The sequence below is a fragment of the Streptomyces sp. NPDC088554 genome, from assembly GCF_044752945.1.
Taxonomy (GTDB): domain Bacteria; phylum Actinomycetota; class Actinomycetes; order Streptomycetales; family Streptomycetaceae; genus Streptomyces.
The window spans coordinates 1-47,986 of the sequence record NZ_JBIVMF010000039.1; the positions used below are offsets into that span (position 1 = coordinate 1).

The following is a 47,986-nucleotide window of genomic DNA, read 5'->3' on the forward strand; positions in this document are numbered from 1 at the left end:
AAGACTCCCTCATCGGCGACAGCCCCGTCCACGGCCCCGAAGGCATCCGCTTCTACACCCGCACCAAAGTCGTCACCACCCGCTGGCCCCACCGCACACAGCGGGTGGACGCCGGATTCTCGTTCCCCACCTCCAGCTGAGCCCCTCCCCCAGCCGACTTCCCCCCTCCATTCCGAAAGGCACCCCCATGACCACGTCCGGCAAGCCCCTCTCCGTCGCAGTGATCGGAGCCGGCATGGCCGGCCGCAGCCACGCGGCCGGTTACCGCAACGTCAACACGGTCTTCGGCGCCGGCCTGCCGCCGGTCCGCCTGGCCGCGATTGCCGACGCCAACATCGAACTCGGTGAGGACGCGGCCCGCCGCTACGGGTACGAGAAGGCGCTCCCGAGCTGGGAGGCCGTCGCCGAGGACCCGACCATCGACGCCGTCAGCATCGTCGTCGGCAACTCGCTGCACCGCCCGATCGCGGAGGCGCTGGTCGCCGCGGGCAAGCACGTGCTGTGCGAGAAGCCGCTGGCCGGCTCGATGGAAGACGCCCGCGCGATGGCCGAGCTGGAGCGTACCGCCGATGTGGTGACCGCCGTCGGATACACCTTCCGCCGCGCCCCCGGAATCTCCGCGATCCGCCAGCATGTCCAGCGCGGTGAGCTGGGCGACCTCTCGCTGTTCAGCGGCCGGTACTGGTGCGACTACGCGACCGACCCGAAGGGCCCGCTGAGCTGGCGCTTCAAGGGCGGCCTCGGTTCCGGCGCGCTCGGTGACATCGGCTCGCACGTCATCGACGCCGCCGAGTACGTCGCCGGTTCCATCGTCTCGGTCTCCGGCGCCTCGCTGTCGACGCAGATCCCCAAGCGGCCGCTGCCGCTGGGCGCGGTCGTCGGTCACAACGCCGCGCCCGTCTCCGACGAGTTCGGCGAGGTCGAGAACGAGGACACCGCGACCTTCACCGCCCGCTTCGAGTCCGGTCTCGTGGGCACCTTCTCGGTGTCGCGCACCGCCTTCGGCCTGCCCAACGGGCTCGCCTTCGACGTCCTGGGCCTTGGCGGCCGGGCCGCGTTCGACCAGCACCGGCCCGCCGAGTACCTCTTCGACGACGCCCAGCCCGAGGCCCGTACGCAGGGTGCGCGCCAGATCATCGCCGGCCCGCAGATGCCGTACTTCGCGGGCGGGGTCCCGATGGAGGCGCCGGGCGTGGGTGCCAGCAACGCCGACAACTTCACCTACCAGGCCCGTGCCTTCCTCGACCAGGTCGCGGGGCACGCCGACCCGCTGCCGGCCTGCGCCACCTTCGCGGACGCGCTGCGGACCATGGAGATCATCCAGGCCATCGTCGAGTCCTCCCGCAACGGCGGCGACCTCGTCGACGTTCCGCCCGCCGTCTGACCCCCCACTTCGTACCGAAGGAGCACACGCCATGGCCCTCAAGCTCGGCGCCTACACCGCCTGTCTGCACGACCGTCCGCTCACCGAGGCCCTCGACATCCTCAAGGCCAACAACCTGACCTCCGTCGAGGTCAACACCGGTGGTTTCATCCCCTCGCCGCACTGCCCGGTCGACCTGCTGCTGTCCTCCGCGACCGCGCGCGACGAGTACCTGGCGACCTTCGCCGACCGCGGCATGGAGCTGACCGGGCTCAACTGCAACGGCAACCCGCTCAACCCGCTCCCGGGTGTCGGCCCGAAGCACGCCGACGACCTGCGCCGCACCATCCGGCTCGCGGGCCTGCTCGGTGTGAAGCACGTGGTCACCATGTCCGGCACCCCGGGCTCCGACCCCGACGCCAAGTACCCCTCCTGGGTGGTCAATCCGTGGGACGGCGTCTACATGGACGTCCTGGACTACCAGTGGGGTGTGGCCGTCGAGTTCTGGAAGGAGATCGACGCGCTGGCCCGGGAGAACGACGTCCGGGTCGCCATCGAGATGCACCCGCACAACGTGGTGTTCTCGCCGGTCACACTGAAGCGTCTCGTCGACGAGGCCGGCACGACCAACATCGGCGCCGAGATGGACCCGTCCCACCTGATGTGGCAGGGCATGGACATCGTGGCCTCCATCAAGTGGCTGGGCCCGCTGGTGTTCCACGCCGCCGCGAAGGACGCGACGCTCTGCCCCGGCGCCGACATCCGTGGCGTACTGGACACGTCGTTCACCCGCGTGCCCGCCGACGCCACCGGCAAGGTGCCCACCGGCTACGGCTTCTGGTGCAACTCCTGGCCCGAGAACCCGGCGTGGAAGTTCGTCGCCGTGGGCATCGGCAACGACGTCCCCTACTGGACCGAGTTCCTGCGCGCCCTCGCCGAGATCGACCCGAACATGGCCGTGAACATCGAGCACGAGGACGCGTCCTACTCGCAGACCGAGGGTCTCGCCCTGGCCGCGAAGAACCTGCACAGCGCCGCTGCCGCGCTGTAATCTCCCGCTGTACGTGTGGCCCCCTTCCCGCCCGCCGGGAAGGGGGCCACACCGCTGTGCCCACTGCCGTACGTACCCAGCCCCGCGCGGCTTCGCGGCCGGCCCGGTGGTCCGGCCCTCTCCCCAATCTGCCCCTCCCACGGCATACTTGGGCCGCCCGCCCGCGCCCAGCGGATCCGGCCGGCTCGATCCGCACCGATCAGGGGGCCCCGTGACAGCGTCCGTATCCGAGCCCGTATCCGGTCCCGCGTCGCCGGGCGGTGTGGACCCGGCGTGGCTGCCGCCCGAGGTCTTCCGCCCCCTCGGTTCCCGCCGCACGCTGATCTTGGGCGAGGGTCCGCTGGTGGACACGGTGTACGGAGAAGTGGCGGACGCCTGCGCGCGGTTCGGCGGCCGGGTCGTCAGGGGCGCGTCGGTGTCGGGCGGGCCGTACGACCTGGTGCTGGCGCCGGCGGAGGGCGGCGACCGGGACACGCTCGGGAGCGAGGGGTTCGTGCTGGTACGGGCCGGCGGTGTCACCCGGGTGACGGCCGCCGGGCAGGCCGGGCTGCTGTACGGGCTGTTCCAGCTGGTGCGGCTCGGCGAGGCGGCCTTCCGGGGCGTACGGGCGCGCGAGACACACCGGCCCGCGCTGGCGCTGCGGATGCTGGACCACTGGGACAACGTGGCCGTGCATCCGGTGATGGGCCAGGTGGAGCGGGGGTACGCGGGCGGCTCGCTGTTCTGGCGGGACGGTCTGGCCCGGGGCTCGCGGGACGAGCTGGCGCGGGTGCGTTCGTACGGCAGACTGCTGGCCGCGTGCGGTGTCAACGCGGTCGCCGTGAACAACGTGAACGTACACACCGCCGAGGCACACCTGCTGACCGACCGCGTCGGCGAGGTGGCCGCGATCGCGGACACACTACGGCCGTACGGGATCCGGACGCATCTGTCCGTCTCCTTCGCCTCCCCCGTCGTGCTGGGCGGCCTGCCCACCGCCGACCCGCTCCACACGGCGGTGTCCGACTGGTGGGCGGAGACGACCGGCCGGGTGTACGCGGCGATACCCGACTTCGGCGGGTACGTGGTGAAGGCCGACTCGGAGGGCCGGCCCGGCCCGTTCACGTACGGCCGCAGCCACACGGACGGCGCCAATATGCTGGCCGGGGCGCTCGCTCCGTACGGCGGGACGGTGCACTGGCGGGCCTTCGTCTACGACCACCGGCAGGACTGGCGGGACCGGTCGACGGACCGGGCGCGCGCGGCGTACGACCATTTCGCGCCGCTGGACGGCGAGTTCGCGCCGAACGCGGTGCTCCAGGTCAAGCACGGGCCGCTGGACTTCCAGCCGCGCGAGCCCGTCTCCCCGGTGCTCGGCGCGATGCCGAACACCCGTCTCGCGGTGGAGTTCCAGGCCACCCAGGAGTACACGGGACAACAGCGGCACGTGTGCTGGCTCGGTCCGATGTGGAGCGGGACACTGCGGTTCCGGCCCGGGGGCGAGGGGCGGCCGAGCATCGGGGAACTGGTGCGCGGCGGCGGCCTGGTGGCGGTGTCGAACGCCGGTGACGACCCGTTCTGGACCGGGCATCCGCTGGCGCAGGCCAACCTGTACGCGGTCGGCCGACTGGCGTGGCGGCCCGACGCGGACCCGCGCGCCATCCTGGACGAGTGGGCCGAGCTGACCTTCGTACCCGGGGAGAGCGCCGATCCCGCTCGGCTGCGCGATGGGCTGCGCGCGGTCCTGGGCGGCTCCTGGCGGACGTACGAGAAGTACACGGCGCCGCTGGGCGTGGGTTTCATGGTGCGGCCGGGGCATCACTACGGGCCGAGTGCGGACGGCTACGAGTACAGCCCGTGGGGCACGTACCACTTCGCCGACCGGGACGGGGTCGGTGTCGACCGCAGCCGGGCGACCGGCACCGGGTTCGCCGGGCAGTACGCGAAGCCGTGGGCCGAGGTGTACGAGTCGGCGGACACCTGCCCGGACGAGCTGCTGCTCTTCTTCCACCATGTGCCGTACGGGCATGTGCTGCACAGCGGCGACACGGTGATCCAGCACATCTACGACACACACTTCGACGGTGTGGAAGAGGCCGAGAAGGCCCGCGCGGTGTGGGCCGGACTCACCGGCCTGGTGGCTCCGGCCCGCCACGCGCGGGTGGCGGAGCGCTACGAGGAGCAGGTGCGCGACGCCCGCGAGTGGCGCGACCACATCAACACGTACTTCTTCCGGAAGTCCGGGGTGCCGGACGCGCGCGGGCGCCGTATCCACTGAGCGCGTCTCGTCCGGCGCTGCTCCAGCCTCAGGACGCGGACCCCGCACGCGCACCCGCCCCGTGTGAACGCCTCGCCGGTGTCCTGGGAGTGGTGGTCATACGGTGAAGTCCTCCTGGGCCTCGGCGGTCACCGGGCGGGTCGTGTGCAGCAGACAGAGCAGCAGAGGGGCGGCGAGCAGCGTGGGCAGGGCCTCGGTGAAGAGCGCGGCGAGACCACCGGCGAGGGCGAGCAGGGAGGCGGTGCCGAGGGTGGCCCCGCCATGCCGGAGCAGGAGGTACGCGGCCAGGCGCGCGGTGTCTGCGGTGCGGAACGCGAAGAGCGAGGCGAGCACGAGTGCGTACGTTCCCCACAGCGCCGACACCAGTGCGGTGAGCGCCAGCAGCCAGGCCCACCAACGGGGAAGGCCCGCGGCGGGGAAGTGGGCGAGTGAGAAACCGATGACCGAGAACCAGCCGAGCAGCGGCGCCCACAGCTTGAGCGCCGGTACGGCGTTCAGCCGCCAGCCGTGGGCGTACGCACGGGCCGGGCGCAGCTCCGTGAGGTCCCGGCTGCGGCGGTGGAGCGCGTACAGCGCGGCGGACAGGGCGGGGCCGAGCGGCAGCAGGCAGATCGCGGCGAGCGGCAGGTTGGACGGGGAGCGGGCCAGGAACAGCAGTGCGACGAAGCCCGGCGCGGCGGCCGCGAGCAGCAGCAGTTCGACGATCAGCAGTGTGTGGACCAGGGCGGTGGCGCGGGAGAGCGTTCCCGTACCGAAGGTGTGGCGGCGGGCCGCTCCCGGGGCGCTCATCGTCAGCCCTTCTCCTTCGCGAAGCGTTCGTACGCCTTGTTGGTCATGTCGATGAACTGCTCCATGTTCTTGGCCTTCAGCTCGCTGACGTAGTCGTCCCATTCGGACAGCGGGCGCCTGCCGAGGGCGAACCGGAGGGTGTTCTGCTTGACGTGGTCCTTCAGCGGGGTCTCCCAGAGCGTGACCTGCTCCTGCTCCATGGCCCGGAGCGGGTGGGCGGGGTCGACGGGGGACGGCTCGCGGCGGGCCATGGAGTCCTGGAACGCCTTCTCGTCCGCCGTGAAGGAGGACGAGACCAGGGACCAGTTGCCGCCGTAGGAGAAGACACCGTTGGAGAATCCGTAGTCCTTCTGGAGGTCCTTCTTCGCCCCCGGGTTCAGACCCAGGATCTTGACGCCGTCGACGGGTGTGTACCGGCCGGCTCCGGATGTGGTGTAAGTGACGTTCTTGACACCCCACTTGGCGAATTCCTGCCCGGCGTCCGAATACCACAGCCAGTCCACGAACTGCATCATCGCGACGAAGGTGTCGCTCTTCAGCGCCTTGCTGGAGATCAGCATGCCGTTCTCCAGACGGCTGCCCACCACCATGGCGCCGGCCGGGCCGATCGGCACCGGGATCATCGCGATGGACGAGCCCTTGATCTGCTTCGCCAGGTTGTTGCGGTACTCGTCCGCCAGGACCTGCGAATTACCGCTGATCACAAAGGACTTGCCGCTGAGGAGCTTCTGTTTGGCCTGGTCGTCCGACTGGGTGAAGCTCTCCGGATCCACCAGGCCCTCGGACACCAGTGTGTTCAGGTAGGCGAGCATCTGCCGGTACTCGTCCATGGCGCCGGTGAAGACGAACTTCCGCGCCGAGGCGTCCCACGTGGCGTTCTGGTAGCCCCAGCCGCCCTTGGTGCCGTAGGCCGGGGCGAGGAAGTTGAGCAGCGCGCCGCCCGGCTCGGGCTGGTTCCAGCGGTCCGAGAAGGGATACGTGCCGGGGTGGGCCTCCTTGAGGCCCTTCAGCACCGTGTGGACCTCGTCCCAGGTGGTCGGCAGAGCGAGCCCGGCCTTCTCCAGTACGTCGGTGCGCAGGGCGAGCGAGTAGACGGGCCTCGGCCTCTCGTGCAGGCCCGGCAGGAGGTAGTACCTGCCGTCGGACTGCCGGATGGAGTCCAGGTCGCCCGCCAGTCCCCACTTCCTGACCTTGTCCCGGAAGTTCGGCATCAGATGGACGTACTCGCTGACCGGGAGGATGGCCCCCGAGGAGACGAACGCGGTCTCCGCGCCCGGATAGGTCTTGGGGATGAGGAAGGGCGCGTCCCCCGCCCCGATGAGCAGTCCTCTCTTCTTCTCGTAGTCGCTGTACGGTACGGCGGTCGGCTTCAGTGTGACGCCCGTGCGCGCGGTCAGCTCCTCCCAGAAGAGCCAGTCGTCCTTGAGCGGATAGGTCGGCATGTTGTTGTGCAGGATGCTGATCGAGAACGGTTCGGTGGCCTTGAACTGGTCGCCCACACCGTACTTCTTCATCGCTCCGGCCTGTTTCCCGGAGAGGTCCTTCGCATCGGCTTCCTCCTCGCCACTGCCGCAGCCGACAAGAACGGTGAGGCCGGCGAAACCGGCGGCGGCGAGCAGCGCGCGCCGCGAAAGCTGTCCGGAGTTCTTCACGGATACTCCTTTGTTCCGTAGTCGGATGTGCCGGGCCGGCCGCTTGTCGCGTCAGCCCTTGACCGCGCCGAGCGTGACACCGGAGACGAAATAGCGCTGGACGAACGGGTAGACGGCCAGGATGGGGAGGGCGGTGAGCAGGATCGTGACGGACTGGATGTTCGCCCCCACCTGGGCGAGCTGCTCCGTCTCGGCGCCGAGGTTTCCCCCGCCGGTCGCGCCCGCGATCATGTTGCGGAGATAGACCGTGACCGGCATCAGCTCGGCCCTGTCCATATAGAGAAAGGCGCCGAACCACGAATTCCAGAAGGAGACCGAGTAGAAGAGCACCATCGTCGCGATCACCGCTTTGGAGAGGGGCAGGACGATCCGGAACAGAATTCCGTACGTACTCAGACCGTCGATCTGCGCGGCCTCTTCGAGTTCGGACGGCAGGTTCTCGAAGAATGCCTTCATCACCAGCAGGTTGAAGACACTGATCGCGTTCGGGATCACCAGCGCCCACAGTGTGTTCTTCATGCCGAGGCTGGTGATGAGGACGTAGTTCGGAATCAGGCCGCCGGAGAAGAACATGGTGAAGACGGCGATGCCGATCAGCGCGCCGCGCCCCTTCAGCCGCGGTTTCGACAGGACGTACGCGTAACAGGTGGTGAGCACCATCGCGATGACAGTGGCGACCACCGTATAGAGCACGGTGTTGCCGTAGTTCCGCCAGAACATGCCGTCCGCGATGACGAGGCGGTACGTGGTCAGGTTGAAGCCCTCGGGCAGCAGGTTCACCTCACCGGCCCGGATCCGGTCCTCGGCGCTGAGGGAGCGGGCGATGATGTTCACGAAGGGGTAGAGGGTCACGATCACGACCCCGGTCAGTACCAGCCCGTTCACGGCCTGGAAGAGGCGGTAGCCCCGGGAGGGCTCGTGCACCGAGGCGCGCGGGCGCGGAGTGTGCCGAGGGCCGCTGGACAGGGTCACCACAGGCTCGTCCCCACTGTGCGACGTGAGAGAAGGTTCGCGGAGAAGATCAGCACCAGGCCGACGACCGCCTCGAACAGGCCGATCGCGGCTGCGTAGCTGAAGCTGTTGGACTCCACACCGGCGCGGTACAGATACGTGGAGATGACGTCCGCGGTGGGGTAGGTCAGTGGGTTGTAGATCAGCATGATCTTCTCGAAGCCCACCGCCATGAACGTGCCGATGTTGAGGATCAGCAGTGTGATCATGGTGGGGCGGATGCCCGGCAGGGTGATGTGCCAGGTCTGCTGCCAGCGGTTGGCCCCGTCGATACGGGCCGCCTCGTACAGCTCGTCGTCGATGGTGGTGAGCGCGGCGAGGTAGAGGATGGTGCCCCAGCCCGCGGTCTGCCAGATCTCCGAGCCGATGTAGATCGTACGGAACCACTCCGGCTCCTGGAGGAACGGGACCGGTATCCGGCCGAGCGTCCGCAGCGCGTGGTTGACGGGTCCGTCCGTGGCGAGGATCTGCATGGTGATGCCCGCGACGATCACAACGGAGAGGAAGTGCGGGAGGTACGACACCGACTGTACGAACCGCTTCAGCGCGCGCGTACGCACCTCGTTGAGCAGCAGCGCCAGCACGACCGGGATCGGGAAGCAGAACACGAGTGTGAGTGTGCCCAGCCACAGTGTGTTGGTGAAGACCTGCCAGAAGGTGGGGTCGCCGAGGAACATCCGCACATAGCGCAGGCCCGCCCACTCCTCGCCCAGGATCGAACCGCCCGGCTGGAAGCGGCGGAAGGCGATCACGTTGCCGATCATCGGCAGATAGCGGAAGACCAGGAAGAACAGCAGTGGCAGCACCGCGAGCGAGTACAACTGCCAGTCGCGGCGCAGCGCCTGGCGCCAGGTGCGGCGCGCGGACGGCGGTGGAGGACGGCGCGGCGGGGCGGGGGAACCGGCCGTGGGCGGCCCGGGACTGTGCGGCGGGTCCTGGGTTCCGTCCGGTGGGTCCAGGGCGGTGGAGGTGCTCATGCTCGGGCCTCCGTGGTGTGGGTGGCGACCGGTACGACGGACAGATGGCGGATCTCCTCAGGGGTCTCCTCGGTCTCGGTCTCGGCCTCGGCTCTCGCCGGGCCCGACGGGCCCTCCGGCAGGGGATGGTGGTGCGGGGGTACGGTCCGGGCGCGCCCATCGGCCCGGACGTACGGCGTCCGCGAGGCGTCCACGGACCATCCGCGGGGCATCCATGGAGCGTCAACTCCCGTGACTGTTACCGTCCTACGGGAAATTTCGACCGGACATCCGACCGGGCGACAAAACGGCCGGACGGCTGTCCCGCCGTCCCCGACCGCCTTGCGAGGTGCTGTGCCCGCCTTCGATCTGCCCCATGACGCGTTGCAGCGATACCGTCCCGAGCTGGCCGAGCCCACCGACTTCGACGCCTTCTGGCAGAACACCCTGAAGGAGGCCGAGGGGAGCGACCCCGTGGTGTCGGCGTACCCCGTGGACACCGGCCTCCGGCTGGTCGAGACCTGGGACGTGACCTTCCGCGGATTCGCCGGTGAACCGGTACGCGCCTGGTACACACGCCCCACCGGGGTGCCGCACCCCCTGCCCGCCGTCGTCGAGTACGCGGGGTACGGGCGCGGGCGCGGGCTCCCGCACGAACGGATCACCTGGGCCGCCGCCGGGTTCGCGCACCTGCTCATGGACAACAGGGGCCAGGGCGGCCAGTACGGATGCGGTGGCGACACCCCGGACCCGCACCCCTCCTCGCCCGGCGGCCCCGGCCCCGCCACCCACGGACTGCACACACCGCACGATTACCACTACCGCCGTCTGATCACGGACGCGGTGCGCGCGGTCGCCGCCGTACGCGCGCTGCCCGGGGTGGACGGCACCCGGGTGGCCGCCGTCGGCAACAGCCAGGGCGGGGGCCTCGCGCTGGCGGTCGCCGGACTGGTCCCGGACCTCGCCGCGGTGCTGGTGAGCGCTCCGCTGCTGTGCGGCATCCACCGCGCGCTGGACCTCGCGGGAGCCGGACCGTACGACGAGATCGCCGCCTATCTCGCGGTGCGCCGCGATGCCGCGGAGGCCGCGCTGCGCACCCTCTCGTACATGGAGGGCGCTTCCTTCGCCCGTCGTGCCCACGCCCCGGCACACTTCGGTGTGGGGCTGCGCGACACGGTCTGCCCGCCCAGCGGTGTCTACTCCGCCTTCAACCGCTACGGCGAACTGACCGGGAACACACCGCGCCGGCGGATACGCGCCTACCCCTTCAACGGACACGAGGGGGGCGACGCGGTGCATGTACGCGAGCAACTCTCCTGGCTGCGCGACATGGTGGGCGATGCGGTGGGCAATGCGGTGGGCAACGTGGCGGGTGGTGTGACGGGCTGCGCAGTGGGAGATGCAGTGGGCGACGTCCCGCGCGACTGAGTAACGGGCCGTCCCCCCGCTCCGTGGAGCGACGGCCGCCGACGGGACGGAGACCGTGGCCGTACTGGTACGGCTCTCCGTCCCGTCGACGTGGTGCACGGGTACCCGCGCGAACGCGACCGGTGGAGCCGGCGGACGCGCGACAGGGCGCGGCCACTCCGGGACGCGTTCCTCCGGCGTCATCCCGGCGATCGGATCGGCGATCCGATCGAGGACGGCGGCGGCCCGGCCGCGACCGACGCCGACCACTTCGTCATTGAGGGCGGACACGAATCACTTCCCCTCGCTTCCCGCGTTCGGCGGGCCATCCCGCGATTCCCGGCACGTGGATCTCCGCAACCGACCGCAAGAGTTGCGGGAGATTCATGGCCCGGACGCTAGGTGCGGGTAAAAACAGGTGTCAAGGAAACGGTGGCGAACTCGCCGATGACACGTTGTTTGCATGAGGAGTTGGCGGAATATTCCACCGACTGTTGCGGGAATGAGCGGTACAGCCGTACCGTCGTAGCGCTCTACGAGAGGGAGCCGGCATGACCGGTCGGGCAACGATGGCGGCGGTGGCCAAGGCGGCGGGAGTCTCGATCTCCACGGTGTCACGGGTCCTCGCCGACAGACCGGATATCTCCGAGGAGACCCGCGACCGTGTCACACGGGCGGCGAAGGAGACCGGTTATGTGTCGCGCAAGGGACGACAGCAGCCACGGGACGGCATCCTCGACATCCTCATCGACAGGATCACCACACCCTGGGCGGGGGAACTCATATCCGGAGTGCAGACAACCGCGTTCGGCCTCGGGTACACACTCGCGCTCACCACCACCAGCCATCCGCGCTTCAGCATCCGCGAATGGATCGCCGTGCGCCGGGCGCGTCCGACGGACGGTGTGATCCTGGTGCTCTCCCGCGCCCGCCACGACGAGATCGCCGCGCTGGCCGAGCTGGCGGCCCCGCTCATCCTGCTCGACCCGGTAGGGGCCAGCCAACCCACCATTCCGACCGTGGGCGCCACCAACTGGTCGGGCGGAGCCGCCGCCACCCGCCATCTCCTCGAACTCGGGCACCGGCGCGTCGGGTTCATCGGCGGGCCCGCCGAGATCCAGTGCACCCGCGAGCGGCACGAGGGCTATCTCGCCGCACACCGCGAGTTCTCGCTCGCCCCCGACCCCACGCTCACCCGTTACGGGGACTTCCTCCTCACCGGCGGGGTCGCGCACGGCGCCGCGCTGCTCGACCTCCCCGACCCGCCCACCGCCGTCTTCGCGGGTTCCGACGGGCAGGCCGCCGGGGTCTACCAGATGGCCCGCGCGCGGGGGCTGCGCATCCCCGAGGATCTCTCCGTCGTCGGCTTCGACGACACCACGATCTGCACGATGCTCGCCCCGCCGCTGACCACGATCCGCCAGCCCCTGGCGGAGATGGCGGCGGAAGGCGTACGGCTCATCGCCCAGGAGCGGGCCCTGCCCGGTTCGTCGCTGGGGCGGCGGATCGAGCTGGCGACCTCGCTCATGATCCGGGACAGCACCGCACCGCCGACGACCGTCGAGGGGAAGCCCCCGGCCCCTGTATGACCCTCTGGAGGAGACCGCGATGAACGGACGGACGACTGTACGGACGACAGTACGGATGACCACGGTGGCCCAGCTCGCCAACGTATCGCAGAGCGCCGTCTCCAAGGTGCTCAACGGCCGTCCGGGGGTCTCCGCCGAGCTGCGGCAACGGGTCATGGCCGCCGTCGCCGCGACCGGCTACCAGTGGCACCGCCGCACACCGCGCCACGGACCGGTGGCGGTGGTGTTCGGCAGTGTGGGCAGCGCCATCAACGCACCGCTCCTGCGCGGGTTCTCCGCCGTGCTCCGCGCGGCCGGCCGGCCGCTCACCGTCAGCCACGCCGACGGCGACCCCGACTGGCCGAAGCGGCTGCTCGCCCACCGGCCGGCCGGCGCCGTGTGTGTCCTGTCCGTGCCGCCCGACGTCCAGCGGCGACTGGCCGAGTCCCGGCTGCCCACGGTCATTCTCGACACCATCGGCGACGCGCCCGCCGGGATGAACGCCGTCGGGGCCACCCAGTGGCGCGGCGGGACGCTGGCGGCCCAGCACCTCACCGCTCTCGGCCACCGGCGGATCGCGCTCATCACCGGACCGCTGGACCTGGTCTGCTGCCGCGCGCGCTTCGGGGGCTACCTTTCGGCGCTGCGGGAGGCGAACATCCGCCCGGACCGCGCCTTGATCCGTTCCGTACGTTTCCAGGCCGAGCCGGCCCGGCGCGCCGCCCACGCCCTTCTGGACAGCTGCCGGTCCCCGACCGCTTTCGTGGCCGGAAACGACCTTCAGGCCCTGGGCGTGATCGAGGCGTGCGCCGAGCGCGGGTTACGGGTCCCGGAGGACATCTCGGTGGTCGGCTTCGACGATGTCGACGCCGCGAGATCGGCGTCCCCCGCGCTGACCACCGTACGCCAGCCGTTCGAGGACATGGCCGCCGAAAGCGTCCGGGTCCTGAGCGCCGTCAGTGACGACCCGTCGCTGGCTCCCGTACGGCTCGACATGTCGGTGGACCTCGTCGTCCGGAAATCGACGGGACCGGTCCCCGAGGACGACGACTTCCGGCTGTTCCCGCTCCCCGAGTGGAACTGACCACCCGGCAAGCCCCGGACACCCCCGGCCGGTACCCCGCTGGTCCCCGGAGAAACCGAAAGGCGGTATCGAATTTCTCCGATACCGCCTGCGACCTGCGAAAAGCAAGTCGGGACGACAGGATTTGAACCTGCGACCCCTTGACCCCCAGTCAAGTGCGCTACCAAGCTGCGCCACGTCCCGGTGCCCGGCTTCCGGTTTCCCGGCTGGCCACGCAAGAGAACATTACCTCACTCCGCGCAGTGGGAGGACGCACCCCTGTCGCACCCCGTCGCGCCCCTGTCCTGCGCCCCCTGTCCTGCGCCCGCGTCCGCCCGGCCGGGCGGAGAATCGGGGGATGACGGAGAACCGGCGGGACCGCGACAGCGAGGGACGGGCGCGCAACGCGCGGCCGAGGGACGGACTGGGGCGGCCGTTGCCGTACGGGGCCGAGGGGGTGGAGCGGCAGCCGGAGGGGGTGGTGCGGACGGCCGGGGAGACGCTGCGGGAGGCGCAGCGGCTGCTGGACGCGGGGATGCCGTTCCACGCGCACGAGGTGTTCGAGGACGCCTGGAAGTCGGGGCCCGACGACGAGCGGGCGCTGTGGCGGGGGATGGCCCAACTGGCGGTCGGGCTCACACACTCCGCCCGGGGCAATACGGCGGGCGGCGCGCGGCTGCTGCTGCGTGGTGCGGGTGGGATCGCCGCGTACCGGACACCGCACGGTATCGATGTGGCGGGGATCGTGGTGTGGGCCCGTGAACTGGCGGAGCGGGTGGCGGCGGGCGAGCGGGTGGACGCGGCGGCCGAGGCGCCCCGGCTGACGGCCCGATCGGCCTGATCGGCCTCCGTCCCCGGGGCGCACGCCGCTCCTCACTCCGCGAGCAGAATGACCTCCAGGACGCGGGGGCCGTGCACGCCCTCCACCCGGTCGAGTTCGATGTCGCTCGTGGCGGACGGCCCCGAGATCCAGGTCAGCGGGCGGGTGGGATCGATCCTCGGCATGGCCTGCGGTACGGATCCGACGACCTGGTCCGGGACGCGTACGACGCAGATGTGGTGGTCGGGGACGAGGGTGATCCGGCGTCGTCCCTGGTCGGGGGCGGCGTCGAGGATCAGGGTGCCGGTCTCGGCGATGGCCAGGGCGCAGCCGGTGACCACACTGTCGACTTCGTCGAGCTCCCGCGCGGTGGTCCCGGGAGCGTCCTCGATCCGGGTGATCCCCGTGTCCACGGCGGAGAGCCAGCGCTCCGGGAGGAGCGGCGGCAGCAGGACCGTACGGGCGCCACGCGACGCCAGCAACCGGGCGATCAGCGCGGGCAGTTGGCCGGTATCCGTCCGGTGGACGAGCGCGCGGTAGTCGGCGAGGTTCTCGGCGAGCAGGTCGACGACCCGGTCGTCGGGGGTGTGGGTGGCGAGGTAGTCGCGCGCGGCTTCCGGTACGTCGGGGGCGCCTTCGACGGCGGTACGGATACGGGCGAGGATCCGCTCCCGTGAACTCCCCCCAGCAGTGGCCCCGGTGGTCGTCTCCGTATTCATGTCGCGCTGTCCTTACGGTCGTTGCCCGGGGGTTTATCCGTGTGGTTCTTCTTCCACCAGTCGCGGAAGGACTCGGGCGGCAGTTCCGGCAGGTCGCGGCTGTCCGTCCAGGCCCCCGCGCCCGGCGGTCTCGTCGGGTGGAGCCCGCGGGTCTTCGACGCGGCCCGTTCACCGGCGGCCAGGACGCGTGGGTGGTCGAGGACCCAGCCCGCCGCCTTCATCGCCGCCTTCTCCAGCCGGTGCCCCTTGCCGCCCTGGTCGGCGACGCGTTCCCGCAGATGGACCAGGACCTCGGGGATGTCGATGGCGACCGGGCAGACCTCGTAGCAGGCGCCGCAGAGCGAGGAGGCGTACGGCAGCGAGGCATCGATCTCGCTCCGGATGCCCCGGAGTTGAGGGCTGAGGATCGCACCGATCGGGCCCGGGTAGACCGATCCGTAGGCGTGACCGCCGGCCCTCTCGTACACCGGGCAGACGTTGAGACAGGCCGAGCAGCGGATACAGCGCAGCGCCTGCCGTCCGACCTCGTCGGCCAGGGTGTCGGTGCGGCCGTTGTCCAGCAGCACCAGATGGAAGTTCTCCGGGCCGTCGGTGTCATGGGTGCCGGTCCACATGCTGGTGTACGGGTTCATCCGCTCGGCCGTCGAGGAGCGCGGCAGGGTCTGGAGGAAGACCTCCAGGTCACGCCAGGTCGGCACCACCTTCTCGATGCCCACCACGGAGATCAGGGTCTCCGGCAGGGTCAGACACATCCGTCCGTTGCCCTCGGATTCGAAGACTACGAGGGTCCCGGTCTCGGCGACCATGAAGTTGGCGCCGGAGACACCGACCTTGGCGCGCAGGAACTTCTCGCGCAGATGCAGCCGCGCGGCCTCGGCGAGTTCGCGGGGGGTGTCGGAGAGCCCGTCGGGGGCGGCGCGGCCCCAGTCGCCCATCCGGTCGCGGAAGATGTCGCGGATCTCGCCCCGGTTGCGGTGGATCGCCGGGACGAGGATGTGCGAGGGCCGGTCGTCGCCGAGCTGCACGATGAGTTCGGCCAGGTCGGTCTCATAGGCGTGGATGCCCTCTTCGAGGAGTGCCTCGTTGAGGCCGATCTCCTGGGTGGCCATCGACTTGACCTTGACGACCTCACGCTCGCCCGTGGCCTTCACCAGGTCGGCCACGATGCGGTTGGCCTCGGCGGCGTCGGCGGCCCAGTGGACCACGCCGCCCGCCGCCGTGACCGACTCCTCCAACTGGACGAGATAGCGGTCGAGATGGCGCAGGGTGTGGTCCTTGATCTGCTTGCCTGCCTCCCGCAGCAGGCTCCAGTCGGCCAGCTCGGCCACGGCCTTGGCGCGTTTGTCGCGAATGGTGTGGGTGGCGTGCCGCAGATTGCCGCGCAGCGTCTCGTTGCCGACGGCCTCCTTCGCCGCCACCGGGAACGCGGGCATCCCCAGATACGTACCGCTCATGACCAGGGCTCCTCTTCGGTCGACGCCAGGATCTCCGCGAGATGTACGGTGCGCAGCGCGGCGCCCTCGCGGCCTACGATGCCGCCGATGTGCATCAGGCAGGAGTTGTCTGCGCCGCACAGCACCCGCGCGCCGGTGGAGACCGCGTTGTGGACCTTGTCCTGGCCCATCGCCGCCGAAACATCGGAGTTCTTGAGGGCGAAGGTGCCACCGAACCCACAACACTCGTCGGCGCCGGGCAGCTCGCGCAGCTCCAGTCCGCGCACCGCCTCCAGCAGCTTTCTCGGCCGCTCCCCCAGGCCGAGCATCCGCAGCCCGTGGCACGACGGATGGTAGGTGACGGTGTGCGGGAAGTACGCGCCGACATCCGTCACGCCCACCACGTCGACCAGGAACTCCGTCAGTTCGTAGGTGCGCGCGGCGAGGGAGGCGGCGGCCTTGTCGCCGATCTTCGGATAGTGGTGGCGGACCATCGCGGCGCAGGATCCGGAGGGGGTGACCACGTACTCGTACTCCTCGAAGGCCCGTGTCGTCCGCCGGACCAGCGGCTCGGCCGCGCGCCGGTAGCCGGTGTTGAACTGCGGCTGACCGCAGCAGGTCTGGGACTCGGGGAAGTCCACCTCGATACCGAGGCGGTTCAGCAGACGTACGGTCGCGATCCCCGTGGACGGATACACGGCGTCGTTGACACAGGTGACGAACAGGGCAGCACGCATGGGCGGAGCATAGGTCGCGCGCGGCGGCGTGCGGAAGCCTCCGGGTGGATGTGACGAATCATCAGACATCCGATGGATTGAACCTTCCTCCGTACGGCGACGAAAGTGACCGCAGGACATCGGGAGCAGGGCCCGCCGGTCCGGCCGCGCACACCCGCCGCCCCTTGAAACGTTTCAGCACGCTGTCACGCATCGTAGAGCCGACGCGGCACCCGTTACAAGGGGGGGCACGGGGCCGCTTCCCCACGACCGGAAGGAACGGTTTCAGGACCGCACGGGGTCCAGGTCCGCCGGGTCCACACCGGGGGTCGAGGTCCGGGGGCGGTGGCCCTCAGGACGGCGTCCCCCGGTGCTCCAGGTCGAACACCGCCTGCACCCGCTTGCCCACCGGGACCCGTTGCGCGGTGAGCCGGTCCGCGAGGGCGTGGACGATCTCGATGCCGTGGCCACCGAGCCGTCCGGGGTCCCGCTCGTAACGGCACGGCAGGGTGGAGCTGCTGTCGTACACCGTCACGGTCACCTGCCGGTCCGTGCCCTCCAGCTCCAGCAGATACGGGCCGTGGCTGTGCCGTTCGGCGTTGGTGACCAGCTCGCTCACGACGAGCAGCAGATCGCCGGTCGTCCGGTCGCCGAGGGCGGCGAACCACTCGGCCTCCAGCCGCTGGAGGAACCGTACGGCCAGCTGCCGGGCCTCGGCGATGCAGCCCGGTCCGCCGATGAACTGGCCTGCCCGGCGCAGCGGTCGTACGGACTCCGCGAGGGCCGCGCAGGCCGTACCGATGATGGTCTGTTCGTTCATAGCTCCTGCCCACGCACCGGTGAGAGCGGTCGGTGGACCCCTTCTCGGATCCCCTTATGCCCTCGCACACCGCCGGTATGCGCACCGGTCGCGTGAGATGAGGCAATCGCCGCGCCCGGGGGCGAGGTGCCGGGCGGGACCACGTTGACCGGGCGGGCCGCTCCCCGGGAAAGTGGCTGCATGATCCACCTGTCACCCGAGCCCTCCGAACCCCCAGGGATATCCGGGCCCGCCGGGACCGTACACGCAGTCGACCGGGGCGTGCCATGCGTGGCGTCCTGACCGGGTTCGCCGTCATCGCGGTGGTCATCGGGGTCGGCTATGCGATCGGGCGACGCCGGTATCTCGGCGACAACGGACGTGAGGTGCTCACCAAGCTCGCCTTCCATGTGGCCACACCCGCGCTGCTGTTCACGACGCTGGCGCGGGCGGATCTGTCGGTGGTCCTCTCCAGCCGACTGCTGATCACCGCCATCAGCACGGCGGCCGCCGCCGGGGCGTTCGTGGCGGTCGCCCTGGTACGCCGCTGGGATGTGGGGCGTACCACCGTCGGAGCGCTGTGCTCCAGCTACGTCAACGCCGGGAACCTCGGTATCCCGATCGCGGTGTACGTCCTCGGGGACGCCTCGCTGGTGGCTCCCGTACTGCTGTTCCAGCAGCTGGTGGTCACGCCCATCGCCCTGACGGTGCTCGATCTGTCGGGCTCCGGCGAGAAGCGCCCGCTGTGGCAGCGGCTGACCACACCGCTGCGCAATCCGGTCGCGGCCAGTTCGCTGCTGGGGGTCGCGGTGGCGGCCACCGGGTGGACGGTGCCGGGGCCGGTGCTGGATCCGCTCGTGCTGATCGGCAACATGTCGGTGCCCGCCGTGCTGCTGGCCTTCGGCATATCGCTGCGGGGCAGCGCCCTGCCCGGCCGGGGCCCCGACCGGCTTCCCGTGCTGCTGTCGGCCGCGCTCAAGGCGGTGGGGATGCCCGCCGTGGCCTGGGCGCTGGGGACCGGGGCCTTCGGACTGCACGGCGCGGCGCTGCTCGATGTCGTGGTCACCTCGGCGCTGCCCGCCGCCCAGAACCTCTTCACGTACGCCTCGCGCTACCGGGTCGGCGAGCGGCTGGCCCGGGAGTCGATCCTGCTGTCCACCCTGGCGTCGGTGCCGGTCCTGGTGGCGGTGGCGGCGCTGCTCGGCTGAGAGACGTACCGCGGGGTACGAACGGACCTCCGCGCGAAACCTGCGAAGATCGCGGGCATCCGTCTGAACGCCGGGCGGGCAAGGGCCGTAATACACGGCAGGCTGCTGGGTCCGGCATTCCCGGGCCCACCGAGGAGGTCTGTCACGGATGTTCCGCCACCGCACTGCCGCAGGCGCCGCTCGCACAGGTGCTGTCCCCCTGCTGCTCGTGGGCGTGACGGCCCTGATGCCCCTCTCCGCGGGGCCCGCCCACGCGCACGGCGCGCCGACGGATCCCGTCAGCCGCGTCGCCGCCTGCGGTCCGGAGGGCGGGCGGGCGGCCGCTACGGAAGCCTGCCGGGCCGCCGTCACCGCCAATGACGGCAGGGCGTTCGACGCGTGGGACAACATGCGTATCCCGAACGTCAACGGCCAGGACCGGCAGGCCGTTCCGGACGGGCAGTTGTGCAGCGCGGGCCTCGACGCGTATAAGGGCCTGGATCTCCCCCGCGCCGACTGGCCCGCCACCACCCTGGAGGCCGGGACCGCGTTCACCCTGACCTACCGGTCGACCATCCCCCACGAGGGGACGTTCCTCCTCTATCTCACCCGGCAGGGTTACGATCCGGCCGCGCCCCTGCGCTGGGACGATCTGGACGCGCAGCCGTTCGCGACCGCCACGGACCCGCGGCTGGAGAACGGCGCCTACCGGATCTCCGGTACGCTCCCCGCCGACCGGACCGGCCGCCATGTGCTCTATACGGTGTGGCGCAACACCAGCACCCCGGACACCTATTACTCCTGCTCCGATGTGGTCCTCCCCGGCCAGGGCCAGGAATCCGGCACCGGCGAGGACAGGGGGGCCGACCAGCCGGGCCAGGCGGGGCAGCCCGGTCAGCAGGCTCCCGAGCAGCCCCTCCCCTCCGCACCCCAGCCGGTCATCACGCTCCCCGGCCCCTCGAAGACCGACGCCACGTCCGCCCCGGCGGCCGTGGCCGCCCCCGCCACCCCGTACCCCGAGAACACCGCCGCACGGTCCGCCCCCGGGCTCCCCGTTCCGTCCGTCCCCCCGTCGGACTCCTCGTCCGCCATTCGGCAGGCCGATCCCGTACCCGTCGGGTCACAGGCCGAGTTCATGCCGGTGGCCGCGGGGGGCGCCGCGATCCTCGCGGGTGTCGGTGTGTTCCTGCTGCGCCGGCGGCGCGCACGTTGATCACCGTGCGCCCCGCCCCCGAGTTCCGACCGTAGAAGGAGACCTCCGCCATGCCCCAGTCCGCCGAAACGGGCCTTCTGCACACCGCCGCGCACAGTCCGTCCTGGGCCATGCTGTCCCGTCTGTCACCGCCCGAACCGGCGGCGGCCGTCGAGCCGACGGGGCGTCAGCTGACCTACGGCAGGGCCGAACCCCCGCGTGAGCGCGTCGACTTCTGCATACCGTGCAACCCGTACTTCCCGACTCCTGAGATGTTCGACCGCATGCGGGGCTCCCTGGAGTCCATCCTGAAGTACTACCCGAGCGACGCCGACACCGTCACCGCCGAGCTGTGCGCCGTGCTCGGTCTCAATCCGCAGACCGTGGCCATGGGCAACGGCTCCACCGAGCTGATCACCTGGATCGACCATCTGCTGGTACGCGAGAGCCTGGCGATCCCGATCCCCACCTTCGGGCGCTGGACCGACCAGCCGCTGGAGACCGGCAAGCGTGTGGACATGTACCCGCTCCAGGAGGACCAGGACTTCACACTCGACCCCCGGGAGTACGTCCGCTTCATCCGGCAGCGGGGGTCCCGGGTCGCCGTCATCTGCAACCCCAACAACCCGGACGGCGGTTATCTCCGCCGCCATCAGGTGCTGTGGCTGCTCGACGAGCTGTCCGACCTCGATCTGGTCGTGGTCGACGAGTCGTTCATCGACTTCGTGGACGCCGAGCGCTCCCCGTCCGTCGCCGACGAGGCGGCCATCCGGTCGAATGTGATCGTGCTGAAGAGCCTCGGCAAGAACTTCGGCCTGCACGGCATCCGCTTCGGCTATCTCGTGGCCAACCCCGCGCTCGCCGCGAAGGTCCGCAGGGCGCTGCCCAAGTGGAACCTCAACTCCTTCGCCGAGAGCGTCGTCTTCATGATCAAGGAGTACGGGATCGAGTATCAGCAGAGCCTGCAGTTGCTCTCCCGTGACCGCGCCGGCATGTCCCAGGCGCTCGCGGGCGTGCCCGATCTGATCGTCTTCCTCTCCCAGGGCAACTTCCTGCTGGTCAAGCTGCCGGACGGGGTCGACGGCGCCGCCCTGCGCGACCGACTGCTCACCCAGTACGGCGTGTTCATCCGTGAGTGCGGCAACAAGCTCGGCAGCAGCAGCCAGTTCGTCCGGCTGGTGGTCCGCCCGCAGGAGGATGTGCAGCGGCTCCTCGCAGCCCTCCAGGAATGCCTTCCCGCGAGCCGCCGCCCCACCGGTCTGGCCCGCCCGTACGAACCGATGGGCTCCCTCCCGGCGCTGGCCCCGGCCCGCTAGGGACACCGCCCCTGACCTGTCCTGCCTCCCCGCACGAGGACGAACAGGTCAGGGGCGTACCATCAGCTGGAACTCGAAGGCGTAGCGCGAGGCCCGGTAGACATGGCTGCCGTATTCGACGGCGCGGCCCGTCTCGTCGTATGTCGTGCGCTGCATCGTCAGCAGCGCGGCGCCCTCCGGTTCGGCGAGGTACGCGCCCTCCTCGACGGTGGCGGCACGGGCGCCGACGCTCTGGAGAGCGCTGTGGAGGGTGATTCCGGCGGCCCGCATCAGACGGTAGAGGCCGGTCGCCTCCAGCTCGGCATCGCCCAACTCCATTGGCCCCGGCGGCAGATAGTTGCGCAGCCAGGCGATCGGCTCGCCGTGGGTGGAGCGCAGCCGTTCGACAAAGGTGACGGGGGCGCCCTCGGCGACACCGAGCGCGGAGGCGACATCCGCGGAGGCGGAAACGGGTTCGTTGCGGATCACCCGGGTCGCCGGGCTCTGGCCGGTGGCGAGCAAGTCGTCGTACAGACTGCTCAGTTCGAGTGGGCGCTTGACCTTGCTGTGGACGACCTGGGTGCCGACGCCGCGCCGACGGACCAACAGCCCCTTGTCGACCAGCGACTGGATCGCCTGCCGGACGGTGGGCCTGGACAGGCCGAGCCGGCCGGCCAGTTCGATCTCGTTGCCGAGCAGACTGCCGGGCTGGAGCCCGCCGTGCTCGATGGCGCTCTCCAGTTGCAGCGCGAGCTGGTAGTAGAGCGGTACGGGAGAGGACCGGTCCACAGCGAAGTCGATGGCCGGTGACACGGTAGGGGGCACGCGCCGAGGATACCGGCCGGATCCGGCGGACGGCCGCGGTGTGTCGCGCTCCGACGCGGGTCCGCGCCGTTCCGGCGCCGAGGAGGCGGCCGTCACAGCAGACCGACGGCGGTGTCGACGGCGGACTCGACGCCGCCGGACGCCGGATAGAGCAGTGACCTGCCGACCACCAGCCCCTGGACGGTGGGCAGTCGCAGCGCCGCGCGCCACTTCTCGTACGCGCCGTCCTGATCCCCGCCGACCTCGCCGCCGAGCAGGACGGCGGGCAGCGTGGAAGTCTCCATGACCTCGGCCATCTCGTCGGGGTCGCCGGTCACGGGCACCTTGAGCCAGGTGTACGCGGAGGTCCCGGCGAGGCCGGAGGCGATGGCGATCGAGCGGGTGACGGCCTCGGCGCTCAGATCGTTGCGTACCGCGCCGTCGACGCGCCGGGAGATGAACGGCTCGACGAATACGGGCAGTTTACGGTGGGCCATCTCGTCGATGGCGCGCGCCGCGGCCTCCAGCGTGGTCAGCGAGCCTGGGTCGTCGTAGTCGATACGGAGCAGGAGCTTGCCCGCGTCGAAGTCGAGCCGGGCCAGATCCTGGGGGCGGTGCCCGGTGAACCGGTCGTCCAGCTCGAAGGAGGCTCCGGCCAGTCCGCCGCGGTTGAGCGAGCCCATCACCACCTTGTGGTCCAGGACTCCGAGCAGCAGCAGGTCGTCGAGGATGTCGGCGGTGGCCAGCACACCATCCACACCGGGGCGCGAGAGCGCGATACACAGCCGCTCCAGCAGCTCGGCCCGGCCGGCCATGGCGAACGCGCGGTCGCCGACCGCGAGGGCGCCGCGTGCCGGATGGTCGGCGGCGACGATCATCAGCCGGCCGCTGTCCCCGATCAGGGGCCTGCGCACCCGGCGCGCGGCGGCTTCCGCGATGGCCTCCGGGTGCCGGGCCCGCACCCTGGCGAGGTCACTGATGCTGATGCTCAAGGAAAGCTCTCTTTCGCACGCTCGTCGGACACAGGGCGATACGCCTCCTCCGCCCGGTCAGGTTGGGCCCCGGGGCGGACCCATGTCAATAGTTTGTCCTTACATTCGAACGTCCCGACCTGAAAAGGCCGCGGCGTTACCATGTCGTTACGTCGAGATGAAGTGATGTCTTAACAAAACCTGACAGCGACCCACCCGACGGAGTTTGCTCCCGTTCGGAAAGCGGACGAGTTACCGGCGTCACACCGACGACCCGATCGACGGGACTCATGTCCCGGCTCGAAGTCCCCGCCCGCCTCCCGCCTCCCTCCTCCCCCGCCCCCTCCTGCCGGCTTCCTTGTCCGCTTCCCTCCCACCGCAGCGAGGTGCAGGCCATGGACCGTTCCCGCAGAACCCCAGGACCGCGCGGAAGCAGCACCCGCCGGACCACCGTCGCCGCGTCCGCCGTCTGTGCGGCAGTCGCCCTGCTCGTCGCCGGACGCAGCAGCGATGGCCCGCGACCGCTTCACGGTCCTGCGGCTCGGCACCTCGACCTGAACGCCGCGCGCGCCGACGTCACCCTCGAAGCGCTCACCAACCACATGGCGGGCGGCGCCGAACTCGCTGCCCTCAAGCACGAGTTGGCGCAGGCGCGAGGGGTGGACGTGACGGGTCTCCCGGAGGAGTCCGACCTCCCCGCGACCGCTTCCGCCGTCTCGTAACACCGCGGAAGAACCCGCGCACCACGGTGTTGAGCCCGGCGTACCAGGTACGCCGGGCTCTCGCGTCCACACGCCTTCGGCCGGGTGTCACCGGCCGGTGGCGTCGGACCTGCTGGGCCGGCCGTCACCTCTCCCGCTCGCCACCGGCGAGTACGTCGTCCATGCCCTTCGTCCGCCACTCCCTGAGCCCCTGGTAGAACGCGATGGGGCCGCCTCCGTACGACTGGCTCTGCTGCGCGGGCTTGCCCTCGTTGTTGTAGTAGCCCGGAGTGCACTCGGCCAGGAACTGGTAGGTGCTGTACGCGTTCTCCCGTATCGTGGCGGCCCAGCCGCCCTGTGCTTCGGCGGTCGGCTCGACGCACAGGACACCGCGTCTGCGGGCCTCGGTGACGATCTCCCCGAGGTGGATCGCCTGTTCGTCGAGGGCCTGGACGAAGTTCACGGAGAGGCTGTTCTGCAGGGCGCCCAGATGGAACAGGTTGGGGAAGCCACGGCTGCAGAGACCGTGCAGTGTCTTCGGGCCGTCCTTCCAGGACTCGGCCAGGGCGACACCGTCCCGGCCGTGAACAGCGAGTCCGGCCCGTTCAGCCGGGGGCACACCGGCCTCGAAACCGGTCGCGAAGACGATGCAGTCGACCTCGTATTCCATGCCGTCGACCACGATGGCGTTCTCGGTGACACGCTCCACACCGCGCCCGGCGGTGTCGACGAGAGTGACATTGGGCCGGTTGAACGTGGGCAGATAGGTATCGCTGAAGCCGGGGCGTTTGCACAGGTAGCGGTACCAGGGCTTGAGCGCCTCGGCCGTCGCCGGGTCCTCGACGACGGCGTCCACCCGGGCGCGGATCTCGTTCATCTTCTTGAAGTCGGCCAGTTCCGCCAGGCGTACGCGCTCCTCCGGTGTCAGATCCGCGTCCGAGGCGGGCACCGCGCTGGCCACCATGGTCTGCAACAGCCGGGCGCTGGTGGTCCAGCCGTCTGCCACCAGGTCCTCCTCGGCTCCACCACCGACCACATGCGCGAGGAAGTTGTCCCGGCGGCGGCGCTGCCAGCCGGGTGACACCGCCCCGGCCCACTCCGGGTCGGTGGGCCGGTTGGCGCGTACGTCGATCGAGGACGGTGTGCGCTGGAACACGAAGAGGTGTTCCGCGTCGCGTCCCAGGTGCGGGACACACTGGATGGCCGTCGCACCGGTCCCGATGACCGCGACCCGCTTGTCGGCGAGCTTGTGCAGACCACCGGTCGCGTCACCACCGGTGTAGCCGTAGTCCCAGCGGCTCGTGTGGAAGGTGTGTCCCCGGAAGCTCTCGATGCCCGGGATACCGGGGAGTTTCGGGTCGCCGAACAGGCCGCTGGAGATCACCACGTACCGCGCCCGCATCCGGTCACCGCGGTCGGTGCTCACCATCCATTCGGACTCGGCCTGGTCCCAGCGGAGTTCGGTCGCCGCGGTCCGGAAACACGCCTCGCGGTACAGGTCGAACTGCTCCCCGATCGCCCGCGCGTGCTGCCGGATCTCCTCACCCGGCGCGTACTTCCAGCGCGGTATGTAGCCGACCTCTTCGAGCAGGGGCAGATAGATGTACGACTCGATGTCGCACTGGACCCCGGGATAGCGGTTCCAGTACCACGTACCTCCGAAATCGGCGCCCTTCTCTATCACACGGATATCACGCAGCCCTGCTCCGTGCAGCCGCGCGCCGGCGATCAGACCGCCGAGCCCGCCCCCGATGACAATGGCTTCGACGCGGTCGTGCAGGGGCTCACGGGTGAATCCGGGTGTCGCGTGGGGGTCTTCGACGTAGTAACCGAACGCGCCGGTGGTACGGACGTACTGATCACGGCCGTCGGAGCGGATCCTGCGGTCGCGCTCGGCGCGGTACCGCTCGCGCAGGGCGTCCAGGTCTAACCCGGCTTCCTGCGGTGCCAACGGGACATCGGCGGACGGATCGAGGGGGGTGGTCATACGGTCCTCTCTGCGGAGCCGGCGGATATCCGGGATATCCCGGATATCCGCCGGCTCTCATGAATGCTCTCCGGCCAGGGCCAGGGCCATGGCCCCCACATCATCCCAGGCCGTACCGGCCACAATGGCCTGCCGCCAGGGCCTGATCGCCCGGGGCGGCATACCGACCGCGAGGACCCCGGCCAGCCGGGTGCCGGTGCGGTAGACCACCACGAACCGGCGTTCGTCGAGGTCGCCGTCGACCACGACAGTCTCCTGGTGGCCCCGGAGATAGCCGAACGCCTGGATCTTCATGTCGTACTGGTCGGACCAGAAGTACGGCACCGGGGCGAACGGTGTGCGTGCCTCCGGGCGGAGCAGGTTGCGGGCCGCGGCCATGCCCTGCTCGGCCGCGTTGCTACGGTGCTCGATGCGCATCGCCGTACCGAACAGCGGGTTGTGCCAGCGGGCGACGTCCCCGGCGCCGTACACACCCGGTGCGGCGGCGCTGTACTCGTCGCACACGAGACCGTCGCCGACGGTCAGCCCGCTGCCCTCCAGCCATTCGGTGTTCGGCAGGGAGCCGATGGCCACCAACACCTCGTCGGCACCGACCAGTTCGCCGTCGGCGAGCCGCACACCGTCGGCGGTCACCTCGCGCACGGTGACTCCGGTACGCAACTCCACACCGTGGTCGCGGTGGGCGCCCGACAACACCCGCCCGACCTCCTCGCCCACCGCGTGGGCCAGCGGCACGGGCGCCGGTTCGAGCAGGGTGACCTCGGCGCCGAGGCCCCGGGCCACGGCAGCGGCCTCCGCCCCGAGGAATCCGGCACCGACCACCACCAGCCGCCGCCCGGGACCGAGCCGGTCACGCAGGGCCAGCGCGTCGTCCAGGGTACGCAGCACATGCGCGGCCGAGCCGGGCAGCCGACGCGGGCGCACCCCGGTGGCCACGATCAGACCGTCGTACGGCAGTCGGGCGCCGTCCGCCAACTCCACGGTGCGTCCGGCGAGTTCGAGGCCGGTGGCGGCGGCGCCGAGGCGCAGGTCGAGACGGAGCGCGGCCAGGTCGGCGGGCCGGCGCAGGGGCAGCCGGTCGGGCTCCCACTGCGCGGACAGGATCTGCTTGGACAGCGGCGGCCGGTCGTAGGGGGCGCGGTCCTCGTCTCCGACGAGGGTGATCGTGCCCTCGTAGCCCTCCCGGCGCAGTGTCTCGGCGGCGGCGAGGCCGGCCGCCGAGGCGCCGACGATCAGGACCGCCCTCACTGCTCCACCAGCCGGATCGCGACCGCCGGGCAGAGGCCCGCGGCCTCGCGCACCTCGTCGTGGGCGTCGGCGTCCGGCTCACTGTCCAGCAGGATCACCACACCGTCGTCCTCCCGCTGGTCGAACACCTCGGGGGCGCTCATGACGCACAGGCCCGCCGAGACACACTTCGGTTCGTCCACTTCCACGCGCATGGTCGTTCTCCGTTCGCTGTAGTTGGTTCGTTCGTGAATACCGGTTCTTTCGTGGATCCTGGTTCGTTCGTGGCTGCTGGTTCGTCCGTGGATACCGGGCGGAGTTCCGGTCACAACGGGGACCGGCAGAAAGGGCATCAAGCCATTGATGGGGCCATGCAAGCGGACGGGACTGACAGCTTCCGGTCAGCCACCTGACGGCAAGCCGACGTGAGGAGGGTCACACCTCCGGACGGTGGGCGGAGCGGTGGGTCAGCGGCCGAGCCAGTAGCCGAAACCCCGGCGGGTGTGGATCAGTTCGGGTTCTCCCTGATCGACCTTGCGCCGGAGCCGGGAGACGAGCTTCTCGATCGCGTTGTCGGCGCGGCCGTCGCCCCAGACATGCCGGCAGATCTGTTCCTTGGAGAGGACGCGTTCCGCGTTGACCAGCAGATGGCGCAGCAGCCGGTACTCCGCGGGGATCAGGGCGAGGGTCCGGCCGCCCCGGCGCGCCTGGCAGGTGAGGTCGTTCAGGACGAGGTCCTCGTAACGTGGCGCCACCTCCGGGTCGCGCCGGCCTCCTGCCACGCAGTAACACCTGTGCTCTGGGCAGGACTTCGGGGATCCTGAAGGGTTTGGTGACATAGTCGGCGCCCCCGCCGAGCCCCGGGACGAGGCTGTCCAGCGATGCGCAGGCGGTCAGGAAGAGCACCGGTGGACGGCCCACGGCGTCGAGGCGGGGCGATCCGGTGATCCCCTCCGTCTCCACCAGTGTCACATCGAGGACCACCAGGTCGAACCGGCGCTCCGCCAGACGTGCCACCGCCCCGGTGGCGGTCCTCGCCGTACGGACCTGACAGCCCACCAGTTCCATGGTGGCCGAGAGGAGTTCGGTCGTTCCCGGATCATCGGCCACGATCAGAACGCGCCGGCCGTTCCCACGGGCCGACGACGGGATCGGAATCTCACTGATGCTTCCATGCATGGAAAGACCATTCGTATAGGGCTCATGCTTCACATAGGGACGACTGCGTCGAGGCCCCGGGCCGCCCTCGGCCGATCGATCGCGCCCGGGGGAACGACCGGCGAGCGCTCGCCAGACCCCGCCCTCCCCCGGTCTCAGGCGGAGGGCGGGGTCTCCACATCCCCCGGTTCCGCGATGTCCTCGGAATGGGCGAGGAAGTCGTCGACCATGCGGTGGAACAGTGTGGCCAGCTGCCGCAGCTCCTGCGGCGACCACTCGGAAAGGGCCGCCTGCATCCCCCGGCGGCTCGCGTCGCGGATCCGGTCGACCGTCTCCCGGCCCAGCGCCGTGAGCTGGATGCGCTGTGCGCGGCGGTCGTCCGGGTCCGGGACGCGGGTGACGTAACCGGCCTTCTGGAGCTGCTGCACCTGCCGGGTGATGTGCGACGCCTCGACCGCCAGCCGGACCGCCAGCTCACCGGGGCGGAGCGGCTCGGTGTCGGCGATCTGCCGCAGGAGCGCCACGGCTGCGCGCTCCAGCGTGGGGACTCCGGCGAGGGCCATCAGCCGGTCGTGCCGCCGGACCCGGCCGGTCAGATAGGAGATCCTGGTGAGGGCGCGCTCGATCTCGATCATGTCCGTCGAGACGGGGACGGCTGCTGGCGGCGGCTTTGACATGGGACCTATTTTACCATCCAATTGCCTAAGTCAAGCAACCTTGTCAGATTGCTTGACTCAAGCAACCCGACGTGCTTGCCTGCCGTACGGCACCCCGACGCACAGCGGAGCAAGGAGCACGCCATGAACAACACCGGCCTTCAGGGACGCGTCGTCATCGTCACCGGAGCGGCATCGGGAATCGGCAGGGCGGCGGCCCTGCGGTTCGCCGAGGAGGGCGCGAAGGTCCTGGTCGCGGATCTGAACCAGGAGGCCACCGACCGGACCATCAGCGCGATAGAGGCCGCGGGGGGCACCGCCCTCGGGGTGGTCGGCGACCTCAGCGACCAGCAGGTGGTGGACCGGGTCGTGGCCACGGCCGTGGACGCCTTCGGCGGTGTGGACGTCCTGGTGAACAACGCCGGCATCATGGACCGGATGTCCGCCCTCGCCGACATCGACGACTCCGAGTGGAACCGCGTCATCCAGGTCAATCTGACGGCGCCCTTCCTGCTCACCCGGGCCGCGCTGCCGCACATGCTGGCGGCCGGGCGCGGCTCGATCGTCTTCACCGCGTCCGAGGCGAGCCTGCGCGGGAGCGCGGCGGGCGCCGCCTACACCGCCTCCAAGCACGGGATCGCGGGCCTGACGAAGTCCCTCGCCGTGATGTACCGGAAGGAGGGCATCCGCGCCAACGCCATCGCCCCCGGCGCCACTTCGACCAATATCCAGGTCGACGCCGAGGCACAGGCCCACGGCCCGGCGGCCATCGGCCCGTACCTCGGTCTGGCGGGCAGTCCCGCCGCCGCCGAGGAGCAGGCGGCCGCCATCGTCTTCCTGGCCTCGGACGCGGCCAGCAACATCAGCGGCGTCATCCTCCCCGTCGACAACGGCTGGTCGGCCATCTGACGGAGGGGTGCCCGTGGGTCCTGTTTTCAATGCTCCGGAATCGAACAGCGGTGATCCCGGCTGTCCGGCCGCCACACGGTCGAAGAGTCCGCCCCTGCTGTTCCCCCGCTACCTGAAGACCTCCGCCCTCACCCTGAACCTACTGCGCCGCGCACCCGTCACGCACAACCTCCCCGCAGCGATGTTCGCCCCGGATCCCGCCGAGCCGGCGCGACCTGCCCGGCGTGTCGAGAGTGACCGGCAGTTCCGGGGCCGAGGTGTCCTGGTGGTCAGCGGTGCGGTCGGCCCGAGGCCGGCAACGGCCGTACGGATGACGCCTCGGCCGACGTGGTGTTCGCGGGTAGTCGTACGCGGCCGTATCTCGGCTGGCCCTCCACCACGTTCGGGCCTGTGAAGGCAGGGGCGTCGATCACTTCCTGGTGGTCCTGCCACCGGTCACCCTGCGGTGTCCGGTGGCAGGAGCGATGGCCCGGTCCACGCTCGCTGCGGGTCAGTTGACGGGTGCACCCGACCCGAGGCGGCTGCCTAGACGTTGCCGCCTCTGTTGAGCCAGCAGCGGACGGACCCGCCGGTGTAGACGACGACGTAGTCCGCCTTTCCGTCGCCGCTGATGTCGCGGAACGTCGACTTCTCACCGGGGTATCCGGTCTCCTTGACGAAGTTCCGGTGCTCGGTGAACCCTCCGGCGCCCCGGCCGCCGTCGTTGATGTACGCGTGGACGGCACCGGTGGAGCCGACCATGAGGTAGTCGTCCTTGCCGTCGCCGTTGACATCCGCGAGGCGGAGCTTGTCCCGGGAGCCGTAGGAGACGCCGGGGGCCCAGTTCAGGATTTCCTCGAAGCGGTACCCGCCGTTCTCGGCCGGGAGGTTGAGGTAGGCGTGGACGGCCCCGTTGTCACCGACCCGGAGGTAGTCGTCGCGGCGATCGCCGTTGACATCGGCGAACCGGACGGATTCGCGACGCACGCCGGCGGCTTTCGGATTGACCGCCAGGACCGCTCGGCTCCACGTGATCCGGCCGTCGCGCACCCCCTCGTTCACGTAGTGGATCAGGATCTCGGTGGAGCTCCCGGTCGGGCGGACCTCGACGATGTCGCTGCGTCCGTCTCCGGTGAGATCGGCGAAGCGGAGGCTTTCGGCCTGGTCTGAGTTCTGGACGGAGAAGCCGGGGGCCACATCCGCCCAGTGCGGTTTGCCGGGCTCGGCCCGGGTGTTCAGCCCGATGCGCAGACTGCCCGTGTCAGGAATGCGCACGTAGTCCTCGCGGCCGTCGCCGTCGAAGTCCGCGAGGTCGGTACGGCCCCGGGGAGACTGCATGCCGGGGGCGATGACGCCCAGCGAGCGCCAGCCCCCGCCCGCCGCGCTCCCGCTCTCGCCCTCGCCCTCGTCCGGGCCGGTCGGATCACATGCGCCCTCGGTCACCGGAACGGGTTCCTTGAGCCACCCCTGGCTCTCGACGAGCAGCGCGGCGGCGTGGAACGCCCTGGCCATCTTGATGTACCCCTCGTCGTCGGGGTGCGAGCCGTCGACGTCCTCGGTGGTCAGCTCGCCCATGCCGACCAGCCTGACGTGTTTGCCCTGCTTGCGGCGCTCCTCGACGATCCGGGGCAGCTCGGCGTTGTACCGGTCGATCTTGGCCTGCATGCCCGCCTTGGTGGAGGGGATCAGCGTGGCCACCAGGACGGTGGCCTCCGGGGCGTCGCGCAGGATCTGGTCGATGAGAGCGCCGAGCCGCTCCGGGGCGCTGTCCAGCTGGTGGTTCTGGTTCATGTCGTTGGTCCCGGCCATCAGGGTGACCAGGTTGGGCCGGTGTTCCTTGATCGAGCAGTCCGCCACGTCGGCGATCTCGTCGATCCGGAAGCCCGGGTGGCCCTCGTGGTCGGCGTCGGCCATCCCTCCCGAGCGCCGGGAGCCGACCATGTCCACGTCCCGCTTCATGACCATGCCGGTGTCGTCGACGATGAAGTTGTACTTGAGGTCGTCGTAGAGCCCGGCGCGGTATCCGTTGCCGTGGGAGCTGTTGGTCCCATGGCTGATGGAGTCGCCCAGCACCTCGACCCTCGTGGGCACGGGCGGCGAAGGGTCGGCCACAGGCTGGTCGGGGCCCACCTGCACGGCCCAGTGATCCGAGCCGCCTCGTTCCAGGCGGGACGACAGACGGTCCACCCACTGGTCGGCGACGACATAGTCCAGTTCCCCGCTGCCGGCCTGCGTCGCCTGACGGGCGCGGTAGACGCGCGCCACCGGGAAGCCGGGGCGTTGTTGCAGGGCCTCCGGGGAGGCGTTGAAGTCACCTCCCACCGCCCACTCGTAGGACGTCCCGTCCTTTCTCGCCCAGGCTTCGACGGCGTTGTCGATCTCTTTCAGCATGGGCGCGGAGTCGCCACCGCCGCCGGACAGGCCGTGGAACGTGAAGTACCAGTGCTGTCCGAAGCGCACGCCCAGGGCCCGGCGGCCGGCACCGATCGGGTTGTCGACCACCCGGACCTGGTCCGGGACGCCTCGGGTCATGATCGCGATGTTCACCCGGCCACCCGTGTTCGTCCCGCCGTTGGTGTCCGTCTGGAGGAAGTAGACCTCGTACGGCCCGCCCTCGTGAGTCTCGGTTTCCGGGTTCCAGGTGCTGTTCTCGTAGGTGTCCCCATCGACCGTCGTATAGGTGATCGACCTGACCCGCTCGTTGTTGTCGTCGAGCATGCTGGACGGCGGGCCGGCACCCGCTTCCTGCAGCAGCAGCACCGACGTCCGACGCATGTACTGCCGAGCCTGTTCCCACTTGACTCCGGCCTCGCCGGCCAGGCTCTCGCCCTGCATGTTCCAGGTGATGACCGTCCTGCGGTCCAGGCCGTCGGCGCGCGCGGACTGCGGCGTGAACACGACCACGACTATCGACGTGGCCAGCGCGGCCAGCGCAAGGGCCGCAGTGAGCAGCACTCGCGACGGCCTGTGGCATAAGAATTCATATCTCACGGCACGTATGACGTGGCACGAGGCCACATAGTTGCCTGAAGCCGTCGCGGCAGTCGGTTCCCGGTCGAGCGGGTCCGGGCCCGAACAGCCCGCCGACTGTGCGCCTCGGTGACCAGGTCGTGTTCAGGCGAACGCGTCGCCCAGCCCGTACGGACCACCCAGTCCTGCCGGGCCGCCGCTGGACAACGACAGGATCTCGGCACGGACCCGGGGAAGAGACGCAGAGCCCGGCACCATGCGGGCGGCAGGTGGCGGGATTCGCCGGCCCCCGCCTCATCGGTGTCCTACTGTATGGACACGCCACGCTACCTACCGTGGTCATGAGGAGGACTCCGTGAAATCGCCCTGTGACCCCCAGCACGCCCCCGCCGGCGATGTGGGCGCAGCACTCATGATGATCGACTCTCAGCTCAAGGCCATCTACGACTCCAAGACCGAGACCGACCCTGAACAGCGGGCGCTGACCAACCAGTTCACCGCGTCCTTGGGGCCCAGGGGCGTCGATGACGTGCTGGACGGTACGTGCACGCTCATCTTCATGTTCATGAAGTGGCTGCGCATGGCCTACGAGGATCACGGCGAGGACGTCATCGCCTGCGTGGTGCCCAACCTCGTGGCCTCGATGCGCATGATGCCCAAGAGCGTCCGTCCCGAGGTCATCCCCACCATGGCCGGCCTGCTCATCGCCGCAGCCAATAACCTGAGCCCCAGCCTGTGGCGCAAACAGTATGGTTATTGGACCAAGGCGGAGATGACCTCCTTGGAAGCCACCACCTTCCTGCTCGCCGAGCACATCAACCGCCTCACCGACGACCGCGACTTCGCCACACGCATGATCAGCGAAGCCCTGTCCCGTTCGGACGAAGCCTGACGTGCGCGTCCCGCGGGAGCGGCTCTCTCGCAGGTGTGCCTGCAGGAGACGGAGGACCGCTCTCATGGACATATACGGACGCCTCCGGTACGCCTAGCGCCGGAGGCCACTGGCGGGAACAGTTCGGGGCCGGGTGCTACGCCCGGCTACCGGCCCCACTGCAGGGAGCGGCCGCGACACAGCCGACGAGCGGCGGGAGCGTTGGGCCGAGCGCGATACCGGACGCGGCGGTGTCCAGCAGGCAGAGAGCTTCACCACGTACGGAACCCCGTTCGGTCCGTACCCATTTCAGTTCGAGTCCCGGACTGCCCCCCGTCGTCGACGACGACCAGGACATAGCTCACCGCGTTGAGCACCATGACCGGGCCGATCCCGAAGGCGCACCGCGCCGCTGAGGACCAGGACGCCGAGGATCAGGGCGCAGCCCCCGGACGCGATGTTGCACAGCACCAGCAGCCGGCGTTTGTCGTACCGGTCGGCCGACCTTCCGCCGTGGAGCGTGAACAGGAGCATCGGGGTGAACTGGAGGGCGGTGACCGCGCCCAAGGGCCGTACTGGAGTCTCCCGTGAGGGAGAGCGCCAGCCAGTCCTGGGCGACGACCCACATCCACATACCGGCGACCGACAGCACCTGGCCGAGGGCGGAGATCCGGAAGTCGCGGACCGGGAGGGAGCGGAAGGTCCCCGTGGAGCCACGGCCGTCCGGACCGCGCGCCGCACCCTCCGGGGAACCTCCCGGTCGCGGCGGAAGGCGCCCTTCGACCGGCCGCCCACGGTCAGGGGGTCGCCGCGGGGACAGCGAGGGTCGTACGGCGGGGGACGAGGCAGCTCTCCAGGAAGGCGAGGGCCCGCAGATGGTACGAGCGGGCGGCCCAGCCCAGACTGATGTTGTGCCCGGCGTCGGGCTGCCGGTCGACCGTCACCCGCGGGGCGGCCACGAAGTGCGCGGCCAGGTCGGCAAGGGTCGCGTCGTCATGGTGCCACCAGGACTCGTACTCGGCGAAGGTGAGCCGCACCGGCACCCGGACGCGGGCCGCGGTGGCCGGGAAGAGCCGTGGCCAGCGGGCGAGTTCCGCGCGCTCCGCGGCGGGCATGGGCTCCACCAGGCCGTGGCAGCCGCTGAACGTCCCCGGCGGGTAGAGGCGCAGTGGGCCCCAACTCCCGCTCTGTACACGGCGGCCCGTCGAGCCGGTGACCTCGTCCGGATCGACGGCGTACGTATGGCCGCAGCCCGAGATGTCGACACCGATCAGGTTCGGCGGGGCGTGGTCGGCGACGGTCGTCAGCGCCACCTTGCCGCCGTACGAGTGCGCGAGAAGGAACAGGCCCTCACCCGTGGCGTAGGTGGCGGCGAAGCCGTCCAGGGCTGCCCGCAGCGCGGCGGCCTGGCCCACCAGGCCCAGTCCGTCCGGCAGTCGACCGGCCGATAGGCCGTAGCCGGGCCGGTCGATCGCCAGGACGCTGTAGCCGAGGCTCGCGCCCAGCGTCAGCAGGGACAGCTCCGCGTGCGCCTGCCCGTCGAAGTAACCGGCGTTCACCCCGCCGCCGTGGATCGCGACGACTACGGCACGGGCGGGCCCGCCGACGGGCTCGCTGAGCAGCGCGGACAGCGTGGTCCCCGCAGCGTCCAGGGTGATGCGGCGTACGTCCCGGGAGGCCGGGGGTGCCAGTGGGGCCATCGTGGTTCTCCTCCGTCCCGCCCTGCGGCAAGATCATCGACCCGACGGGACACTACCTGGCAGGTACACAACCAACAACCATGCCTCACCGCCCCTGGCCGCCCCCTGGGAGACCGCCCCCGGGCAGCGGAAAAGGCGCTGCCCGATTTCTCCGGTACCGCCTGCGACCTGCGGAAAAGAAAGTCGGGACGACAGGATTCGAACCCGCGCCCCCTTACCCCCCCAGGTGCGAGCCACCCGCATTATCCGCACATGCCGGAATCAATCCGAGCCATATCGCGCACGGAAGATCCCGCCGCGCGCTACCGGGCACCGGACCCGCACCGTCGCCCCCACGCGTACGATCACCGCGTCCCGCGACGGGCACCACCGCGGCCACCCCGCGGTCACGCCTCCCGCGAGCCCGGCGAGAAACCCTCCCCGACCAGACGCAGGGTCTCCGGCAGGATGCTCCCCGCGTTCTCCCCGTATTCGTCGCCGTGCCAGGCGTACTCCTCGGTCATGATCCGGATCGCGGACGTGATCATGGCGGCCTGGACCCGGATGGCCAGACCGTGCGAGTCCACGCCGAGCCGGTGCGCGATCGCGTCGACCATGCGCGTCTCCAGGTCACTGGTGGCCTGGAGCCACACCCGGCGCAAGCCTGGCTCCTCACGCGCCAGTCGTACGATGTCGACCACGTTCGAGGCATCGCCGCCGGCCCGCGCGCTGCCGATCATGGCCCGGCCGAGAGCCTCCAGCAGCGGCTCCCCCTCGGGCCGGGCCTCGAATGCCTCGGCCGCACGGCCGAGAGCATGCACCAGCAGCGGGGCGACGGCCTCCTCCTTGGTGGAGAAGTAGTGCCAGAACGTACGCCGGGAGGCGCCGGCCGCCTCGGCGATGTCCTCCACGGACGTACCGGCGACCCCGCGTTCGACGAAGAGCCTGGCCGCCTCCGCCGCGATCTCGGCACGGTTCTGTTCCCGGCGGCGCTCTGTGAGTCGCGGACGTCCGCGTTTGGGTTGTGTTTCCTGGGCCGCCATGACTTCTCCCCTCTGCCATCCGCTCTCGGCGCGGCGCTGACCTGGACATCTTTCCATTCCCAGCCCGCCTCCTCATTAATTGGCGCGTAGTGCATTCATTGCACCATACGCAAAAAAGCCCTAGCGTCGACCTCACGGAAGGGCACATCGGCCGAAGGAAGATCCACGAAGGGATCCCATGACCCACGACGACCGCGAGCGAGTGCTGGACTACCCGCTGCCCAGGCCGGCTGCCCTGGAGCCGCCGACGGAATGGGCGGAGCTGCACCGGCGGTGCCCGATCGCACGGGTGAAGCTGCCCAGCGGGGACGAGGCCCTGCTGCTCACCCGCTACGACGACGTGAAGCAGGTGCTGTCCGATCCACGGTTCACCCGGAGCTTGAGCGCGGACGACGCGGCCCAGATCAGCGACCCCGAGGGAGGGCTGTTCAACAACGAGATGTCGGAAGCCATGCCCGATGACGCCGAGGGGCATCAGCGGTGGCGGCGGATGGTCACCAAGTGGTTCACGACCAAGCGGATGCGCATGCTGGCGCCGGGCATCGAGGCGATGGCCGAGCGTCTCGTCGACGAGATGGTGGAACGGGGCCGGCCCGCCGACCTCAAGGCCGCCGTGGGTTTCCCGCTGCCGGTATGGGTGATCTGCGACATGCTCGGGGTCCCCGACTCCGACCGGGACCTGTTCTCCCACTGGTCCGACACCATGCTCAACCTGACCCGGTACACCAGGGCGGAGACCCGGGCGGCGCAGGCGGAGTTCACCGCGTACATGACCGGTCACATCGCCGCCAAGCGCGCGGAACCGGGCGAGGACATCCTCAGCGCGCTCATCACCGCCAGCGACTCCGCGGGCCAACGGATGCCCGACGCGACACTGGTGGCCACCGGCCAGGGCCTGCTCGTCGCCGGGCACGAGACCACATCGAACATGATCGGCAAGATGGTGGCCATGCTGCTGGTCGACCGGCGACGCTGGGAGCGGCTGCTGGCGGACCGGTCGCTGATCCGCTCGGCGGTGGAGGAAGTGCTGCGCTACGACGCCAACCTCGGGCTGGGCATGCCGCGATACACCAGCGAGGCGGTCGAGGTCGCCGACACGGTACTGCCCGGCGGTACCACCTTCATCTGCGACATGTCCGCGGCCAACCGCGACGAGAACGCGTTCACCGGCGCCGACGACATGGACCTCACCCGCAGCCCGAACCCGCACCTGACCTTCGGCGCCGGACCGCACTCGTGCCTGGGTCAGCCGCTGGCCCGCACCGAACTGCAGATCGTTCTCGACGTGCTGCTGCGCAAGCTCCCCTCCCTCGATCTCGCTGTACCGGCCGGGGACCTCCGCCGGGTGGAAGGGCTCGTCGTCGGCGGACTGACCGAACTTCCGGTGCGGTGGTGAACACGACCACCGGAACCGTCCGGGCCGAACGGGTCCGGACGGACCGGGAGCCGATTCGCGCCCTCGGCGCCCCCGGCGGCGACCGGGATACGTGACCGCCCCGTCCCGCGCCGTATGCGGTCCACTTTCCATGGGTGGACCGCATATACGTGATGGATCAAGGTGCTGGGCATGGGTTCGCGGCCGGCCGGAGCGTACTCCAGCGAGACGCGGCCTGTTCGGTTTCCGGAAGGCGGCCGGCTCGTCGGTGCCGGGGAAGATCGGACACGGGTGTGCTGTGCGTCGAGAGGTCAGGCGAGGAGCAGGTCGGTCGAGACCGCCCAGAGGTGCTTGGCCGTAGCGGGATCGAGCGCCCATTCCTTGCCGCCGTGCGGATGTCGCGCGAGGATCCGGCCGCCTCGCAGGGCCGCGGCCCCGACAGCGCCGGTGCCGCGGACGCCCGTAGTCGGTCGGCCGGCGCGGATTCGCCACCGGACCGATCACCCTCCCCACCCCGCTCCGGCCGGCCCCCGCAGCCCGGACAGGCGGCGTCGGCCACCGTGCACCGTGCGACTTTCCGAACCGACCGAGCAAGATCAACGACTACCACGCGCAGTCGGCTCGAACACCTTGGGCCAGAGCTCGGCCAACCCTGTTCAATACAGCCGCCCACCGCGGCGTGTTCTTGCCAATCCCGTGCAGCCCCCTGACGCGCACTCCTGCGCAAGCAACACTTATCAACGAGCAGTCGCAATCAGGGGGTTGTCATGCGGACCGACACGATGTACTGCTACACCTGCGATTCCGACGAACAGCACCGTCCGCTCAATGCCACGGAGAAACTCTGGCTCAAGGAACGCACCGGCCGGAAGTCCGTCGAGGAGTTCTTCATGTGCAAGGCACCCAGCTGCCGCAACCTGCGGACCGGTTTCAACAAGCGCCCCTTTGACCCTGTCATCCGGGTGCCCTTGCCCGACTGACCCCTCACGGAACAGCAGCACGGTGCGGACGCCATTCGCGCGCACCGCGCCGTCGGCCACCGGCCCGAGCGCGGATGGCCTTCCGAGTGACGCTACGGCCGGATCTTCAAGACTCCACCTGCTCCGGTTCATCGGCTCCGAGGCATACCGGCGCATGCCGGGTCCCCCTCATCGAGGAAATACGCCCCCCGTCGCCGAACGCATCCTCGCCGTCGGCCCCCACCCGGAGGCCCGGCTCGCCCCCCGTGGTCCCCAACCGGCCCCCAGGAAACCGAAAGGCGGTACCGGATTTCTCCGATACCGCCTACGACCTGCGACAAGCAAGTCGGGACGACAGGATTTGAACCTGCGACCCCTTGACCCCCAGTCAAGTGCGCTACCAAGCTGCGCCACGTCCCGGTGCCCGTCTGACCTGGGGTTTCCCCGGTCCGAACGGACATGAGAACAATACCGCACTTCAGGCGGTGGTCACGAACCGCTTTCCCGCGTGCGACCGGACTTGACCTCAACCACGCTTGAGGTTGCACGGTGACCGTATGACGACACCAACGACACCGCGCGTACGGAGTTACCAGGACCTGGACCGGCTGCTGGCCCTGATGACGGGGGCCGAGAAGCACGGGCCCGCCGCGACCTCGACGCTGGACGCGCTCTGGGTGCTCTACGACCGGGTGCTGCGGGTCACGCCCGGCACTGCGGAGGCGGCGGAGCGGGACCGGTTCCTGCTGTCCAAGGGCCACGGGCCGATGGCGTACTACGCCGTCCTCTCCGCGAAGGGGTTCCTCTCCGAGGACCTGCTCCCGGGCTTCGGTTCGTACGGCTCGCCCCTCGGCCACCACCCCGACCGGACGCTGGTGCCCGGGGTGGAGATCGGCAGCGGCTCGCTCGGGCACGGGCTGCCGCTCGCCGTGGGCACCGCGCTCGGGCTGCGGGCGCGCGGGCTCACCGGGCCCCGGGTGTGGGTGCTGATCGGTGACGCCGAACTCGACGAGGGCAGCAACCACGAGGCGCTCGCCTTCGCGGGCCCGGCGGGCCTCGAACAGCTCCACACGCTGGTGATCGACAACGCGTCCGCCACCCATGGCTGGCCCGGCGGCATCGCCTCCCGGTTCGAGGCGGCGGGCTGGTCGGCCGCGACCGTGGACGGCCGGGACCATGAGGCGATGTACGCGGCCTTCACCGCCCCGCACCCGGGCCGGCCCCGGGCGGTCGTGGCCCGGGTCGAACCCAAACCCAAGCCCTGAAGCCCGCATGCCCGCACGCCCGCACCGTCCGGGCCGTACCCCCAGAGCTCGTACCCGAAGCCTCGGACCAGAGAGGGACCCCATGGACACCATGCGCGACCGTTTCATCGCCACCGCCTCCCAGCTGCTCGACGAGGACCCCCGGCTCGCCGTCGTCCTGGCCGAGATCAGCCGGGACGGATTCGCCGAGGCGGAGCGCCGCCACCCCGACCGGCTGATCAACGTCGGCATCCGGGAGCAATTACTGATCGGGGTGGGCGGCGGGCTGGCGCTCGCCGGGCTGCGCCCGATCGTGCACACCTTCGCCAGCTTTCTGGTCGAGCGCCCCTTCGAGCAGGTGAAGCTGGACTTCGGCCATCAGGGGGTGGGCGGGGTGCTGGTGAGCGCCGGGGGTTCGTACGACTGGCCGGCGGGCGGGTTCACCCATATGGCGCCGGGCGATGTGGCACTGATGGATACGCTCGACGGCTGGTCGGTGCGGGTGCCGGGCCACCCCGACGAGGCCGAGGCCCTGCTGCGGCAGGCCGCCGCCGGGGACGGCCGGGACTACGTACGGCTGTCCCTCCAGAGCAACGCGCGGGCGCGGCCGGTGACCGGGGACGGGTTCGCGACCGTGCGCGAGGGGCGCGGCGGGGTGGTGGTCGCGGTCGGGCCGATGCTGGACAACGTCCTGGCGGCGACGGAGGGGCTCGACATGACGGTGCTGTACGCGACGACCGTGCGGCCCTTCGACGGCGCGGCCCTGCGCCGTGCCACGGAACGGGCCGGGGCCACGGATGTCGTGCTCGTGGAGCCGTATCTCGCCGGGACCTCCGCGGCCGCCGCCGGTGACGCGCTGATCGCGACCCCGCACCGGGTGCTGGGGCTCGGGGTGGCCCGTCGCGAGCTGCGCGCGTACGGGGAGCTCGCGGAGCATCTGGCCGCGCACGGGCTCGACCCGGCGTCACTGCGCGAGCGGATCTCGGCGTTCCTGGCGCTCTGACGGCCCATCGACCGTGGCGGCCGGGAAGCGCCTGCGGCCGTCACGGGGGAGGCTGGACAGACGTGCGACGCCGCCCCGGCGACGCGGATCTGTCCAGCGGACCCGTGGAAGGACGCCCCGCCCATGAGCACCAGCCGTGACCTGCTCGTCGACGCCTTCTGCCGGATCCGGGACACCGTCCACGAGGTGACCGAGGGCCTTTCCCCCGAGGAGCTGGCCGTACGGCTGGACGACGGGGCGAACTCGATCGCCTGGCTGGTCTGGCATCTCACCCGGGTCCAGGACAACCATCTGGCCGACGCCGCCGGAACGGACGAGGTCTGGATCGCGCAGGAGTGGTCGCAGCGGTACGAGCTGCCGTTCTCGCGCTTCTCCACGGGGTACGGGCACTCCCCCGGGGATGTCGCCGGGGTCGGCGGCATGCCCGGGGAGCTGCTCGTGGCGTACCACGACGCCGTGCACGAACAGACCGTGAAGTATCTCGGCACGCTCACCGACGCGGATCTGGACCGGGTCGTCGACGACGCCTGGACACCCGCGGTCACCCTGGGCGTACGGCTGGTCAGTGTCCTTTCCGACGATCTCCAGCACGCCGGTCAGGCCGCCTTCGTCCGGGGCTGGCTGGAGCGGCCGTGACGGGCGGTCCCGCCGACGGCAGGGGAGCCGCTTTCGCGACACGCCCTAGCCGAGCCCGTCCTCCCTCCGGTGGATCTGCGTCACCAGTTGCGCCGCGCACACCTTGATGATGTCCAGCCCGGCCCGTCCCCAGCGCCTCGGCTCGGTGTCGGCCACGCAGACGGTGCCCAGCGCCATGCCCGTACGGTCGATGAGCGGCGCGCCGAGGTACGAGCGGATGCCGATCTCGGCCACGAGGGCGTTCCCGGCGAACCGGGGGAAGTCCCGTACGTCCTCCAGCACCAGCGCCTTGCGCCGTACGACCACATACGGGCAGTAGCCGTGGTCCCGGTCCATGAACCGCTCCCCCGGGCTGCCCGGTGGCGTGTGCAGCCCGGCGAAGAACTGCCGTTCCTCGTCGATGAAGTTGACCATCGCGTACGGAGCCCCCGTCCGCTGCGCCAACTGCTCGGCGAACGCGTCGAGCGCGGGCTCGGCACGTTCGCCGAGCCCGAGTCCGCGCAGCCGCGCCACGCGGTCGGGTGCCTCCTGGTCGACGGGGGTGAGCAGCAGACGGCCGATCGGGTCGTACGTCATGGGCGGGCTCCGTCCCTCGGGGATATCCGGGTCATTCGGCGGGCTCCAGGGACTCCGGGGCCGAGGTGATCAGATGCTGGACGAGAGTGACCAGCGTCTGGATACCGGAGCTGGCGATACGGGCGTCGCAGAGCACGATCGGCACCTCGGGCCTGAGGTCTATGGCCGCCCGTACCTCGTCCGGTTCGTAGCGGTACGAACCGTCGAACTCGTTGACGGCGACCACGAATCCGATGCCGCGCTGTTCGAAGAAGTCCACCGCCGAGAAGGAGTAGTCGAGCCGCCGGGTGTCGGCGAGCACGATCGCGCCGAGCGCTCCCCGGGACAGCTCGTCCCACATGAACCAGAAACGCTCCTGGCCGGGGGTGCCGAAGAGATAGAGGACATGGCGCTCGTCGAGCGTGAGCCGGCCGAAGTCCATGGCGACCGTCGTCGAGATCTTCGCCTCGACGCCGGTCAGATCGTCGGTGGCCACGCTGACCTGGGTCAGCAGTTCCTCCGTACTCAGCGGCGCGATCTCGCTCACCGCTCCCACGAAGGTGGTCTTGCCGACTCCGAACCCGCCCGCGACCAGCACTTTCAGCGCGGTCGGGAAGGCGGCTCCGGAAGCGGCGGGCAGCGTGCCGGCGCAGGGGTCAGAGCTGTCGTCGTAAGCCATCGAGCACTGCCTCCAGCAGGAAACGGTCGGTGGGGTTCTCGAAGCTGTCCGGTGGGCGCGCGGTGATCGCCCCGCAGTCCACCAGGTCCGAGAGGAGGATTTTGGTCACCGTCGCGGGCAGCCGCAGATGCGCGGCGATCTCCGCGACCGAGGTCGGCCCCTGGCAGAGGCCGACCGCCTGGGCGTGCTCGGGACCGAGATGTGTCTGTGGCACCGACCCCGTGGACATCACCAGGGTCAGCAGGTCCAAGGCGGCCGTCGGGCGGGTCCGGCCCCCGCTCACGGCGTACGGGCGGATGAGCCGGCCCGCCGCGTCGTCGAGCCACGGTCCCTCCGTCGGGAGCGGCACGGTCAGCGCCCCGCGCCGCTCGGTGACGTACCGGCGCTTTGCCGCAGCGGGGTGATGAGGTAGGGCCGCACGCTCTTGACCAGCATCGCCATCTCGTAGCCGAGGACGGCGGCGTCGGCCTCCCGGCCCGCCAGCACGGCGAGAGCGGTGCCCGAGCCCGCCGTGGAGACGAAGAGCAGGGTCGAGTCCAGTTCGACCACCACCTGGCGGACCTCGCCGCCGTCGCCAAAGCGCGCACCGGCGCTGCGGCCCAGCGAGTAGAGGCCGGAGGCGAGGGCCGCCATGTGGTCGGCGCTGTCGGAGTCCAGGCCGTGCAGGGATCTCACCAGCCCGTCGGAGGAGAGCAGCACGGCGCTGCGGGTGTGGGGGACTCGCTGGACCAGACCGCTCAACAGCCAGTCGAGGTCGGAGGCATGGCCGGTCGTCATGTCGCTCGCCATGGTGCGTTACTCCTTGGAGGTGGTGGTGTCGTGGCGCTGCGGTTCCGGCTGTTCCGGGTGCGGCTCCGACAGGGGGTCCACGGGCCGGCCGCTCGATGGAGCCGCCGGTGGGGCGGCCGCCGTGCCGGGCCGGGGGACGGACCGCGGGGCGGGCTGTGACTCGGCGAGGCCGATGCCCCGCTGGAAGGCGGCCATCAGACCGGGGTCGTGGAGTACCGGCTCGCCGGTACGGGGCGGCGCGGGGGTGTCCCGCAGCTGCGGGACCAGATGCTCCTGGCCGCGCCGCCGGGGCAGCCGGGGCCGGCTCGCGGAGCCGGGCGCGCCGTCCGCCCCGGCTGCGGCGTCGGGCGTCGCGGCGGGGTCGGGGGCGGGCGGGTGCGCGTGCCGGGCGCCGGGGTGGGCGTCGGCGGGCGTGGGCCGTTTGGCGTGTGCGCCCCGGACGGGCAGGGGGACGTTCCCCCCGGTCGGGCGGGAGTGCGTCGGTGGCCGGGGCTCGGGGCGCGGCGGTACGGCCTGCTGGACGGGCCGGGGCGTGGACGGGAACCGGGGCGCGGGAGGCGCCATCACCTGCCGGGGTACGGGAGGTCCCACGGGCAGCGGCGGCTGGTGGGCGCCCTGTCCTCCCGTACCGTCCACCCGGTCGGAGCCGAGCAGCGGCTGCGGCAGGACCAGGACGGCCTGGATCCCGCCGTAGATATTGGACTGGAGGCGGACCGCGATCCCGTGTCTGCGAGCCAGCGCCGCCACCACGAAGAGCCCGATCCGCCCGTCCTGGAGCAGATGCCCGACATTGACCTGGTCGGGGTCGGCGAGCAGGCTGTTCATCTTCTTCTGCTCACCGAGCGGCATCCCGAGACCGCGGTCCTCCACCTCGATGGCGAGACCGGCGGTCACCTGCTGGGCGCGGAGCAGCACTTGGGTGTGCGGGGACGAGAACAGCGTCGCGTTCTCGACCAGTTCGGCCAGGAGGTGGATGACATCGGCGACGGCGTGGCCGCGCAGGGTGCCGTCGATCGGCGGCACCAGCTTGATCCGTGGGTACTGCTCGACCTCGGCGATGGCGGAGCGCAGGACCTCGGTCATGGCGACCGGCCTGCTCCACTGGCGCCGGGAGACCGCCCCGCCGAGCACGGCGAGGTTCTCCGCGTGCCGACGGATCCGGGTCGCCAGATGGTCGACGTGGAACAGGCCCTTCAGCAGCTCCGGGTCCTCGACCTCGTTCTCCAGATCGTCGAGGAGCTGGATCTCGCGGTGGACCAGGGACTGGAGCCGACGCGCCAGGTTGACGAAGACCTCGACCTTCTGTTCGTTGCCGGCGTTGTTGGAGAGCCGGGACGCCTGGACGACGGCGCCGAGGGCGACCTCCTGCGAGCGGCCCAGCTCCTGGGCCAGCAGGTCGAACTCGTCGCCGCCGAGGATCCCGGAGGACGCCGGCGGGCGCCGGACGGGCAGCTGCTCGCCGCGTCCGAGCCGCTCGACCGTCGCCCGCAGGTCCGCCTGGCCGCGCGCGCTGGCGCGGCGCAGGTCGTCGCAGCGGCCGAGTACGACCCGCGCGGTGCGTTCCGCGCCCAGCGCGGCCGCGGCGACGGCCGCGAAGGCGATCAGCGCCGTGCCCATCAGGGCGGCCCAGATCTCCGCGGTCGGCTCCGCCGCGGTGGAGCGCAGGACGAGAAAGACGGCGGCCGCGCCGCTGAGCGCGGCGACTATCGCCGGCAGCACCGCGGTACGCAGCAGCCGGGGGCGTATACGGGCGTCCGGCGGAGTCGGCGCCTCCGTACGGGCCGGGGATGGCAGCGACCGGGAGGCCGGCCGGCCGTGCCGCCCGCCCTCGCGGCGCTCGGGCCGCGCGACGGGTGCGCGAAGTTGAGACATCAGTGTCCTCGGTACGTGGAGCCCCAGGAAGCGGCGTCGTGCTGGTGTTCCGGAAATGGCGCAGCGGCGGGACCGGCGCGTGCCGCGTAAGCCCTCCGTTGATCACCGAGCACACACGGTAGTCTCCAAGCGTTCATCCGCGGCGGACAGTTGACAAACTTCCCCGCAGAGCATCCCGCTCCGGTATGAGTCCTCGCACATCAGCACGAAATGCAGCATTCGACCCGGGCCCGAAACCCCTCGCAAGAGGTACGCGCGCCCGGACCGCTGTCCGGGCGCGCACAGGCGCACAGGCGCACCATGCGAAAAGACCGTGGCGACGGTCCTGGGACCCTTCACCACGGTCTTTCGCGATCACCGAACGCCCGGCCGACGCCCGGCCGTAACGGAATACCGGGGCCGTAACGGAATCAACGGCGGTACGACCCCACCCGGCCGAGAAAATCACCCGTACGAGGGGCGCGGCCAGTCGCGAGACTCACCCGAACGAGGGATGTCACGCGGACGAGGGCGTCTCCTCCGCCGTGGCCTTCGCCGCGCCGACCTCCGCCACACCGATCTGATCGCCCGCGATCACCTTGCGCGGCACCGCCGCCGGGCGCACCGGCCAGCCGCCCGCCGGAGGCAGGGCCACGGAGCGCCACCACGGGGTGTCGGGGATGTCCCCGGCGGGCTCGAACGGCTGGCCCGGGATCGGCAGCGCGACCTCGACGCCCTCCGCCGCGGCGGCCTCGACCGTGCCCTCGCCGGGCTCGGCCCACGGGTGCGGGGCGAGATTGAAGGTGCCCCAGTGGATCGGCAGCATCACCCCGGTCGGCCGACCGCCCTGGAGGTCCAGATGGGCGCGCAGCCCCTCGGCCGGGGTCATATGGATATCGACCCAGTGCTCGCTGTACGCCCCGATCTGGATCATCGTGGCGTCGAACGGCCCGTGCTCGGCCCCGATGTCGCGGAAGCCGGGGAAGTAGCCCGTGTCCCCGCTGTGGAAGATCCGGTGCTCGGGTCCGGCCACGGCCCAGGACGCCCAGAGCGTGTGCTGCTGATTGCGCAGGCCACGGCCGCAGAAGTGGCGGGCGGGGGTGGCGGTGAGCCGGACCCCCGCGACCTCGGTGGACTCGTTCCAGTCCAGCTCGCGCAGCCGGGACGCGGGCACGCCCCAGCTCTCCAGATGCGCGCCGACGCCGAGCGGTACGGCGAAGACCGTGTCCGTGGAGGCGAGGGCCTTGATCGTGGGCAGATCGAGGTGGTCGTAGTGGTCGTGCGAGATGACGACGACATCGACCGGGCCGAGCGAGGCGAGCGGTACGGGTACGGGGTGCAGCCGCTTCGGGCCCGCGAAGGCGAACGGCGAGCACCGGTTGCCCCAGACGGGGTCGAAGAGCACCCTGCGGCCGTCGATCTCGGCGAGCACGCTCGAATGCCCCATCCAGGTGAGCCGCAGTCCGGAGACCGGGGGCGCGGCGAGATCGGCGAGGGTGGTGGGGTGCACGGGAATGGTGCCCGCGGGGGCCCGTCGCGCCCGCGCCTTCTTCTGGAAGTAGACCTTCGCCAGCTCCAGGCCGGAGGCGCTGGACGGCCTGCTCCTGGTACCCAGCGGGTTCTGGAACACCCCGTCGGCGAAGTTGGGCGAGCGGTGGATCCGCTCCAGCCGCTCCCCGGTGGAGTCGGCCCCGAAGGCCTCGGTTCGCAGCGAGCGCAGCCGGGAGCGCAGTGGGAGGGGGGAGCCAGCGCCTGTCACAGCACCTCCTGGAGGTTCGGTGTCGTCCCATTATGGCCGGGTGTGCATCCCCGTGCGGCTTGAACTGATCACAGCCGATCAGATCACGACCTGCTCATCAGTACGTTTGTCCAACGTTGTCATCGGCCTCGGGATTCCCGTACAGACCACCGGATCGCGGCCATTCCGGGGAATCCGGGGATCTCTTCGACACCGCCGCGACAAGGTGGCGCGGCGCCCATACTGAAGCGGTCGAACACCAGGTACCGGAGAGGGAGATTGTGGCTCAGCAGCAGACCGATCAGACCGATCAGCTCCATCATGATGTGCTGGTCGTCGGGGGCAGCGGGGTGGACACCGTCGTCCGGGTCGACTCGCTGCCGGTCCCGCTCGCCGATTCGGTCCCGGTGGGGCGGATCCGCGAATGGGCGGGCCACACCGGAGGCAATGTGGCCCTCGGCTGCCGGGCCCTCGGTCTGCGGGTGAAGTTCCTGGACTACATAGGGGACGACTGGACCGGCACGCAGGTCCGCCGACGGCTCACGGAGGGCGGGGTGGACTTCGAGATGCTGACCTCCTCCTCGGGCACCAGGCGCTCGGTCAACCTCGTGGACAGGACGGGCCGCCGGATGTCCTTCCACGACGCCCGGGACCCGGAGGATCTGCGGGTGCCGGAGGATTTCTACCTGCCCCATCTGCGGCGTACCCGTCATGTCCATCTGTCGATCACTCGCTTCGCCCGGTTCCTCTTCGACGACATCGAGAAGCTCGGTGTCCCGGTCTCGACCGATCTGCACGACTGGGACGGACTCTCCGACTACCACCGGGAGTGTCAACGGCCTCGTAGTGCTCCCCGTGGGCGGCCAGTGATCTTCCCCGCTGGTGGCCTCGTGGGTGTCCCTGGTGGCGGCCAGATAATCTCCC

43 protein-coding genes, 2 tRNA genes and 3 pseudogenes are annotated in these 47,986 nt (G+C 70.5%); 19 read left to right on the top strand and 29 right to left on the bottom strand.

Annotated elements, in window-relative coordinates; translation table 11 throughout:
• Positions 1–187 precede the first annotated feature (187 nt).
• The 3 genes from ACIP8W_RS29455 to ACIP8W_RS29465 all read left to right on the top strand — a co-directional run bounded on the left by ACIP8W_RS29455 (position 188) and on the right by ACIP8W_RS29465 (position 4,671).
• Positions 188–1,384 carry a Gfo/Idh/MocA family protein gene (locus ACIP8W_RS29455; protein ID WP_402205391.1) on the top strand — a complete coding sequence of 399 codons (1,197 nt, stop codon included), beginning with the start codon at positions 188–190 and terminating at the stop codon, positions 1,382–1,384.
• A 31-nt stretch (positions 1,385–1,415) separates the two neighbouring features.
• Positions 1,416–2,414, top strand: a complete 999-nt coding sequence (locus ACIP8W_RS29460; protein WP_401953503.1) for a sugar phosphate isomerase/epimerase family protein — start codon at positions 1,416–1,418, stop codon at positions 2,412–2,414.
• 211 nt (positions 2,415–2,625) lie between these two features.
• Positions 2,626–4,671 (top strand): alpha-glucuronidase, encoded by a 2,046-nt coding sequence (locus tag ACIP8W_RS29465; RefSeq protein ID WP_401953500.1) that lies wholly within the window; start codon positions 2,626–2,628, stop codon positions 4,669–4,671.
• A 96-nt stretch (positions 4,672–4,767) separates the two neighbouring features.
• Here ACIP8W_RS29465 and ACIP8W_RS29470 read toward each other — a convergent pair whose 3' ends face one another.
• Genes ACIP8W_RS29470 through ACIP8W_RS29490 form a run of 5 tightly spaced genes read right to left on the bottom strand, consistent with a single transcriptional unit; the run spans position 4,768 to position 9,312 of the window.
• Positions 4,768–5,460, bottom strand: a complete 693-nt coding sequence (locus ACIP8W_RS29470) for a hypothetical protein (protein WP_401953497.1) — start codon at positions 5,458–5,460, stop codon at positions 4,768–4,770.
• 2 nt (positions 5,461–5,462) lie between these two features.
• Positions 5,463–7,112 carry an extracellular solute-binding protein gene (locus ACIP8W_RS29475; protein ID WP_402205394.1) on the bottom strand — a complete coding sequence of 550 codons (1,650 nt, stop codon included), beginning with the start codon at positions 7,110–7,112 and terminating at the stop codon, positions 5,463–5,465.
• Between the two features lie 51 nt (positions 7,113–7,163).
• Complete coding sequence (locus tag ACIP8W_RS29480) at positions 7,164–8,036, bottom strand: carbohydrate ABC transporter permease (protein WP_402152774.1); 873 nt, start codon at positions 8,034–8,036, stop codon at positions 7,164–7,166.
• 44 nt (positions 8,037–8,080) lie between these two features.
• Positions 8,081–9,100, bottom strand: coding sequence for an ABC transporter permease (locus ACIP8W_RS29485; protein WP_401953492.1), 1,020 nt, complete (start codon positions 9,098–9,100; stop codon positions 8,081–8,083).
• Positions 9,097–9,312, bottom strand: a complete 216-nt coding sequence (locus tag ACIP8W_RS29490; protein WP_402205396.1) for a hypothetical protein — start codon at positions 9,310–9,312, stop codon at positions 9,097–9,099. The genes ACIP8W_RS29485 and ACIP8W_RS29490 overlap by 4 nt, the downstream gene beginning before the upstream one ends.
• Before the next feature lie 121 nt (positions 9,313–9,433).
• Between ACIP8W_RS29490 and ACIP8W_RS29495 the strand changes: the two genes are divergently transcribed.
• The 3 genes from ACIP8W_RS29495 to ACIP8W_RS29505 all read left to right on the top strand — a co-directional run bounded on the left by ACIP8W_RS29495 (position 9,434) and on the right by ACIP8W_RS29505 (position 13,138).
• Positions 9,434–10,507: an acetylxylan esterase gene (locus ACIP8W_RS29495; RefSeq protein WP_402152770.1), complete on the top strand. Its 1,074-nt coding sequence runs from the start codon at positions 9,434–9,436 to the stop codon at positions 10,505–10,507.
• 530 nt (positions 10,508–11,037) lie between these two features.
• Positions 11,038–12,075 (top strand): LacI family DNA-binding transcriptional regulator, encoded by a 1,038-nt coding sequence (locus ACIP8W_RS29500; RefSeq protein ID WP_401953486.1) that lies wholly within the window; start codon positions 11,038–11,040, stop codon positions 12,073–12,075.
• A 19-nt stretch (positions 12,076–12,094) separates the two neighbouring features.
• Positions 12,095–13,138, top strand: a complete 1,044-nt coding sequence (locus ACIP8W_RS29505) for a LacI family DNA-binding transcriptional regulator (RefSeq protein ID WP_401953484.1) — start codon at positions 12,095–12,097, stop codon at positions 13,136–13,138.
• Positions 13,139–13,247: 109 nt separating this feature from the next.
• Here ACIP8W_RS29505 and ACIP8W_RS29510 read toward each other — a convergent pair.
• Positions 13,248–13,321, bottom strand: a tRNA-Pro gene (locus ACIP8W_RS29510).
• 154 nt (positions 13,322–13,475) lie between these two features.
• Between ACIP8W_RS29510 and ACIP8W_RS29515 the strand changes: the two genes are divergently transcribed.
• Complete coding sequence (locus ACIP8W_RS29515) at positions 13,476–13,958, top strand: DUF309 domain-containing protein (protein WP_401953482.1); 483 nt, start codon at positions 13,476–13,478, stop codon at positions 13,956–13,958.
• 32 nt (positions 13,959–13,990) lie between these two features.
• Here ACIP8W_RS29515 and ACIP8W_RS29520 read toward each other — a convergent pair whose 3' ends face one another.
• The 4 genes from ACIP8W_RS29520 to ACIP8W_RS29535 all read right to left on the bottom strand — a co-directional run bounded on the left by ACIP8W_RS29520 (position 13,991) and on the right by ACIP8W_RS29535 (position 17,625).
• A complete protein-coding gene (locus ACIP8W_RS29520) occupies positions 13,991–14,656 on the bottom strand; it encodes a lactate utilization protein C (RefSeq protein ID WP_401953479.1) in 666 nt (221 codons plus the stop codon).
• On the bottom strand, positions 14,653–16,110 hold the full coding sequence (locus ACIP8W_RS29525) for a LutB/LldF family L-lactate oxidation iron-sulfur protein (protein WP_401953476.1): 1,458 nt from the start codon (positions 16,108–16,110) through the stop codon (positions 14,653–14,655). The genes ACIP8W_RS29520 and ACIP8W_RS29525 overlap by 4 nt, the downstream gene beginning before the upstream one ends.
• Positions 16,107–16,826: a (Fe-S)-binding protein gene (locus tag ACIP8W_RS29530; protein ID WP_402205399.1), complete on the bottom strand. Its 720-nt coding sequence runs from the start codon at positions 16,824–16,826 to the stop codon at positions 16,107–16,109. Before ACIP8W_RS29530 ends, ACIP8W_RS29525 begins: the two co-directional genes overlap by 4 nt.
• A gap of 331 nt (positions 16,827–17,157) precedes the next feature.
• A complete protein-coding gene (locus ACIP8W_RS29535; RefSeq protein ID WP_401953471.1) occupies positions 17,158–17,625 on the bottom strand; it encodes an ATP-binding protein in 468 nt (155 codons plus the stop codon).
• A 266-nt stretch (positions 17,626–17,891) separates the two neighbouring features.
• On the opposite strand from ACIP8W_RS29535, the gene ACIP8W_RS29540 reads away from it, so the two are divergent.
• The 3 genes and pseudogenes from ACIP8W_RS29540 to ACIP8W_RS29550 form a co-directional block, all read left to right on the top strand.
• Entirely contained in the window at positions 17,892–18,812 is a 921-nt protein-coding gene (locus ACIP8W_RS29540; RefSeq protein ID WP_401953468.1) for an AEC family transporter, read from the top strand.
• A gap of 148 nt (positions 18,813–18,960) precedes the next feature.
• Positions 18,961–20,004, top strand: coding sequence for a lytic polysaccharide monooxygenase (locus ACIP8W_RS29545; RefSeq protein ID WP_402205401.1), 1,044 nt, complete (start codon positions 18,961–18,963; stop codon positions 20,002–20,004).
• A gap of 50 nt (positions 20,005–20,054) precedes the next feature.
• Positions 20,055–21,254: pseudogene (locus tag ACIP8W_RS29550) on the top strand (pyridoxal phosphate-dependent aminotransferase); the annotation flags it as partial.
• Positions 21,255–21,347: 93 nt separating this feature from the next.
• Here the strand turns inward: ACIP8W_RS29550 and ACIP8W_RS29555 are convergent.
• Both ACIP8W_RS29555 and ACIP8W_RS29560 read right to left on the bottom strand, forming a co-directional pair.
• Complete coding sequence (locus ACIP8W_RS29555) at positions 21,348–22,103, bottom strand: GntR family transcriptional regulator (RefSeq protein ID WP_402205403.1); 756 nt, start codon at positions 22,101–22,103, stop codon at positions 21,348–21,350.
• Positions 22,104–22,195: 92 nt separating this feature from the next.
• Entirely contained in the window at positions 22,196–23,074 is an 879-nt protein-coding gene (locus ACIP8W_RS29560; protein WP_401953459.1) for a deoxyribose-phosphate aldolase, read from the bottom strand.
• 471 nt (positions 23,075–23,545) lie between these two features.
• Here ACIP8W_RS29560 and ACIP8W_RS29565 point away from each other — a divergent pair.
• Positions 23,546–23,775: pseudogene (locus tag ACIP8W_RS29565) on the top strand (sugar ABC transporter ATP-binding protein); the annotation flags it as partial.
• Positions 23,776–23,899: 124 nt separating this feature from the next.
• On the opposite strand, the gene ACIP8W_RS29570 reads toward ACIP8W_RS29565, so the two are convergent.
• The 6 genes and pseudogenes from ACIP8W_RS29570 to ACIP8W_RS29595 all read right to left on the bottom strand — a co-directional run bounded on the left by ACIP8W_RS29570 (position 23,900) and on the right by ACIP8W_RS29595 (position 28,803).
• Complete coding sequence (locus ACIP8W_RS29570; protein WP_401953456.1) at positions 23,900–25,741, bottom strand: flavin-containing monooxygenase; 1,842 nt, start codon at positions 25,739–25,741, stop codon at positions 23,900–23,902.
• A gap of 57 nt (positions 25,742–25,798) precedes the next feature.
• Entirely contained in the window at positions 25,799–26,989 is a 1,191-nt protein-coding gene (locus ACIP8W_RS29575) for an NAD(P)/FAD-dependent oxidoreductase (protein WP_402205406.1), read from the bottom strand.
• Positions 26,986–27,183 (bottom strand): ferredoxin, encoded by a 198-nt coding sequence (locus tag ACIP8W_RS29580; protein ID WP_401953450.1) that lies wholly within the window; start codon positions 27,181–27,183, stop codon positions 26,986–26,988. Before ACIP8W_RS29580 ends, ACIP8W_RS29575 begins: the two co-directional genes overlap by 4 nt.
• Positions 27,184–27,435: 252 nt before the next feature.
• A complete protein-coding gene (locus tag ACIP8W_RS29585; protein ID WP_401953447.1) occupies positions 27,436–27,750 on the bottom strand; it encodes a winged helix-turn-helix domain-containing protein in 315 nt (104 codons plus the stop codon).
• An 82-nt stretch (positions 27,751–27,832) separates the two neighbouring features.
• Positions 27,833–28,147, bottom strand: a pseudogene (locus ACIP8W_RS29590) (response regulator); the annotation flags it as partial.
• Between the two features lie 134 nt (positions 28,148–28,281).
• Complete coding sequence (locus tag ACIP8W_RS29595; protein WP_402205408.1) at positions 28,282–28,803, bottom strand: MarR family winged helix-turn-helix transcriptional regulator; 522 nt, start codon at positions 28,801–28,803, stop codon at positions 28,282–28,284.
• Between the two features lie 123 nt (positions 28,804–28,926).
• Here ACIP8W_RS29595 and ACIP8W_RS29600 point away from each other — a divergent pair, with 123 nt between their 5' ends.
• Positions 28,927–29,691: an SDR family NAD(P)-dependent oxidoreductase gene (locus ACIP8W_RS29600; RefSeq protein WP_401953442.1), complete on the top strand. Its 765-nt coding sequence runs from the start codon at positions 28,927–28,929 to the stop codon at positions 29,689–29,691.
• Positions 29,692–30,216: 525 nt separating this feature from the next.
• Here the strand turns inward: ACIP8W_RS29600 and ACIP8W_RS29605 are convergent.
• Positions 30,217–32,625 (bottom strand): FG-GAP-like repeat-containing protein, encoded by a 2,409-nt coding sequence (locus ACIP8W_RS29605; RefSeq protein WP_401953440.1) that lies wholly within the window; start codon positions 32,623–32,625, stop codon positions 30,217–30,219.
• 370 nt (positions 32,626–32,995) lie between these two features.
• Between ACIP8W_RS29605 and ACIP8W_RS29610 the strand changes: the two genes are divergently transcribed.
• Positions 32,996–33,532, top strand: coding sequence for a hypothetical protein (locus ACIP8W_RS29610; protein WP_401953437.1), 537 nt, complete (start codon positions 32,996–32,998; stop codon positions 33,530–33,532).
• A gap of 288 nt (positions 33,533–33,820) precedes the next feature.
• On the opposite strand, the gene ACIP8W_RS29615 is transcribed toward ACIP8W_RS29610, so the two are convergent.
• The 3 genes from ACIP8W_RS29615 to ACIP8W_RS29625 form a co-directional block, all read right to left on the bottom strand.
• Positions 33,821–34,078, bottom strand: coding sequence for a hypothetical protein (locus tag ACIP8W_RS29615; RefSeq protein WP_401953435.1), 258 nt, complete (start codon positions 34,076–34,078; stop codon positions 33,821–33,823).
• Positions 34,079–34,308: 230 nt separating this feature from the next.
• Positions 34,309–35,211, bottom strand: a complete 903-nt coding sequence (locus ACIP8W_RS29620) for an alpha/beta hydrolase (protein ID WP_402154254.1) — start codon at positions 35,209–35,211, stop codon at positions 34,309–34,311.
• 386 nt (positions 35,212–35,597) lie between these two features.
• Positions 35,598–36,233 carry a TetR/AcrR family transcriptional regulator gene (locus ACIP8W_RS29625; RefSeq protein WP_401953430.1) on the bottom strand — a complete coding sequence of 212 codons (636 nt, stop codon included), beginning with the start codon at positions 36,231–36,233 and terminating at the stop codon, positions 35,598–35,600.
• A 178-nt stretch (positions 36,234–36,411) separates the two neighbouring features.
• Between ACIP8W_RS29625 and ACIP8W_RS29630 the strand changes: the two genes are divergently transcribed.
• Together ACIP8W_RS29630 and ACIP8W_RS29635 are read left to right on the top strand one after the other, a co-directional pair.
• The gene (locus ACIP8W_RS29630) at positions 36,412–37,629 is read left to right on the top strand and encodes a cytochrome P450 (protein ID WP_402205412.1); all 1,218 of its coding nucleotides are present in this window, start codon (positions 36,412–36,414) and stop codon (positions 37,627–37,629) included.
• Between the two features lie 746 nt (positions 37,630–38,375).
• Positions 38,376–38,588, top strand: a complete 213-nt coding sequence (locus ACIP8W_RS29635) for a hypothetical protein (RefSeq protein WP_401953424.1) — start codon at positions 38,376–38,378, stop codon at positions 38,586–38,588.
• A 325-nt stretch (positions 38,589–38,913) separates the two neighbouring features.
• Here the strand turns inward: ACIP8W_RS29635 and ACIP8W_RS29640 are convergent.
• Positions 38,914–38,987: transfer RNA gene (locus ACIP8W_RS29640), tRNA-Pro, on the bottom strand.
• Positions 38,988–39,124: 137 nt separating this feature from the next.
• Here ACIP8W_RS29640 and ACIP8W_RS29645 point away from each other — a divergent pair.
• From ACIP8W_RS29645 to ACIP8W_RS29655, 3 genes are all read left to right on the top strand, one after another.
• The gene (locus tag ACIP8W_RS29645) at positions 39,125–39,832 is read left to right on the top strand and encodes a transketolase (RefSeq protein WP_401953421.1); all 708 of its coding nucleotides are present in this window, start codon (positions 39,125–39,127) and stop codon (positions 39,830–39,832) included.
• An 82-nt stretch (positions 39,833–39,914) separates the two neighbouring features.
• Entirely contained in the window at positions 39,915–40,814 is a 900-nt protein-coding gene (locus ACIP8W_RS29650) for a transketolase (protein WP_401953419.1), read from the top strand.
• Between the two features lie 123 nt (positions 40,815–40,937).
• The gene (locus ACIP8W_RS29655; protein WP_402205415.1) at positions 40,938–41,450 is read left to right on the top strand and encodes a DinB family protein; all 513 of its coding nucleotides are present in this window, start codon (positions 40,938–40,940) and stop codon (positions 41,448–41,450) included.
• Positions 41,451–41,495: 45 nt separating this feature from the next.
• On the opposite strand, the gene ACIP8W_RS29660 is transcribed toward ACIP8W_RS29655, so the two are convergent.
• The 6 genes from ACIP8W_RS29660 to ACIP8W_RS29685 form a co-directional block, all read right to left on the bottom strand.
• A complete protein-coding gene (locus ACIP8W_RS29660; protein ID WP_401953415.1) occupies positions 41,496–42,026 on the bottom strand; it encodes a GAF domain-containing protein in 531 nt (176 codons plus the stop codon).
• Positions 42,027–42,057: 31 nt separating this feature from the next.
• Positions 42,058–42,684: a GTP-binding protein gene (locus tag ACIP8W_RS29665; protein ID WP_402153440.1), complete on the bottom strand. Its 627-nt coding sequence runs from the start codon at positions 42,682–42,684 to the stop codon at positions 42,058–42,060.
• The gene (locus ACIP8W_RS29670) at positions 42,662–43,033 is read right to left on the bottom strand and encodes a DUF742 domain-containing protein (protein ID WP_401953411.1); all 372 of its coding nucleotides are present in this window, start codon (positions 43,031–43,033) and stop codon (positions 42,662–42,664) included. Before ACIP8W_RS29670 ends, ACIP8W_RS29665 begins: the two co-directional genes overlap by 23 nt.
• Positions 43,034–43,035: 2 nt before the next feature.
• Positions 43,036–43,473 carry a roadblock/LC7 domain-containing protein gene (locus ACIP8W_RS29675; protein ID WP_401953409.1) on the bottom strand — a complete coding sequence of 146 codons (438 nt, stop codon included), beginning with the start codon at positions 43,471–43,473 and terminating at the stop codon, positions 43,036–43,038.
• Positions 43,474–43,479: 6 nt separating this feature from the next.
• Positions 43,480–45,345 carry a sensor histidine kinase gene (locus ACIP8W_RS29680; protein ID WP_401953406.1) on the bottom strand — a complete coding sequence of 622 codons (1,866 nt, stop codon included), beginning with the start codon at positions 45,343–45,345 and terminating at the stop codon, positions 43,480–43,482.
• A 496-nt stretch (positions 45,346–45,841) separates the two neighbouring features.
• Positions 45,842–47,083, bottom strand: coding sequence for an MBL fold metallo-hydrolase (locus ACIP8W_RS29685; RefSeq protein ID WP_402205418.1), 1,242 nt, complete (start codon positions 47,081–47,083; stop codon positions 45,842–45,844).
• Positions 47,084–47,391: 308 nt separating this feature from the next.
• Between ACIP8W_RS29685 and ACIP8W_RS29690 the strand changes: the two genes are divergently transcribed.
• Positions 47,392–47,986 (top strand): carbohydrate kinase family protein (locus tag ACIP8W_RS29690; protein ID WP_402205420.1); only part of this gene is annotated, 595 nt, incomplete at its 3' end.

What these genes read in the sequence shown, in the direction of transcription:
- ACIP8W_RS29455 (WP_402205391.1), top strand. Translation starts at nt 188, where the DNA reads ATGACCACGTCCGGCAAGCCCCTCTCCGTCGCAGTGATCGGAGCCGGC.
- ACIP8W_RS29460 (WP_401953503.1), top strand. Translation starts at nt 1,416, where the DNA reads ATGGCCCTCAAGCTCGGCGCCTACACCGCCTGTCTGCACGACCGTCCG.
- ACIP8W_RS29470 (WP_401953497.1), bottom strand. Translation starts at nt 5,460, where the DNA reads ATGAGCGCCCCGGGAGCGGCCCGCCGCCACACCTTCGGTACGGGAACG.
- ACIP8W_RS29485 (WP_401953492.1), bottom strand. Translation starts at nt 9,100, where the DNA reads ATGAGCACCTCCACCGCCCTGGACCCACCGGACGGAACCCAGGACCCG.
- ACIP8W_RS29490 (WP_402205396.1), bottom strand. Translation starts at nt 9,312, where the DNA reads ATGCCCCGCGGATGGTCCGTGGACGCCTCGCGGACGCCGTACGTCCGG.
- ACIP8W_RS29500 (WP_401953486.1), top strand. Translation starts at nt 11,038, where the DNA reads ATGACCGGTCGGGCAACGATGGCGGCGGTGGCCAAGGCGGCGGGAGTC.
- ACIP8W_RS29505 (WP_401953484.1), top strand. Translation starts at nt 12,095, where the DNA reads ATGAACGGACGGACGACTGTACGGACGACAGTACGGATGACCACGGTG.
- ACIP8W_RS29515 (WP_401953482.1), top strand. Translation starts at nt 13,476, where the DNA reads ATGACGGAGAACCGGCGGGACCGCGACAGCGAGGGACGGGCGCGCAAC.
- ACIP8W_RS29520 (WP_401953479.1), bottom strand. Translation starts at nt 14,656, where the DNA reads ATGAATACGGAGACGACCACCGGGGCCACTGCTGGGGGGAGTTCACGG.
- ACIP8W_RS29525 (WP_401953476.1), bottom strand. Translation starts at nt 16,110, where the DNA reads ATGAGCGGTACGTATCTGGGGATGCCCGCGTTCCCGGTGGCGGCGAAG.
- ACIP8W_RS29530 (WP_402205399.1), bottom strand. Translation starts at nt 16,826, where the DNA reads ATGCGTGCTGCCCTGTTCGTCACCTGTGTCAACGACGCCGTGTATCCG.
- ACIP8W_RS29535 (WP_401953471.1), bottom strand. Translation starts at nt 17,625, where the DNA reads ATGAACGAACAGACCATCATCGGTACGGCCTGCGCGGCCCTCGCGGAG.
- ACIP8W_RS29540 (WP_401953468.1), top strand. Translation starts at nt 17,892, where the DNA reads ATGCGTGGCGTCCTGACCGGGTTCGCCGTCATCGCGGTGGTCATCGGG.
- ACIP8W_RS29545 (WP_402205401.1), top strand. Translation starts at nt 18,961, where the DNA reads ATGTTCCGCCACCGCACTGCCGCAGGCGCCGCTCGCACAGGTGCTGTC.
- ACIP8W_RS29570 (WP_401953456.1), bottom strand. Translation starts at nt 25,741, where the DNA reads ATGACCACCCCCCTCGATCCGTCCGCCGATGTCCCGTTGGCACCGCAG.
- ACIP8W_RS29580 (WP_401953450.1), bottom strand. Translation starts at nt 27,183, where the DNA reads ATGCGCGTGGAAGTGGACGAACCGAAGTGTGTCTCGGCGGGCCTGTGC.
- ACIP8W_RS29595 (WP_402205408.1), bottom strand. Translation starts at nt 28,803, where the DNA reads ATGTCAAAGCCGCCGCCAGCAGCCGTCCCCGTCTCGACGGACATGATC.
- ACIP8W_RS29600 (WP_401953442.1), top strand. Translation starts at nt 28,927, where the DNA reads ATGAACAACACCGGCCTTCAGGGACGCGTCGTCATCGTCACCGGAGCG.
- ACIP8W_RS29620 (WP_402154254.1), bottom strand. Translation starts at nt 35,211, where the DNA reads ATGGCCCCACTGGCACCCCCGGCCTCCCGGGACGTACGCCGCATCACC.
- ACIP8W_RS29625 (WP_401953430.1), bottom strand. Translation starts at nt 36,233, where the DNA reads ATGGCGGCCCAGGAAACACAACCCAAACGCGGACGTCCGCGACTCACA.
- ACIP8W_RS29630 (WP_402205412.1), top strand. Translation starts at nt 36,412, where the DNA reads ATGACCCACGACGACCGCGAGCGAGTGCTGGACTACCCGCTGCCCAGG.
- ACIP8W_RS29635 (WP_401953424.1), top strand. Translation starts at nt 38,376, where the DNA reads ATGCGGACCGACACGATGTACTGCTACACCTGCGATTCCGACGAACAG.
- ACIP8W_RS29645 (WP_401953421.1), top strand. Translation starts at nt 39,125, where the DNA reads ATGACGACACCAACGACACCGCGCGTACGGAGTTACCAGGACCTGGAC.
- ACIP8W_RS29650 (WP_401953419.1), top strand. Translation starts at nt 39,915, where the DNA reads ATGGACACCATGCGCGACCGTTTCATCGCCACCGCCTCCCAGCTGCTC.
- ACIP8W_RS29655 (WP_402205415.1), top strand. Translation starts at nt 40,938, where the DNA reads ATGAGCACCAGCCGTGACCTGCTCGTCGACGCCTTCTGCCGGATCCGG.
- ACIP8W_RS29660 (WP_401953415.1), bottom strand. Translation starts at nt 42,026, where the DNA reads ATGACGTACGACCCGATCGGCCGTCTGCTGCTCACCCCCGTCGACCAG.
- ACIP8W_RS29665 (WP_402153440.1), bottom strand. Translation starts at nt 42,684, where the DNA reads ATGGCTTACGACGACAGCTCTGACCCCTGCGCCGGCACGCTGCCCGCC.
- ACIP8W_RS29675 (WP_401953409.1), bottom strand. Translation starts at nt 43,473, where the DNA reads ATGGCGAGCGACATGACGACCGGCCATGCCTCCGACCTCGACTGGCTG.
- ACIP8W_RS29680 (WP_401953406.1), bottom strand. Translation starts at nt 45,345, where the DNA reads ATGTCTCAACTTCGCGCACCCGTCGCGCGGCCCGAGCGCCGCGAGGGC.